50 protein-coding genes, 2 tRNA genes and 3 pseudogenes (1 of these 55 running past the window's edge) are annotated in these 57,671 nt (G+C 60.8%); 28 read left to right on the top strand and 27 right to left on the bottom strand.

The features are described from left to right. The 4 genes in view from J1D76_RS11190 to J1D76_RS11175 are tightly spaced (at most 53 nt apart) and all read left to right on the top strand, a layout consistent with a single transcriptional unit that may run on beyond the window. A protein-coding gene (locus J1D76_RS11190) for an NAD(P)/FAD-dependent oxidoreductase (protein ID WP_421138384.1) crosses the window boundary here: on the top strand, positions 1-848 show its 3' portion. It extends 400 nt beyond the left edge of the window; the window shows 848 of its 1,248 coding nt (coding positions 401-1,248); the start codon falls outside the window, past its left edge; it ends in the stop codon at positions 846-848. Beyond that, positions 845-1,660 carry a DUF1365 domain-containing protein gene (locus J1D76_RS11185; protein WP_421138383.1) on the top strand — a complete coding sequence of 272 codons (816 nt, stop codon included), beginning with the start codon at positions 845-847 and terminating at the stop codon, positions 1,658-1,660. The genes J1D76_RS11190 and J1D76_RS11185 overlap by 4 nt, the downstream gene beginning before the upstream one ends. Beyond that, entirely contained in the window at positions 1,647-2,918 is a 1,272-nt protein-coding gene (locus J1D76_RS11180; RefSeq protein WP_421138382.1) for a class I SAM-dependent methyltransferase, read from the top strand. The genes J1D76_RS11185 and J1D76_RS11180 overlap by 14 nt, the downstream gene beginning before the upstream one ends. A gap of 53 nt (positions 2,919-2,971) precedes the next feature. Further along, on the top strand, positions 2,972-3,277 hold the full coding sequence (locus J1D76_RS11175; RefSeq protein ID WP_421138381.1) for a YkgJ family cysteine cluster protein: 306 nt from the start codon (positions 2,972-2,974) through the stop codon (positions 3,275-3,277). A 126-nt stretch (positions 3,278-3,403) separates the two neighbouring features. On the opposite strand, the gene J1D76_RS11170 is transcribed toward J1D76_RS11175, so the two are convergent. The 6 genes from J1D76_RS11170 to hemA form a co-directional block, all read right to left on the bottom strand. Further along, positions 3,404-3,922: an acyloxyacyl hydrolase gene (locus tag J1D76_RS11170; protein ID WP_421138380.1), complete on the bottom strand. Its 519-nt coding sequence runs from the start codon at positions 3,920-3,922 to the stop codon at positions 3,404-3,406. Between the two features lie 124 nt (positions 3,923-4,046). Continuing rightward, positions 4,047-4,838 carry a glutamate racemase gene (gene murI, locus J1D76_RS11165; RefSeq protein WP_421138379.1) on the bottom strand — a complete coding sequence of 264 codons (792 nt, stop codon included), beginning with the start codon at positions 4,836-4,838 and terminating at the stop codon, positions 4,047-4,049. Then, complete coding sequence (locus J1D76_RS11160) at positions 4,831-5,586, bottom strand: molybdopterin-synthase adenylyltransferase MoeB (RefSeq protein WP_421138378.1); 756 nt, start codon at positions 5,584-5,586, stop codon at positions 4,831-4,833. The genes murI and J1D76_RS11160 overlap by 8 nt, the downstream gene beginning before the upstream one ends. Further along, a complete protein-coding gene (gene prmC / locus J1D76_RS11155; RefSeq protein WP_421138377.1) occupies positions 5,580-6,410 on the bottom strand; it encodes a peptide chain release factor N(5)-glutamine methyltransferase in 831 nt (276 codons plus the stop codon). Before prmC ends, J1D76_RS11160 begins: the two co-directional genes overlap by 7 nt. Beyond that, positions 6,411-7,493, bottom strand: a complete 1,083-nt coding sequence (gene prfA / locus J1D76_RS11150) for a peptide chain release factor 1 (protein ID WP_421138376.1) — start codon at positions 7,491-7,493, stop codon at positions 6,411-6,413. After that, positions 7,490-8,779 (bottom strand): glutamyl-tRNA reductase, encoded by a 1,290-nt coding sequence (gene hemA / locus J1D76_RS11145; protein WP_421138375.1) that lies wholly within the window; start codon positions 8,777-8,779, stop codon positions 7,490-7,492. Before hemA ends, prfA begins: the two co-directional genes overlap by 4 nt. A gap of 383 nt (positions 8,780-9,162) precedes the next feature. Between hemA and J1D76_RS11140 the strand changes: the two genes are divergently transcribed. The 8 genes from J1D76_RS11140 (at position 9,163) to ychF (ending at position 16,080) form a co-directional block, all read left to right on the top strand. Continuing rightward, a complete protein-coding gene (locus tag J1D76_RS11140; protein ID WP_421138374.1) occupies positions 9,163-10,887 on the top strand; it encodes a tetratricopeptide repeat protein in 1,725 nt (574 codons plus the stop codon). Positions 10,888-10,891: 4 nt separating this feature from the next. Then, positions 10,892-11,509 carry a lipoprotein insertase outer membrane protein LolB gene (lolB, locus tag J1D76_RS11135; protein ID WP_421138373.1) on the top strand — a complete coding sequence of 206 codons (618 nt, stop codon included), beginning with the start codon at positions 10,892-10,894 and terminating at the stop codon, positions 11,507-11,509. 1 nt (position 11,510) lies between these two features. After that, a complete protein-coding gene (ispE, locus tag J1D76_RS11130) occupies positions 11,511-12,362 on the top strand; it encodes a 4-(cytidine 5'-diphospho)-2-C-methyl-D-erythritol kinase (RefSeq protein ID WP_421138372.1) in 852 nt (283 codons plus the stop codon). A 36-nt stretch (positions 12,363-12,398) separates the two neighbouring features. Further along, a tRNA-Gln gene (locus J1D76_RS11125) sits at positions 12,399-12,473 on the top strand. A gap of 45 nt (positions 12,474-12,518) precedes the next feature. Then, positions 12,519-13,460: a ribose-phosphate pyrophosphokinase gene (locus J1D76_RS11120; protein ID WP_003171603.1), complete on the top strand. Its 942-nt coding sequence runs from the start codon at positions 12,519-12,521 to the stop codon at positions 13,458-13,460. A gap of 142 nt (positions 13,461-13,602) precedes the next feature. After that, positions 13,603-14,202, top strand: a complete 600-nt coding sequence (locus J1D76_RS11115) for a 50S ribosomal protein L25/general stress protein Ctc (RefSeq protein ID WP_421138371.1) — start codon at positions 13,603-13,605, stop codon at positions 14,200-14,202. A 170-nt stretch (positions 14,203-14,372) separates the two neighbouring features. Further along, positions 14,373-14,957, top strand: a complete 585-nt coding sequence (gene pth, locus J1D76_RS11110) for an aminoacyl-tRNA hydrolase (protein ID WP_046030136.1) — start codon at positions 14,373-14,375, stop codon at positions 14,955-14,957. Positions 14,958-14,979: 22 nt separating this feature from the next. Next, positions 14,980-16,080, top strand: a complete 1,101-nt coding sequence (gene ychF, locus J1D76_RS11105) for a redox-regulated ATPase YchF (protein ID WP_421138370.1) — start codon at positions 14,980-14,982, stop codon at positions 16,078-16,080. 440 nt (positions 16,081-16,520) lie between these two features. Here the strand turns inward: ychF and J1D76_RS11100 are convergent, their stop codons facing one another. Further along, complete coding sequence (locus J1D76_RS11100; protein ID WP_421138369.1) at positions 16,521-17,738, bottom strand: MFS transporter; 1,218 nt, start codon at positions 17,736-17,738, stop codon at positions 16,521-16,523. A gap of 110 nt (positions 17,739-17,848) precedes the next feature. Beyond that, positions 17,849-18,754, bottom strand: coding sequence for a LysR substrate-binding domain-containing protein (locus J1D76_RS11095; protein WP_421138368.1), 906 nt, complete (start codon positions 18,752-18,754; stop codon positions 17,849-17,851). 227 nt (positions 18,755-18,981) lie between these two features. On the opposite strand from J1D76_RS11095, the gene J1D76_RS11090 reads away from it, so the two are divergent. The 6 genes from J1D76_RS11090 to J1D76_RS11065 all read left to right on the top strand — a co-directional run bounded on the left by J1D76_RS11090 (position 18,982) and on the right by J1D76_RS11065 (position 24,595). Next, positions 18,982-20,100, top strand: coding sequence for an ABC transporter ATP-binding protein (locus tag J1D76_RS11090; protein WP_421138367.1), 1,119 nt, complete (start codon positions 18,982-18,984; stop codon positions 20,098-20,100). 15 nt (positions 20,101-20,115) lie between these two features. Then, positions 20,116-21,036 carry an ABC transporter permease gene (locus J1D76_RS11085; protein WP_421138366.1) on the top strand — a complete coding sequence of 307 codons (921 nt, stop codon included), beginning with the start codon at positions 20,116-20,118 and terminating at the stop codon, positions 21,034-21,036. Beyond that, positions 21,036-21,842 (top strand): ABC transporter permease, encoded by an 807-nt coding sequence (locus J1D76_RS11080; RefSeq protein ID WP_421138365.1) that lies wholly within the window; start codon positions 21,036-21,038, stop codon positions 21,840-21,842. Before J1D76_RS11085 ends, J1D76_RS11080 begins: the two co-directional genes overlap by 1 nt. Before the next feature lie 27 nt (positions 21,843-21,869). Next, complete coding sequence (locus tag J1D76_RS11075; protein WP_421138364.1) at positions 21,870-22,916, top strand: extracellular solute-binding protein; 1,047 nt, start codon at positions 21,870-21,872, stop codon at positions 22,914-22,916. 60 nt (positions 22,917-22,976) lie between these two features. Further along, complete coding sequence (locus J1D76_RS11070; protein WP_421138363.1) at positions 22,977-24,431, top strand: amidase; 1,455 nt, start codon at positions 22,977-22,979, stop codon at positions 24,429-24,431. A gap of 87 nt (positions 24,432-24,518) precedes the next feature. Then, positions 24,519-24,595: transfer RNA gene (locus J1D76_RS11065), tRNA-Met, on the top strand. Positions 24,596-24,765: 170 nt separating this feature from the next. Here J1D76_RS11065 and J1D76_RS11060 read toward each other — a convergent pair. From J1D76_RS11060 to J1D76_RS11030, 7 genes are read right to left on the bottom strand one after another with little or no spacing between them, the layout of a single operon-like run. Further along, the gene (locus J1D76_RS11060) at positions 24,766-25,944 is read right to left on the bottom strand and encodes a pyridoxal phosphate-dependent aminotransferase (protein WP_421138362.1); all 1,179 of its coding nucleotides are present in this window, start codon (positions 25,942-25,944) and stop codon (positions 24,766-24,768) included. A gap of 50 nt (positions 25,945-25,994) precedes the next feature. Next, positions 25,995-26,684, bottom strand: coding sequence for an ABC transporter permease (locus tag J1D76_RS11055; RefSeq protein WP_421138361.1), 690 nt, complete (start codon positions 26,682-26,684; stop codon positions 25,995-25,997). Positions 26,685-26,697: 13 nt separating this feature from the next. Then, positions 26,698-27,411: an ABC transporter permease gene (locus tag J1D76_RS11050; RefSeq protein WP_421138360.1), complete on the bottom strand. Its 714-nt coding sequence runs from the start codon at positions 27,409-27,411 to the stop codon at positions 26,698-26,700. Between the two features lie 36 nt (positions 27,412-27,447). Further along, positions 27,448-28,224, bottom strand: a complete 777-nt coding sequence (locus J1D76_RS11045) for a transporter substrate-binding domain-containing protein (RefSeq protein ID WP_421138359.1) — start codon at positions 28,222-28,224, stop codon at positions 27,448-27,450. Between the two features lie 54 nt (positions 28,225-28,278). Further along, positions 28,279-29,094, bottom strand: a complete 816-nt coding sequence (locus J1D76_RS11040) for an ABC transporter ATP-binding protein (RefSeq protein ID WP_421138358.1) — start codon at positions 29,092-29,094, stop codon at positions 28,279-28,281. A 50-nt stretch (positions 29,095-29,144) separates the two neighbouring features. Further along, positions 29,145-30,728, bottom strand: coding sequence for an amidohydrolase (locus tag J1D76_RS11035; protein WP_421138357.1), 1,584 nt, complete (start codon positions 30,726-30,728; stop codon positions 29,145-29,147). A 34-nt stretch (positions 30,729-30,762) separates the two neighbouring features. Then, a complete protein-coding gene (locus J1D76_RS11030) occupies positions 30,763-32,364 on the bottom strand; it encodes a 5-guanidino-2-oxopentanoate decarboxylase (RefSeq protein ID WP_421138356.1) in 1,602 nt (533 codons plus the stop codon). 276 nt (positions 32,365-32,640) lie between these two features. On the opposite strand from J1D76_RS11030, the gene J1D76_RS11025 reads away from it, so the two are divergent. Next, positions 32,641-33,759, top strand: a complete 1,119-nt coding sequence (locus tag J1D76_RS11025) for a succinylglutamate desuccinylase/aspartoacylase family protein (protein ID WP_421138355.1) — start codon at positions 32,641-32,643, stop codon at positions 33,757-33,759. A gap of 61 nt (positions 33,760-33,820) precedes the next feature. Here J1D76_RS11025 and J1D76_RS11020 read toward each other — a convergent pair whose 3' ends face one another. Further along, complete coding sequence (locus tag J1D76_RS11020; protein WP_421138354.1) at positions 33,821-34,930, bottom strand: DUF2817 domain-containing protein; 1,110 nt, start codon at positions 34,928-34,930, stop codon at positions 33,821-33,823. A gap of 166 nt (positions 34,931-35,096) precedes the next feature. Between J1D76_RS11020 and ggt the strand changes: the two genes are divergently transcribed. Next, complete coding sequence (gene ggt / locus J1D76_RS11015; RefSeq protein WP_421138353.1) at positions 35,097-36,923, top strand: gamma-glutamyltransferase; 1,827 nt, start codon at positions 35,097-35,099, stop codon at positions 36,921-36,923. 63 nt (positions 36,924-36,986) lie between these two features. On the opposite strand, the pseudogene J1D76_RS11010 reads toward ggt, so the two are convergent. Beyond that, positions 36,987-37,640: pseudogene (locus J1D76_RS11010) on the bottom strand (D-alanine--D-alanine ligase family protein); the annotation flags it as partial. 125 nt (positions 37,641-37,765) lie between these two features. Between J1D76_RS11010 and J1D76_RS11005 the strand changes: the two are divergent. Both J1D76_RS11005 and J1D76_RS11000 read left to right on the top strand, forming a co-directional pair. Next, positions 37,766-38,575, top strand: coding sequence for an AraC family transcriptional regulator (locus J1D76_RS11005; RefSeq protein ID WP_421138352.1), 810 nt, complete (start codon positions 37,766-37,768; stop codon positions 38,573-38,575). 76 nt (positions 38,576-38,651) lie between these two features. Next, on the top strand, positions 38,652-39,020 hold the full coding sequence (locus J1D76_RS11000; protein ID WP_421138351.1) for a cupin domain-containing protein: 369 nt from the start codon (positions 38,652-38,654) through the stop codon (positions 39,018-39,020). A 12-nt stretch (positions 39,021-39,032) separates the two neighbouring features. Here the strand turns inward: J1D76_RS11000 and J1D76_RS10995 are convergent, their stop codons facing one another. The 4 genes and pseudogenes from J1D76_RS10995 to J1D76_RS10980 form a co-directional block, all read right to left on the bottom strand. Further along, the gene (locus tag J1D76_RS10995; RefSeq protein WP_421138350.1) at positions 39,033-39,632 is read right to left on the bottom strand and encodes a flavin reductase family protein; all 600 of its coding nucleotides are present in this window, start codon (positions 39,630-39,632) and stop codon (positions 39,033-39,035) included. A gap of 111 nt (positions 39,633-39,743) precedes the next feature. Further along, positions 39,744-40,178: pseudogene (locus J1D76_RS10990) on the bottom strand (methyl-accepting chemotaxis protein); the annotation flags it as partial. A gap of 153 nt (positions 40,179-40,331) precedes the next feature. Further along, positions 40,332-40,970 (bottom strand): annotated as a pseudogene (locus J1D76_RS10985) (PAS domain-containing protein); the annotation flags it as partial. Between the two features lie 207 nt (positions 40,971-41,177). Further along, complete coding sequence (locus tag J1D76_RS10980) at positions 41,178-42,491, bottom strand: MFS transporter (RefSeq protein ID WP_421138349.1); 1,314 nt, start codon at positions 42,489-42,491, stop codon at positions 41,178-41,180. A 202-nt stretch (positions 42,492-42,693) separates the two neighbouring features. Here J1D76_RS10980 and J1D76_RS10975 point away from each other — a divergent pair, with 202 nt between their 5' ends. Further along, positions 42,694-44,112 carry a short-chain fatty acid transporter gene (locus tag J1D76_RS10975; protein ID WP_421138348.1) on the top strand — a complete coding sequence of 473 codons (1,419 nt, stop codon included), beginning with the start codon at positions 42,694-42,696 and terminating at the stop codon, positions 44,110-44,112. Positions 44,113-44,331: 219 nt separating this feature from the next. Further along, positions 44,332-46,032, top strand: a complete 1,701-nt coding sequence (locus J1D76_RS10970) for an acid phosphatase (RefSeq protein ID WP_421138347.1) — start codon at positions 44,332-44,334, stop codon at positions 46,030-46,032. A 178-nt stretch (positions 46,033-46,210) separates the two neighbouring features. On the opposite strand, the gene can is transcribed toward J1D76_RS10970, so the two are convergent. Beyond that, positions 46,211-46,855 carry a carbonate dehydratase gene (can, locus tag J1D76_RS10965; protein ID WP_421138346.1) on the bottom strand — a complete coding sequence of 215 codons (645 nt, stop codon included), beginning with the start codon at positions 46,853-46,855 and terminating at the stop codon, positions 46,211-46,213. 182 nt (positions 46,856-47,037) lie between these two features. On the opposite strand from can, the gene J1D76_RS10960 reads away from it, so the two are divergent. Further along, positions 47,038-47,442, top strand: coding sequence for a serine kinase/phosphatase (locus J1D76_RS10960; protein WP_421138345.1), 405 nt, complete (start codon positions 47,038-47,040; stop codon positions 47,440-47,442). Positions 47,443-47,543: 101 nt separating this feature from the next. On the opposite strand, the gene rimI is transcribed toward J1D76_RS10960, so the two are convergent. Together rimI and J1D76_RS10950 are read right to left on the bottom strand one after the other, a co-directional pair. Further along, complete coding sequence (gene rimI / locus J1D76_RS10955; RefSeq protein ID WP_007981794.1) at positions 47,544-47,996, bottom strand: ribosomal protein S18-alanine N-acetyltransferase; 453 nt, start codon at positions 47,994-47,996, stop codon at positions 47,544-47,546. Beyond that, entirely contained in the window at positions 47,989-48,735 is a 747-nt protein-coding gene (locus J1D76_RS10950; protein WP_421138507.1) for an energy transducer TonB, read from the bottom strand. The genes rimI and J1D76_RS10950 overlap by 8 nt, the downstream gene beginning before the upstream one ends. Positions 48,736-48,941: 206 nt before the next feature. On the opposite strand from J1D76_RS10950, the gene mksB reads away from it, so the two are divergent. Genes mksB through mksF form a run of 3 tightly spaced genes read left to right on the top strand, consistent with a single transcriptional unit; the run spans position 48,942 to position 53,747 of the window. Then, on the top strand, positions 48,942-50,219 hold the full coding sequence (mksB, locus tag J1D76_RS10945) for an Mks condensin complex protein MksB (protein WP_421138506.1): 1,278 nt from the start codon (positions 48,942-48,944) through the stop codon (positions 50,217-50,219). Then, on the top strand, positions 50,209-50,910 hold the full coding sequence (gene mksE / locus J1D76_RS10940; RefSeq protein WP_421138344.1) for an Mks condensin complex protein MksE: 702 nt from the start codon (positions 50,209-50,211) through the stop codon (positions 50,908-50,910). Before mksB ends, mksE begins: the two co-directional genes overlap by 11 nt. After that, positions 50,907-53,747, top strand: coding sequence for an Mks condensin complex protein MksF (mksF, locus tag J1D76_RS10935; RefSeq protein WP_421138343.1), 2,841 nt, complete (start codon positions 50,907-50,909; stop codon positions 53,745-53,747). Before mksE ends, mksF begins: the two co-directional genes overlap by 4 nt. Before the next feature lie 142 nt (positions 53,748-53,889). Here mksF and J1D76_RS10930 read toward each other — a convergent pair whose 3' ends face one another. The 3 genes from J1D76_RS10930 to J1D76_RS10920 are packed head-to-tail and all read right to left on the bottom strand — an operon-like array spanning position 53,890 to position 57,455. After that, positions 53,890-56,193, bottom strand: a complete 2,304-nt coding sequence (locus J1D76_RS10930) for an MlaD family protein (RefSeq protein ID WP_421138342.1) — start codon at positions 56,191-56,193, stop codon at positions 53,890-53,892. Further along, positions 56,186-56,809: a paraquat-inducible protein A gene (locus J1D76_RS10925; RefSeq protein WP_421138341.1), complete on the bottom strand. Its 624-nt coding sequence runs from the start codon at positions 56,807-56,809 to the stop codon at positions 56,186-56,188. The genes J1D76_RS10930 and J1D76_RS10925 overlap by 8 nt, the downstream gene beginning before the upstream one ends. Then, entirely contained in the window at positions 56,796-57,455 is a 660-nt protein-coding gene (locus J1D76_RS10920) for a paraquat-inducible protein A (RefSeq protein WP_421138340.1), read from the bottom strand. The genes J1D76_RS10925 and J1D76_RS10920 overlap by 14 nt, the downstream gene beginning before the upstream one ends. Positions 57,456-57,671: the final 216 nt, after the last annotated feature.

The following is a 57,671-nucleotide window of genomic DNA, read 5'->3' as shown; positions in this document are numbered from 1 at the left end:
TGGCCGAAGGGCGGATCGCCGCCGAGACCACGCTGGATGATTACTTGAAGGCCGGCGGTTACGGCGAGCGTTTCATCCTGCATTACATCGTGCCGATGGGCGCGGCGATCTGGTCGATGTCCATGGCGGACATGTTGGGTTTTCCGCTGCTGGCGTTCGTGCGGTTCTTCAAGAACCACGGGCTACTGTCGGTCAGCGATCATGCGCAATGGCAAGTGATCGAGGGCGGCTCGAGTGCCTACATTGCACCGCTGACGGCCTCGTTTCGCGACAGAATCCGTCTCGGCTGCCCGGTCTCGCGGGTCGAGCGCAGCCAGGACGGCGTGGTTATCCACAGCCCTGCCGGCCATGAAACGTTCGACAAGGTGGTGTTCGCCTGTCACAGCGACCAGGCATTGCGCCTGCTGGCCGCGCCGAGTGAAGCCGAGCGCTCGATCCTCGGTGCCCTGCCCTATGCCGACAACGAAGTGGTGTTGCACACCGATACCCGCCTGCTGCCACAACGCCCACTCGCCTGGGCCAGCTGGAATTACCGCCTCGGCGGCCCCGGCGACACCCGGGCGACGGTCACGTACAACATGAACATCCTGCAAGGCCTGCGCAGCGACACCACGTTTTGCGTCAGCCTCAATCAAAGCGCCGGCATCAACCCGCTCAATGTGCTCGCCAAATACAATTACGCGCATCCGCAGTACAGTCTTGCGGCGGTGGCCGCACAGGGGCGCTGGGAGGAATTGAACGGCGCTCATCACACCTGGTATTGCGGCGCCTACTGGGCCAACGGTTTTCATGAAGACGGCGTGGTCAGCGCCTTGCGCGTCGCCCGCTCGTTGGGAGAGCGGTTGTGAACAGCGCCCTCTACAGCGGCTGGGTCGCCCATCGGCGATTTGCCCCGCGGCGCCATGATTTCCGTTACCGGATCGGTCTTCTGTACCTGGATCTCGATGAACAGGACGCCGTGCTCGGCTTGTCGCCGCTGGCCGGGCACAGCCGCCTTGCGCCGTTTTCCTTTCGTGAAACCGATTACCTCAAGGTCTTTACCGGCCGCGGCATGCGCCTGGCCGATGCGCTGCGACATCTGGTCGAGCAGGCCACAGGTCATGCGCCGCAGGGTGCGATCTTTCTGCTGACCCAGCCAAGCAGTTTTGGACTGTCATTCAACCCGGCCAGTTTTTTCTATTGTCACGAAGCCGACGGGCAACTGGCAGCGATTGTCTGTGAAGTCAGCAACACCCCATGGCGCGAGCACTATCACTACGTGTTGCCCACCCGGCCTGTGCAGGCCACCGGCGATGCCCACCAGCATTTCGCCGTGGCCAAGGCCTTCCATGTCTCGCCGTTCCTGCCACGGGAGATCGAATACCGCATGACGTTCAGCCCGGTGGGCAGACGTTTGGGCGTGCACCTGGCCGACTGGCAAGGCGACCTGAAGCTGTTCGACGCCACGCTCAACCTGCAACGCGAAACCCTCGATCGCGCGAGCCTGCACCGCTACCTGTGGCGTTTTCCGTGGATGACCGGGAAAACCTGCCTGACGATCTATTGGCAAGCGCTGTGCCTGTTGCTCAAGCGCATGCCGTTGTTTGTCCATCAGGTTGCCGATGGCAGCGCCCGAACCGCCACCGCTGTGCCCAAGGATAGCCGCCATGAAAGCCACTAGCGTATCGCTCAGGCCAGCCCTGTTGAACACCCACGCCCTGAGCGGCTCGTTACTGCGTCGCGGGGTCCTGCGCCAATTGGCCCAACTCAAACACGGCCAACTGGTGCTCATTGAGGACGGCGAACGACAGCTTTTCGGGGCTGCCGGCAGTCCATTGCTGGGGGAAATTCATGTCCTCGACGCCGCTGCCTGGGGATTGGTGGCGAGCAACGGTTCGATTGGTGCCGGCGAAGCGTTCATTCATGGCTACTGGACCTCGCCCGACCTGACGGCCGTGGTCCGGGTGTTCGTCAGCAACCTCGAGGTGCTCGATGCGCTGGAGGGCGGCCTGGCCCGACTCGGCCGGCCGCTGGTCCAAGCGCTGCATTGGCTCAACCGCAACACCCGCAAGGGCTCGCAGAAAAACATCGCCGCCCACTATGACCTGGGCAACGACCTGTTCGAACAATTCCTGGACCCGACGATGATGTATTCGGCCGCGCAGTTCCTGAACGCCGATGACAGCCTGGAACAGGCACAGTTGAACAAACTGGAACGGATCTGCCAGAAACTCGCGCTGAAACCGACTGACCATCTGCTGGAAATCGGCACCGGCTGGGGCAGCATGGCCTTATACGCTGCACAGCATTACGGCTGTCAGGTCACCACCACTACGCTGTCCAAGGAACAATTCGCCTTTGCCGCGCGCCGGATCATCGACCTCGGCCTGCAAGGCCAGGTCACGCTGTTGCTCAAGGATTATCGCGACCTCACCGGCCAATACGACAAACTGGTGTCGATCGAGATGATCGAAGCCGTCGGCCACCGCTACCTGCCGACTTACTTCAAGCAGTGCGCGCACCTGCTCAAGAACAATGGCTTGATGCTGTTGCAGGCGATCACCATCCGCGAACAGCGCTATGAACAGGCCAAGGGCAGCGTCGATTTCATCCAGCGCTATATTTTTCCCGGCGGTGCCTTGCCCTGCGTGCAGAAAATGCTGGAGATCGTCAGCCGCGATACCGACATGAACCTGCTGCACATGGAAGACTTCGGCCTGCACTACGCCCGCACGCTACGGCTTTGGCACGAGAACTTTCGCCGCGCCCACGGCCGCTTGAGCGAGCTTGGCTACGACGACGGCTTCCTGCGGTTGTGGGAGTTCTACCTGTGCTACTGCGAAGGCGGCTTTCTTGAACGCACCATCGGCACGGCGCAGTTGCTGCTGGCCAAGCCGTCAGCGATCACCGCGCCACTACTGGGGCGCTTCGATGCCTGAGCGTCCGTCTGACCTTTCACATCGCATCCGTTGACTGCCGTACACTGCGCGACATGAAAACCATCCCCCACACGCAGATTACCGAACCCGCGGTCACCTGCTCGACCTGCGCAGCCTGCTGCTGTCAGCTCGAAGTCTTGCTGATCACCGACACGGGTGTGCCTGAACGGTTCATCGACACCGATGACTGGGGCGGGGAAGTCATGCTGCGCCTGGATGACGGCTGGTGCGCCGCGCTGGATCGCAACACGATGATGTGCACCATCTACGAAAAACGCCCGCTGATCTGCCGGGAGTTCGAGATGGGCGCACCGGAGTGCATCGAGGAACGCCAAGGTATTTCGACGGCGTATCGCTGAGCTGGAAAACAACGCCCTCCCTGTAGGAGCAAGCTTGCTCGCGATGATGTATCAGTCAACGGCAATGTTGAATCTGAAACCGCTATCGCGAGCAAGCTTGCGCCTACAAGAAGGTGACCAGGGTGCTTACAACGGCATCGTGTAATGCAGTGCGTAACTTTCTACACCGTCGTTGTTGCTGTTGAGCCCGGCATTGGAGTAGTGCGTGGCACGGACCCCGATTTCATGCCCGCCAGCGAAGCGCAAGCCAAAGCCGAAGCGGTCTTCGAATTGAAAGGCCTGACCAATGCTGTTGTCTTCAAGATGGGTCTGAGAGAACAACGCCACACCGATACCCGCTTCAACGTAAGGCTTGACGTTCTGCCCGGCGAATTCGTAAACGAATACCGGAGAGAAAGACAGGCTGCCGGCGCTGGATGTCTTGTCACCTTCCCAGTAGGTGTAGGCGCCGCTCCAGTAGCCGGTCACACGACCGACGTCGCTCTGCCACCAGCTTTGGTCCCAATCGAATTGCATGCCCAATCGGTAGGTCATGGTCGAATCGCTGGTCTGTCCCACCGCGAACTCCACACCCGCTGCCTGCGCGGTAAAACTGTGCCCCATCAGTGCGGCCGCAATCGCGGCCAAGCAGAATAGTCGCTTCACTAGAAACTTCCTTTTCCGAACGATTTTGTATGGTTTTTTTGCTACCCGGCCCCGCAAAACTATAGAAGCTCACGATTAATCAGAAGTTCACCCGACATGTCGTAATGTCCCCCCGGACAATCTTCTACCTGCTGAAGCTTCGCACAATGCCGGACGTATTCCACAGTATCGGCAAGATATTTGTGAAGTGAACCGGATCGGCACTGGTCCAGAACTGCGCTTCACGGACGGGCCCTTCGGCGAGCAGATCGCCTTCGGCCAGCAACCGTTGAAGTTGGCGCGCAACAGCGGCCCCCGTGTCGATCAGACTGATGTCGGCGGGGATCATTTGCCGCAGCATGGGCTTGAGAAAAGGGTAATGGGTGCAGCCGAGAATCAGCGTGTCCGCGCCGGCGGCCAACAGCGGCTCGACGTATCCGGCCAAGAGCTGATGCAGTTGCGGGCTGTGCAGATCACCGTTTTCGATCAACTCAACCAGACCGGGACAGGGTTGAGTGATGACTTTCACGTCGGTGGCGAAGCGATCGAGCAGTGCGGCGAACTTGGCACTCTGCAAAGTGCCGGTGGTAGCCAGCACGCCGACCACGCCGGAGCGGGTGGCGGCTGCCGCCGGTTTGACCGCTGGCTCCATGCCGACAATCGGCCACTGCGGATAATCGCGACGTAGCTCGGCGACACCGGCGACCGTCGCTGTATTGCACGCCAGCACCAGGGCCTTGGCGCCCTGCTGCTGAAAGAAGTCAGCCATTACGCTGCAACGCTCCCGGATAAATTCCGGGGTTTTCTCGCCGTAGGGAATATTCCCGCAATCGGCGACGTACAACAGCGACTCATTGGGCAGCAAACGCTGGATCTCGGCCAGTACCGAGAGCCCACCGACACCCGAGTCGAACACGCCAATCGGCGCTTCACGCATGTGTCGACCCACAGACGCTGCAACCCGGATCACGCTTGACCCGCAACTCACGAAAGCGCGTGCCCAAAGCGTCTATCAACAGCAGGCGCCCTACCAGCGGCTCGCCGAACCCGGCCAATAATTTCAAGGCTTCCAGCGCTTGCAGGCTGCCGACCAGCCCCACCAGCGGCCCGACCACGCCGGCCTCGCTGCAGGTCAGTTCAGCTTCGCTGCCGTGCCCGTATAAGCAGTGGTAGCACGGGCTTTCGGGCCGACGCGGGTCGAACACCGACAGTTGACCTTCGAGGCGAATCGCCGCGCCGCTGACCAGTGGCTTGCCGGCCGCCACGCAAGCGGCGTTGACCGCTTCACGGGTGGAGAAATTGTCGGAGCAGTCGAGGACCAGGTCGACCTTCGCCACGGCCGCCGCCAAAGAGTCTTCATCCAGCGCGCTGCGATGGGCGATCAGTTCAATATCGGGATTGATTGCACTCAAGCGCTTGAGCGCCGAATCGACCTTGCTCATGCCGACGCTGTCGGTGTCATGAATGATCTGGCGTTGCAGGTTGGTCAGATCGACCGTGTCGAAGTCGGCCAGGTGCATTTGGCCAACACCGGCCGCGGCCAGGTAAAGCGCCACTGGCGCGCCAAGGCCGCCAAGACCGACGATCAATACCCGGCTGTGCTTCAACCGCAACTGGCCATCGATATCGATGTGTTGCAGCAGAATCTGCCGACTGTAGCGCAGCAATTCCAGATCATTCAGCACGGCAGGCGCCCCAGGCTGATCCGTTGATGACCGCCCAGATCGGTGCGGCTGTGGACGTCTTCGAACCCGCGGGTCAGCAGCAAATCGCGCACCGCTTGCGCTTGGTCATAACCATGCTCGAGCATCAGCCAACCACCGGCTTCCAGATGGTCTGGTGCCTGGGCGGCGATCAGGCGCAGATCGTCGAGCCCGTCGACACCGGCCACCAGTGCGCTTTCCGGTTCGAAGCGTACATCGCCTTCGACCAGATGCGGATCGGCTGCTGCGATGTAGGGCGGATTGCTGATGATCAGTTCAAAGCGCTGACCGGCCAGGGCGCTGAACCAATGACTGCTCCGGACCTTAGCGTTGTTCAGGTGCAGGCGCTGGCGATTGCGTTCGGCCAGGGCCACGGCTTCAAGCACACGGTCCACGGCGGTGATGCTCCAGGCCGGGCGTTCGCTCGCCAGGGCCAGGGCAATCGCGCCGCTGCCGGTGCCGAGGTCGAGCACGTTGGCCGGCGTGGCGGGCAACAGTTCCAGTGCGGCTTCCACCAGCAATTCGGTGTCTGGACGCGGGATCAGCGTGTGCGGCGCGACTTCCAGGTCGAGCTTCCAGAAACCCTGCTGGCCGAGGATATAGGCCACCGGCTCTCCGCCGCGGCGCCGCTGCAAATACTCGGCAAACGTCAACGCCGCTTCGCTCGGCACGATGCGTTCCGGCCAGGTGTGCAGGAAACTGCGGGACTTGCCTAACGCCGCCGCCAGTAACAACTCGGCATCCAGGCGCGCCGTCGGCGAGTCCGGTAAATCAGCGGCACGCAACAAGCTGGCAATGATCGTCATTTACTCACCTATCGCTGCCAGTTGATCGGCCTGGTACTCGGCCAGCAGCGGCTCGATCACCGCATCGACGCCACCGGCGAGGATTTCGTCGAGGGAGTACAAGGTCAGGTTGACCCGGTGGTCGGTGACCCGCCCCTGGGCAAAGTTATAGGTGCGGATGCGCTCGGAGCGATCACCGGAACCGACCAGCAGCTTGCGCTCGCTGGCAATCGCGTTGGCCGCGGCAGAGGTTTGCTGGTCATTGAGCTTGGCCGACAACCAGGACATTGCCCGGGCACGGTTCTTGTGCTGCGAGCGCTCTTCCTGGCACTCGACCACGATGCCGGACGGCAAGTGAGTAATGCGGATCGCCGAGTCGGTCTTGTTGACGTGCTGGCCACCGGCGCCGGAAGAGCGATAGGTGTCGATGCGCAGGTCCGCCGGATTGATCTCGATGGCTTCCTGTTCGTCCGGCTCGGGCAATACCGCCACGGTGCAGGCGGAGGTGTGGATGCGGCCCTGGGACTCGGTCGCCGGAACCCGCTGCACGCGGTGCGCGCCGGATTCGAACTTCAGCTTGCCGTAGACGTTGTCGCCCTCGACCCGGGCAATCACCTCTTTATAGCCGCCGTGTTCACCCTCGTTCTCCGAAAGGATCTCCACCCGCCAGCCACGCCGTTCGGCGTAGCGCGAATACATGCGGAACAGGTCGCCGGAGAAAATCGCCGCCTCGTCGCCACCGGTGCCCGCGCGGATTTCGAGGAACACGTTGCGCCCGTCGTTCGGGTCCTTGGGCAGCAGCATGCGTTGCAGATCGGCTTCGAGCGTGACCAGGCGTTCCTTGGCTTCGCGAACTTCTTCCACGGCCATTTCACGCATGTCCGGGTCGCTGTCCTTGAGCAGTGCCTGGGCACCTTCGAGGTCATCCTGCACTTTCAGCAGTTCTTTATAAGTGCCCACGATCGGTTCAACTTCCGCGTATTCCTTGGAGTAGGTGCGGAACTTGTTCTGATCGGAAATGACCTCGCCATCGCCCAGCAGGGCAGTCAATTCCTCGAAACGGTCCTGGAGAATATCCAGCTTATTGAGCAGTGACGCTTTCATTGCGGTTTTTTATCCGAAAAGCTATCCGATGAGCCCTCACCGAGGGCAAAGAGTTCCTGGGCCATCGCCAGCGCATCCAGGCGACCTTCGGCAGAAAGCTTTTTCAACTGCACGCTCGGTGCGTGCAACAGTTTGTTGGTGAGCCCGCGAGCCAGTTGCACCAGCACCTCTTCGGCACTGCTGCCGTTGGCCAACAGGCGCTGGGCCTTTTGCAATTCTTCGTCGCGCAGGCGTTCGCTTTGTTGACGATAGGCCTTGAGCACATCCACCGCCGCCAGCTCGCGCAGGCGCACCATGAAATCCTCGGCACCGATCGAGACCATCTCTTCGGCGGCCTGGGCAGCGCCCTGACGGCTCTTGAGGTTCTCGGCGACCACTTCGTGAAGGTCGTCGACGCTATACAGGTAAACGTCGTCCAACTCGCCGACTTCTGGTTCGATGTCACGGGGAACGGCGATATCCACCATGAAAATGGGTTTGTGCTTGCGCAGTTTCAAGGCGCTTTCCACCGCGCCCTTGCCGAGGATCGGCAACTGGCTGGCGGTGGAACTGATGACAATATCGCTGCGCACCAGCTCCGCCGGAATGTCCGAGAGCAACACCGCATGGGCGCCGAACTGTTCGGCCAGGATGCTGGCGCGCTCCAGCGTACGGTTGGCGACGACAATTCGCTTTACACCCAGGTCATGCAGATGGCGGGCGACCAGGGTGATGGTCTCGCCGGCACCGATCAACAAGGCCTGGCTGCGTTGAAGGTCGCTGAAAATCTGCTTGGCCAGGCTCACCGCGGCAAACGCCACCGACACCGGGTTTTCACCGATGGCGGTGTCGGTGCGCACTTGCTTGGCCGCGTTGAACGTGGCCTGGAACAACCGCCCGAGCAGTGGGCCGATGGTCCCGGCCTCGCGGGCCACGGCATAGGCTGACTTCATCTGGCCGAGAATTTGCGGTTCGCCCAGCACCAGCGAGTCGAGCCCGGAAGCGACTCGCATCATGTGACGAACTGCCGCATCGTCTTCGTGCACATAAGCGCTTTCGCGCAGTTCTTCGAAGCTCAAATGATGATATTCGGCCAGCCAGCGCAGCACGACTTCGGCCGACAGCTGATCCTGTTCTATATAGAGTTCACTGCGATTGCAGGTGGAGAGGATCGCAGCTTCGCGGCTGTCGGTGAGTCGGCAGAGCTGCTGCAAGGCCTCAACCAGCTGCTCAGGGGTAAAAGCCACGCGCTCGCGGACGTCTACTGAAGCAGTCTTGTGGTTGATACCGAGTGCAAGGAAGGCCATTCAAAGTCGCTGATGGTGACGTGAAGCCGGCAATTGTCCTACTTCGACGGAATCAGAACAACTATTCGATATCTATCGCCCCGGTAGACGACGCCCAGGACTGCGAGCAGTTCTCGTTTACACGCAATCCCTGTAGGCGCTGGCTTGCCAGCGAAAGCGTTATTACAGGCGACTACTCTCTCGACTGAACCATCGCCTTCGCTGGCAAGCCAGCTCCTACATTCGATTTGTGTCGCTCACAAAAGCTATGTACCCCAGCATCCTCTGCAGGAGCGAGTTCGCTCCTGCAAGGCCGGTGTACAGCGAAAATGGCGGGGCGGTTATGTTTGGCCCAAAGCTTGTGTCATGATGATCCGACCGCAGGTTAGTCGTCCTCTTCCTATATGAATAGATCTTCCGCGTTGCTCCTCGCTTTTGTCTTCCTCAGCGGCTGCCAGGCCTTGGCACCCGTTTCGTCGGACGGTACGCCGCCGGTTGAAGACAGCACCCCGGCGCCTGAAAAGCCCAAGGTCTACAGCTCATTCAGCGAGGAAACCGTCTTCAGCCTGTTGAGCGCCGAACTGGCTGGCCAACGCAATCGTTTCGACATTGCGTTGGATAACTACGTGACCCAGGCCATCAACACCCAGGATCCGGGCATTTCCGAGCGGGCATTCCGTATCGCCGAATACCTGGGCGCCGACCAGGCCGCCCTGGACACCGCGCTGATCTGGGCAAAAAACGCCCCCAACGACCTCGAGGCACAACGCGCCGCTGCCGTGCAACTGGCACGCGCCGGGCGTTATGACGACTCCATGGGGTATATGGAGAAAGTCCTGCAGGGCAAGGGCGACACCCATTTCGACTTTCTTGCACTGTCGGCGGCCGATACCGATCAAGACACGCGCAACGGCTTGATGAAAAGTTTCGACCGCTTGTTGCAGCGTCACCCGAACAACAGCCAGCTGATTTTCGGCAAGGCCTTGCTGATGCAACAGGACGGTGACGCCGCGGGCGCGCTGAAACTCCTGGAAAACAATCCGCCTGAAGACGGTGAAATCGCGCCGATCCTGCTGCGCGCGCGCCTGTTGCAGACCCTCGATCGCGGTGACGAGGCCCTGCCGCTGCTGCAGAAAAGCATCAAGAAATACCCGGACGACAAGCGACTGCGCCTGACGTATGCGCGGATGCTGGTTGAACAGGACCGCATGGACGACGCCAAAGCGGAATTCTCGAGCCTGGTTCAGCAATACCCGGATGATGACGAACTGCGCTACTCGCTGGCACTGGTCTGCCTGGAAGCCAAGGCCTGGAATGAGGCCAAGGGTTACCTGGAAGACCTGATCGCCCGCGAAAGCCATGTCGACTCCGCGCACCTGAACCTGGGCCGCATCGCCGAAGAACAAAACGACCCGCAAGGCGCGTTGATCGAATACGCCAAGGTCGGTCCGGGCAATGACTTCCTGCCGGCGCAGTTGCGCCAGGCCGATATCCTGATGAACAACGGCAGAACCGCCGAAGCCCAGCGCAAACTGGCCGCCGAACGTGACGAGCAGCCCGATTACGCGGTCCAGTTGTACCTGATCGAAGCCGAAACCCTGTCTGCCAACAATCAGGGCGACAAGGCCTGGAAGGTGCTGGATACCGCCTTGCAGCAATATCCGGACGACTTGAATCTGCTTTATACCCGGGCCATGCAGGCGGAAAAACGCAATGACCTGGCGCAAATGGAAAAAGACCTGCGCACGATCATCAAGCGCGATCCGGGCAATGCCATGGCGTTGAACGCGCTCGGCTACACCCTGTCTGACCGTACGACGCGTTACGCCGAAGCCAAGGCCCTGATCGAACAGGCACACCAGATCAGCCCTGAAGACCCGGCCGTCCTCGACAGCCTTGGCTGGGTGAATTACCGCCTGGGCAATCTCGACGAGGCCGAACGCCTGTTGCGCCAGGCCCTGGACCGTTTCCCCGACCAGGAAGTCGCCGCCCACCTGGGTGAAGTGCTGTGGGCCAACGGCAAACAGCGTGAAGCGAAACAGGTCTGGGGCAAGTTCCTCAAGGATCAACCCGACAGCCCGACCCTGCGCGGCACCATCAAACGCCTGACCGGATCAGAGACTCTTTAAGATTATGCTTTTGCGCCATTTCATCGTTTTCAGTTTCATCGCCCTGCTCGCCGGTTGCGCGGGATACGGCACTCGCGAATCCGTCGAAGGGCACGGCAATCCCGCCCAATGGCGTGAACACAAAGAGCAATTGACCGCCCTCGACGGCTGGCAGATCGACGGCAAGATCGGCATCCGCGCCCCGAAAGACTCGGGCAGCGGCACGCTCTTCTGGTTGCAACGCCAGGATTACTACGACATTCGTTTGTCCGGCCCGCTGGGTCGTGGCGCGGCGCGCCTGACCGGGCGCCCGGGCAAGGTATCGCTGGAAGTGGCCAACCAGGGACGCTATGAAGCGCCGAACCCGGAAGTCCTGCTCGAAGAGCAATTGGGCTGGAAATTGCCGGTCTCCAACCTGGCCTGGTGGGTGCGCGGCCTGCCGGCGCCGGACAGCAAAAGTCGCCTGACCCTGGACGGCGACAGTCGCCTGGCCAGCCTGGAACAGGACGGCTGGAAGGTCGAGTACACCGCCTACACCGAGCAAAACGGTTTCTGGCTGCCCGAGCGCATCAAGCTCAGTGGCGCCGACCTCGATGTCACGCTGGTGATCAAGGTCTGGCAACCGCGCAAGCTGGGGCAATGACATGCCGGACAATCGCCTGACATTGCCCTCGCCGGCCAAACTCAATCTGATGCTGCACATCCTCGGTCGCCGTGAAGACGGTTACCACGAACTGCAAACGATGTTTCAGTTTCTCGATTACGGCGACGAAATCACTTACGCCCTGCGCGACGATGGTGTCATTCAATTGCACACCGAGTTCGAGGGTGTGCCTCACGACAGCAACCTGATCGTGAAAGCCGCGAAAATGCTTCAGGAACAATCCGCCTGCACGCGGGGCATCGATATCTGGATCGATAAAATCCTGCCCATGGGCGGCGGCATCGGTGGCGGCAGCTCGAATGCCGCGACAACCTTGCTGGGCCTCAACCATTTGTGGCAACTGGGTTGGGATGAAGATCGCCTGGCGGCCCTTGGCTTGACCCTGGGGGCCGACGTCCCGGTTTTCGTTCGCGGTCATGCGGCTTTCGCCGAGGGCGTGGGGGAGAAACTGACCCCTGTCGACCCAGAAGAACCGTGGTATCTCGTGCTGGTGCCGCAAGTCTCTGTTAGTACGGCAGAAATTTTTTCAGATCCGTTGTTGACACGTAACACTCCTCCCATTAAAGTGCGCCCCGTTCCCAAGGGAAACAGTCGTAATGACTGCTTGCCGGTGGTAACAAGGCGTTATCCAGAGGTACGTAACGCTTTGAATTTGCTAGGTAAATTTACCGAAGCAAAACTCACCGGAACTGGAAGTTGTGTGTTTGGGGGCTTCCCAAGCAAAGCTGAAGCTGATAAAGTCTCGGCCCTTCTTACAGAGACCCTTACAGGGTTTGTAGCAAAAGGAAGCAACATTTCGATGTTGCATCGCAAGCTGCAAAGTCTGCTCTAAAGGAACCGATTACTGGGTAATCGTTGCAACAGATACAGGGGCGTCGCCAAGCGGTAAGGCAGCAGGTTTTGATCCTGCCATGCGTTGGTTCGAATCCAGCCGCCCCTGCCATTTTCTATACTCATCCAGGTTACCCTCAGCCTCTAGGTACTGCGCGTGTCCAAGATGATGGTCTTTACGGGGAACGCTAACCCCGATCTGGCTCGGCGTGTCGTACGTCAGCTGCATATCCCTCTCGGTGACATCTCCGTCGGTAAATTCTCCGACGGCGAAATTACAGCCGAGATCAATGAAAACGTCCGCGGTAAAGATGTCTTCATTATTCAGCCGACTTGCGCTCCGACCAACGATAACCTGATGGAACTGGTAGTGATGGCTGATGCCTTCCGCCGCTCCTCGGCTACTCGTATCACTGCTGTTATTCCTTACTTTGGTTATGCCCGTCAGGATCGCCGTCCGCGTTCCGCTCGTGTGGCTATCAGCGCGAAAGTCGTTGCTGACATGCTTACCGTAGTCGGCATCGACCGTGTTCTCACGGTTGATTTGCATGCTGACCAAATCCAGGGTTTCTTCGATATTCCGGTAGATAACATCTACGGCTCCCCGGTTCTGGTGGATGACATCGAAGATCAGCGCTTCGAAAACCTGATGATCGTGTCCCCGGACATTGGTGGCGTCGTGCGTGCACGTGCCGTTGCCAAGTCCTTGGGCGTGGACCTCGGGATCATCGACAAACGCCGTGAGAAAGCCAATCACTCTGAAGTGATGCATATCATCGGTGATGTCGAAGGGCGTACCTGTATTCTGGTCGATGACATGGTCGATACCGCCGGCACCCTGTGCCACGCGGCCAAGGCCTTGAAAGAGCATGGCGCTGCCAAGGTTTTCGCCTACTGCACGCACCCTGTGCTGTCGGGTCGGGCGATCGAAAACATTGAAAATTCCGTGCTGGACGAGCTGGTGGTGACTAACACCATTCCGCTGTCCGCTGCAGCACAAGCCTGTGCACGTATCCGTCAACTGGATATCGCACCGGTAGTTGCCGAGGCGGTCCGCCGCATCAGCAATGAAGAATCGATCAGCGCGATGTTCCGCTAAGGGCCCTGCCCTTCTTGAAATGTCCCGTTGACGAAAAGCGCCCCGCCCCGGCATTCCTGTCGGGGCGGGGCTTTTTTGCCCATATCGCCTTTAGCGCTGGTCGCAAACGCTGGGGCGAGTGTGGTTATTTTGGAGATACAACATGAACGATTTTACTCTGAATGCTGAAGTGCGTTCCGACCTGGGGAAAGGTGCGAGCCGCCGCCTGCGTCGTCTCGCAAGCCTGGTTCCAGCTGTAGTTTACGGTGGCGACAAAGCCCCTGAATCCATCAGCATGCTGGCCAAAGAAGTTGCCAAGCTGCTCGAAAACGAAGCGGCTTACAGCCACATCATCGAGCTGAACGTTGCTGGCACCAAGCAGAACGTCGTAATCAAGGCCCTGCAGCGTCACCCGTCGAAAGGTCACGTACTGCACGCTGACTTCGTACGCGTCGTTGCCGGCCAGAAGCTGACCGCTATCGTTCCAGTGCACTTCATCAATGAAGAAGCACCGGTCAAGAAAGGCGGCGAAATCTCGCACGTTACTTCGGAAATCGAAGTTTCCTGCCTGCCGAAAGATCTGCCTGAGTTCATCGAAGTCGACCTGGCTAACGCTGAAATCGGTTCGATCATTCACCTGTCGGACCTCAAAGCCCCTAAAGGCGTTGAGTTCGTGGCCCTGGCACACGGTGATGACAAGGCTGTTGCCAACGTCCACGCTCCACGTGTTGCTCCAGAAGCTGCAGAAGGCGCTGCAGAGTAATTTTACTCTGTACCCCGGAGTGACCGGAAACATCGCGGACTAGAGCGTAGCGAGAAAGCGGGCGAGAACGCGGAGTTTACATCTATGGTAAATGAGCAATTTTCGTCCACTTTCGCCGCTCTCCCTGATTGCGGTGATGTTATCCACCACTCCAAGGAAGGGCCCCTATCGTGACTGCCATCAAACTGATCGTTGGCCTGGGAAATCCAGGCGCTGAATACGAACAGACCCGGCATAACGCAGGGGCCCTTTTTGTTGAGCGCATCGCGAACGCACAAGGCGTGAACCTTGTGGCGGACCGCAAGTATTTCGGCCTGACCGGGCGCTATTCGCATCAGGGTCAGGATGTTCGTCTGCTGATTCCCACCACGTACATGAACCGCAGCGGCCAGGCCGTAGCGGCACTCGCCGGGTTCTTCCGAATCAAGCCTGAAGAAATCCTCGTGGCGCATGACGAACTCGACCTGCCTCCGGGCGTTGCCAAGCTCAAGCAGGGCGGCGGCCATGGCGGTCACAACGGGTTGCGCGACATCATCGCGCAACTGGGTAATCAGAATACCTTTCATCGCTTGCGGCTTGGCATTGGCCACCCGGGCGTTGCCAGTATGGTTTCAAATTTCGTCCTGGGTCGTGCGCCACGCGCCGAACAGGAAAAACTCGATGCCAGCATCGACTTTGCCCTCGGCGTGCTGCCGGATATCCTCGCCGGGGAATGGAACCGCGCGATGAAAAACCTGCACAGCCAGAAGGCCTGACTCTACTCCGAGGGGAAACACCATGGGATTCAATTGCGGCATCGTCGGCCTGCCTAACGTCGGCAAGTCCACCCTGTTCAACGCCCTGACCAAATCCGGGATCGCGGCCGAGAACTTCCCCTTCTGCACCATCGAGCCCAACAGCGGTATCGTGCCGATGCCGGATCCGCGTCTGCAAGCCCTGGCGGACATCGTCAACCCCAAGCGCATCCTGCCGACCACCATGGAATTCGTCGACATCGCAGGCCTGGTGGCTGGTGCATCGAAAGGCGAAGGCCTGGGCAACAAGTTTTTGGCCAACATCCGTGAAACCGATGCCATCGCCCACGTGGTCCGCTGCTTTGAAGACGAGAACGTGATTCACGTCTCCAACAGCGTCGACCCGAAACGCGACATCGAAATCATCGACCTGGAACTGATCTTCGCCGACCTCGACAGCTGCGAGAAGCAACTGCAGAAAGTCGCGCGCAACGCCAAGGGTGGTGACAAGGACGCCGTGGTCCAGAAAGGCCTGCTGGAGCAATTGATTGCTCACTTCACCGAAGGCAAGCCGGCGCGCAGCCTGATGAAGAACCTGAGCACCGACGAAAAAGTGGTGATCAAAGGCTTCCACCTGCTGACCACCAAGCCGGTCATGTACATCGCCAACGTCGCTGAAGACGGTTTCGAGAACAACCCACACCTGGATGTTGTTCGCGCCATCGCCGAAGAAGAAGGCGCTGTGGTGGTACCGGTGTGCAACAAGATCGAAGCGGAAATCGCCGAGCTCGATGACGGCGAAGAGAAGGACATGTTCCTCGAAGCCCTGGGCCTCGAAGAGCCTGGCCTGAACCGCGTGATCCGCGCCGGCTACGAAATGCTGCACCTGCAGACCTACTTCACCGCCGGTGTCGAAGAAGTCCGCGCCTGGACCGTTCGCGTCGGTGCCACCGCACCGCAAGCCGCTGGCGTGATCCACACCGACTTCGAAAAAGGCTTCATCCGCGCCGAAGTGATCGCCTACAACGACTTCATCCAGTACAAGGGCGAAGCCGGTACCAAGGAAGCCGGTAAATGGCGTCTGGAAGGCAAGGACTACATCGTCAAGGACGGCGACGTGATGCACTTCCGCTTCAACGTGTAAGCCACACGCCGAATAAAAAAGCCGCGTTTGATACGCGGTTTTTTTGTGCCTGAAACAATGAGCTGCGACACCACATCTCCCCCGTGGGAGCTGGCTTGCCAGCGAAAGCGGTGTGTCTGCGCCGTCAATGTTGAATGTGCCGACGCCTTCGCGGGCAAGCCCGCTCCTACAGGTTTTCTGGTGAACGCCATTTTTGTGAACGACAGCATTCATCGTAGGAGCTGGCTTGCCAGCGAAAGCGGTGTGTCTGCGCCGTCAATGTTGAACGTGCCGACGCCTTCGCGGGCAAGCCCGCTCCTACAGATTTCCCGGTGAACGCCATTTTGTGAACGACAGCATTCATCGTAGGAGCTGGCTTGCCAGCGAAGGCGGTGTGTCTGCGCCAATGTTGAATGTGCCGACGCCTTCGCGGGCCCGCCCCTACAAGGGATCTGCTTAGATCAATTCTTTTTGGTGCGTGGCAGGAAAATCGCCAACACCCCGAATAACGGCAGGAACGAGCACAGGTAGTACACGTATTCGATACCGCGAATGTCCGCCAGATGCCCGAGCAATGCCGCGCCAATCCCGCCGAAGCCGAACATCAAACCAAAGAACACCCCGGCGATCATCCCGACGTTGCCCGGCACCAGTTCCTGGGCGTACACCACGATGGCCGAGAACGCGGAAGCGAGGATGAAGCCGATGACCACACTGAGGATACTGGTCCAGAACAGGTCAACATGCGGCAACAGCAAGGTGAATGGCGCAACGCCGAGGATCGAGAACCAGATCACTGCCTTACGCCCGATCCTGTCGCCAATCGGCCCGCCAAAGAAGGTCCCCGCTGCGACCGCACCGAGGAACAGGAACAGGTGCAGTTGAGAACTGGCCACCGACAGGTCGAACTTCTCGATCAGGTAAAACGTGAAGTAACTGGTCAGGCTGGCCATGTAGAAATACTTGGAGAACACCAGCAACCCGAGCACCACCAGTGCACTGGTGACTCGCCCCTTGGACAAACCGTGGGTCGCCGCCTGACCTTGCTTGAGCTTGAACAGGTTCAAGTGGTTGGCGTACCAGCGACTGATGCGATAGAGCACGAACAGCGCAAACACCGCGAACAGGCCGAACCACGCCACGTGCCCCTGGCCGTAGGGAATGATGATCGCCGCTGCCAGCAGCGGGCCGAACGCCGAACCTGCGTTACCGCCGACCTGGAACGTCGATTGCGCCAACCCGAAGCGCCCGCCCGAAGCCAGGCGTGCCACGCGGGACGCTTCCGGGTGGAACGTCGAAGACCCGATCCCGATCAATCCCGCCGCCAGCAGAATCAACGGGAAGCTGCTAACCACTGACATCATCAGAATGCCGATCAAGGTGCAGACGGTACCCGCTGGCAACAACCACGGCTTGGGATGACGGTCGGTGTAGTAACCGACCCACGGCTGCAACAGCGAGGCCGTCAGCTGGAAGGTCAAGGTGATCAGGCCGACCTGAGTAAAGGTCAGGCCATAGTTGGCCTTGAGCATCGGGTAGATCGACGGCAGTACCGACTGGATCAGGTCGTTGATCAAGTGCGCCAGCGCCACCGCGCCGATGATGCGCATGACCAGCGGGCTGCTTTGAGGAGGAGCGGACGCCGGCACGTTGCCGGTCTGGGCATTGCTGATAGCCATGGGGTTTTCCGTACAACAGATGGGTGCAAACAGGCAGGTGCGCCAATGTGCCATTTTTCAATGCACCAGCGCCATCCCCTTAGCCTGCTAACGACCTCGAATGTCACCGTTCAATCGCGGATCACCGCCTCAGGGAAGTCCTGCTCCAGCTCACTCTTGAGCCAGTCGATAAACCACACCACGTCCGCCGTCAGCTCGGTTGACGGAGTCAGCACCCGATAACTTTCCAGCTTCACCTGGGCATCCACCACCCGCACCAGTTTGCCGGTGCGCAGTTCTTCACGCACCAGCACTTCATTGGCCAGCGCAATGCCCTGCCCGCTTTCGGCCACCGACAGCGCGTGGTCGTTGTTGACGTAGAGCATGTCCGAGTTGAGATGAGTGTCGAGGTCGTTGGCGGCGAACCACAGGTTCCACCACTCGCCGTCATCGACGTGAATCAGGTTGTATTTGACCAGGTCCGCGGGACGGCTGACGGGTTCGATGCTGGCCAGGTAATCCGGGGTACAGATCGGAAACACCCGTGGGCGAATCAACGCTTCGCGGGAGTGGGCGTACTGGCCATCGACGCCATACACGATGCCCAGGTCGGCACTTTTGCCGTCGACATCATCGAACGTGGAATTGGGCTCGATGGCGAATTTCAGCCCCGGGCGCAGGTGGCGCATGGTTTCGATACGTGGCATCAACCAGCGTTTGGCGAATCCCGGCACCACCATGATCCGCAACCAACGCTCGGCATGTTTGGGCTGCGCTTCTTTTCCGGCCTCGATGATCAACTGCAAGGCCGCGGCGATCTTGCGGTGATACTTCTCCCCCGCCGCCGTCAGGTTGACCCCGCGAGAGGTGCGCTCGAACAACTGGATACCCAGCCAATCCTCCAGCAATTTTACATGGCGACCGATGGCCGGCTGGGTGACATGCAGGGCTTTCGAGGCTTCGACGTAGCTGCCCAACCGGGCGGCGGCATCAAAGGCACGCACCGCGTTAAGCGGTGGCAAACGCTGGTCAGACATGATTTCGGGCGCCTTCTGCTGTTAAATTTTTTAACAACCCCTATGTTAAAATTGAAGTTTCGCCCCCGCAACCCCTCGCTGATAATCGAACCACAGCAGAACAAAAAAACAGCTGGTTACAACACCCGAACGCAATCTCGATCCTGCCCAGAAAAATAATATCCATGGTCCGACTTTCACTGCTTTAACAGCACGCTCGCGGACGATGGGGGAATCGGAGGTAACGCATGAATGCCCTGCATTCGCTGCAAACGCTGGCGGTGTCCATCCGCTCAGTGCGCAAGGTCTACGGTGATCCACAGACGGGTCCGGTGGCGCTCAAAAGCATCGACCTGGACATTCGCGACAACGAATTCTTCACCCTGCTCGGCCCTTCCGGCTGCGGCAAAACCACGCTCTTGCGGATGATCGCCGGGTTCGAATTCCCTACCGAAGGCGAGATTCTGCTCTACGGCGAAAACATCGCCGACCGCCCGCCGTTCCAGCGCCCGGTCAACACGGTGTTCCAGCATTACGCGCTGTTCCCGCACATGACCATTGCCGAGAACCTGGCCTTCGGTCTTGAATCGCACCCGATGGGCAAAGTCCTGAGCAAACCGCAAATGGCCGAACGGGTTCGCGAGATGCTCACCCTGGTGCAGATGGAACGCTTCGCCAACCGCAAGCCGGCGCAGTTGTCCGGCGGCCAGCAACAACGTGTTGCCCTGGCGCGAGCCTTGGCACCGCATCCGAAAGTCTTGCTGCTGGACGAACCGCTCTCGGCGCTGGACCTCAAGCTGCGCCAGGCGATGCGCGAAGAGCTGAAAACCATCCAGGCCCGCACCGGCATCACCTTCATCTTCGTCACCCATGACCAGGAAGAAGCGCTGACCATGTCCGACCGCATCGCCGTGTTGTCCGAAGGCGAAGTGCAGCAGGTCGGTCGCCCGGAAGACATCTACGAACGCCCGCGCAATCGCTTTGTCGCCGACTTCATCGGCGAAACCAATTTCATCGAAGGCACGGTCACCCGCGTCGAAGACGGCATGACCTGGTTCGCCGGCCCCGCCGGGCATCCACTGCCTGCCCAGCCATGCAGCGATGTGCGAGTCGGCGCCAGCGTCGCGTTGTCGGTACGCCCTGAGCGCCTGCATCTGGTGCCAGCCACCACCGGAAACGCTCTGCCGTGCCGGATCGAAGCGCAGATCTACCTTGGCACCGACCTGCAATACCAGGTCAGCCTGAGCGACGGTTCGCGCCTCACCGTGCGCACGCCCAACTGCGTCGACCAGAACAAGCGCTTTGCGGTCGGCAGCCAGGCCGGCCTGTTGTTCGACCAGGGCAGCGCCAGCGTCCTGCACGATTGAGCACGAGGAATTGCCATGCACGCTTTACCGATTGCCAATACGCTGGAACGTCGGCGGGCCTTCCAAAACTTTCTCGGGGTCAGTCCGGCGCTGATTGCCATCAGCCTGTTCCTGATCGTGCCGATCCTGATCGTCATCGGCTACTCGCTGATGGAAGCCAACCCCTACGGCGGGGTGAACAAGGTCTTCAGCACTGACGCCTATACCTCGCTGTTGTTCGAGCGACAACTGGACGACAGCCTGGCGTTCGCCGATTCCTACCTGATCATCGCCCTGCGCTCCATCGGCATTGCCGCCCTGACCACCGTCATCACCTTGCTGATCGGTTTTCCGGTGGCGGTGTGGCTGGCCATGCAACCGGCCCATCGCCGCGGCTTGCTGATCTTCCTGATCACCGTGCCGTTCTGGGCCAACCTGCTGATTCGCACCTACGCATGGATTTTGCTGCTGCGTAATACCGGAGTGATCAACAACAGCCTGATGGGCCTCGGCGTCATCGATCAGCCGCTGCCGCTGTTGTACACCGACGGCGCGGTGCTGCTAGGACTGGTCTACACCTACGCCCCCTTCGTCGTGCTGCCGATCTACGCCACCCTGGAAAAAATGGACATCCGCCTGCTCGAAGCCGCACAGGACCTCTACGCCGGGCGTATTCGCACGTTGCGCAAAGTGATTTTGCCCATCGCCAAACCGGGGATTCTCGCCGGCGGCATTCTCACCTTCGTGCCGTGCCTGGGAGCGATGATTGCGCCAGAGCTGCTGGGTGGTGGCACGAAAATGATGCTTGGCAACCTGATTTTCCGGCAGTTCAGCGATGCGCGTAACTGGCCGTTTGGCGCGGCCTTGTCGCTGGTGTTGATGGCCGCAGTGATGCTGGTACTGACGGTGTATGCCCTGCGCGCCGAGCGCCAGCGCATCGCCAAAGGAGGTGCGTGATGATCAGCCTGTTCAAACGCAACACGCTGGGCGTGCAGGACTTCCCCGGCTTCGGCGGCTTCAGTTTCCTGTTCTACCTGTACCTCTACGCGCCGATCGTGGTGCTGGTGGTGTTCTCGTTCAACGCCAACCAATCGGCCACGGTGTGGACCGGCTTCAGCCTCGACTGGTACCGCGCGGCTTTCGCCAACCAGGCGCTGCGCCAGGCGGCCGGCAACAGCCTGTTGATCGCCGTCTGCGCCAGCATGATCGCCACGGCCATCGCCACGCTCGCGGCACTGGGTACGTCGCGGGGCGCGAAGTTCAAGGGGCTGCAACTGTCCATGGGCGCGATCATGTTGCCCTTGGTGCTGCCGGAAATTGTGATTGGTGTCGCCACCCTGGCCCTGTTCTCCACCATTGGCCTGTCGCTGGGCTACGGCAACCTGATCATCGCCCATACGGTGTTCTGTATTCCGTTTGCCTTCCTGCCGATTCGGGCCCGCCTGAACGACATGGACCTGTCACTGGAACAAGCCTCGGCCGACCTCTACGCCGGCCCGTGGCGGACTTTCCGCAAAGTCACCCTGCCGCTGCTGATGCCGGGGATTTTCTCCGGGCTGATGCTGGCCTTCATCGTCTCGCTGGATAACTTCGTGATCTCGATGATGGTCTCCCAGGCCGGTACCACGACCTTGCCGATCTTCATCTTCGGTCTGTTGCGCATGGGCGTGACACCCGACGTCAACGCCGTCTCGACCCTGATCCTGGGCGTCTCGGTGCTGTTTGTCAGCCTCTCCTACCTGTTGGGCAAAAAGAACGCCTGAACCTTTTACGTACCGTGGGGAAATAGCATGAGCAAGTTGATTAAAAGCATCGGCACTTCGTTGTTCCTGACTTTACCGCTGGCGATGACCGCCAGTGTTCAGGCCGCGGAAAAACTCAATGTGGTGAGCTGGAGCGGGTACTTTTCGCCGGAGATTCTCGCCAAGTTCCAGAAGCAGACCGGCATCGAGGTCACCGTCGACTCCTACGATTCCAACGAAACCCTGCTGGCCAAATTGAAACAGGGCGGCGCCGGTTATGACGTGGCGATTCCGTCGCACCAGTTCGTGCCGATCCTGATCAAGGAAAAACTGCTGGAGCGTTTCGACCCGGTCAACGAGCCCTACTACGCCGGCGTCGTCGACAACCTGAAAAAACCCACCTGGGACCCGGAAGGCGCCTACTCCGTGCCATTCATCTGGGGAACCACCAGCGTGGTACTCGATACCGCGCGCTACAAGGGACCGACCGACAGCCTGAAAGTGCTCTACGAACCGCCGGCCGAGCTGCAAGGGCGGATCAACATGTTCGACTCGGTCAGCGAAGTCATCGACACCGCGAGCCTGTACCTGAACATCCCGCTGTGCACCGAAGACCCCAAGCAGGGGCAGCAGATCCTGACCCTGCTCAAGGCACAAAAACCGTTCGTCAAAACCTACAGTTCCAAGGCCGGTTCGATCCGCGAAAACCTCGCCTCGGGTGAAATCGATATGTCGATGTTCTGGGGTGGCTCGTCGATGCGCGCCCGGGAAATGAAACCGAGCCTGAAATACCTGTACCCGAAAGAAGGCGTCATGGCCTGGGTCGACAACATGGTCATCCCGGCCGGCAGCAAGAACCCGGCGAATGCCAAGGCGTTCATCGCGTTCCTCAGCCAGCCTGAAAACTCGGCGATGACCCAGAACTTCCTCAAGCACCAGAGCCCGATCAAGGGTGTGGAACCGTTCCTCGACGCGAGCCTGAAAGACGCGCCGGAACTGCACATTCCCGAAGGCACCCATGTGGTGTTCAGCAAGACCTGCGGCGAAGGCGCGATCCGCCTGGCCGACCGTCTCTGGACCAACCTGATGCGTTGATCTCTACCGCCCCGGCGCAATGGCGGGGCGTTTTTCCAGCCGTCTGAAAGGCCGCTTGCAATGAACTCTAATAACATCAGCGAACTGGTCCTGTTGCAGGCCCATGAGCTCGCCGAACGCATCCGCCTGCGCCAGGTTTCCTGCCGGGAAGTGATGCAGACTTATCTTGCCCACATCGAACGCTACAACCCGCAGGTCAATGCCCTGGTGAGCCTGCAAGCGCCAGAAGACTTGCTGGCCCAGGCCGACAGCCGCGACGCCGAATTGGCGCGTGGCGAGTACAAGGGCTGGATGCATGGCCTGCCCCACGCCATCAAGGATTTGTCGCTGACCCGTGGCATCCGCACCACCCTCGGTTCGCCGCTGTACAAGGACTTCATCCCCGAGCGCGACGGCATCATGGTCGAGCGCATCAAGGCTGCCGGCGCGATCATCATCGGCAAGAGCAACACGCCGGAGTTCGGCCTCGGTTCACAAAGCTACAACCCGCTGTTCGGCGCCACCGGATGCGCCTACGACCCGAGCAAGACCGCGGGTGGCAGCAGCGGCGGTGCCGCAGCAGCACTGGCCATGCATTTGGTGCCGGTGGCCGACGGCAGCGACATGATGGGCTCGCTGCGCAACCCGGCGGCGTTCAACAACATCTTCGGTTTCCGTCCGTCCCAGGGCCGCGTGCCGTTCGATGACAGCGCCGACCTGTTCATCGACCAGCTCGGCTACGAAGGCCCCATGGCGCGCAGTGTGCGCGATGCCGCGTTGTTGCTGTCGGTGCAAGCCGGGGCCGATGCGCGCGCGCCGTTGTCGATTGCCGAGTCCGGCAGCGCCTTTGCCGCGCCACTGGATCGCGACTTCAAAGGCGCACGCCTGGGCTGGCTTGGCGACTTCAATGGTTACCTGCCGATGGAGCAGGGCATTCTCTCGCTGTGCGAGAAAGCCTTCGCCGACTTCGGAAGCCTGGGCTGCCATGTCGAGCCGGTTAACCCAGGATTCGCGCCAGAGCAGCTGTGGAGCAGTTGGCGGACGTTGCGCCACTGGATGGTCGCCGGTTCGTTGGGCGCGGCCTATGCCGACCCACACAAGCGTGCGCTGCTGAAACCGGAAGCCTGCTGGGAAGTGGAAAACGGCCTGAAGCTTTCGGCCAGCGATGTGTTTGCCGCCTCGGTCACGCGCAGCGACTGGTATCGAGCGATCTCCAGGTTGTTCGAACACTATGACTACCTGTTGTTGCCGAGCGCTCAGGTGTTCCCGTTCGATAAAACCCAAGCGTGGCCGACGTCCATCGAAGGCGTGACCATGGACACCTATCACCGCTGGATGGAAGTGGTGATTCCCGCCACGCTGTCCGGCTGCCCGGTGGCCAACGTGCAGGTGGGCTTCAACCCGAACGGTTTGCCCATGGGCCTGCAAATCATCGGCAAACACCAGGCCGACTTCGCTGTCCTGCAATTGGCCCATGCGTACGAACAGGCCAGCCGTTGGTTCCAACGCTGCCCTTCGCCGCTGCTTGGAAGGTAGATTTTGATAAACGGTTGAAAGCGTAGAGAAATATTTTAGATTTATGCTTGACGCATCCCCGTTACCGGTGAATAATGCGCGCCACTTGGCTACATAGCTCAGTTGGTTAGAGCATAGCATTCATAATGCTGGGGTCCGGGGTTCAAGTCCCTGTGTAGCCACCAAGTACTAAAAACGGCTTACCGCAAGGTAAGCCGTTTTTTTATGCCTCGAGAAAAGTCCGGGGCGGCAACAGGAAATCCTGTGCCGCCCCGTTGACGTTATTGCCCCGGATTGGAATGGCTGCCGACGCCGACAGGGCACTGATGCCCTACCCCCCGTGGCAGCCACAGCATCACTTGGAGCGAAGGCGTTCGATGAAACCGGCAATGCGACCGCAGGCATCACTCAGTGCCGCGTCGGACACCGTGAACGAGATGCGCACGAAGCCCGTGGTGCTGGCGCCAAACGCGCTGGCATCGAGTACCGCCACACCGGTTTCGCGGAACAACTGCCAGGCAAAGTCAGTGCTCGACAAGCCCGTCTCACGCACATCCACCAGCATGAACATACCCGCCTCGGGCACCTTGCACTTGAGCAACGGTACGTGGCGCAAACCTTCGACCACCAGGTCCCGGCGCCGACGATAAAGTACCCGCGCATCCCCGACCACCTGCTCATCCAGTTCCAATGCCTTGAGCGCAGCCGCCTGAATGAACCCGGGCAAGCCGTAGAGCATGCACAGCAACAGGTTATCGAGGTGGCCGATCAGTTCTTGCGGCCCCACCACCCAGCCCACTCGCCAACCGGTCATGGCGTGGGATTTGGACAGGCTGTTCAAAATGACGGTGCGCTCGGCCATGCCCTCAAGGGTGGCCACGCTCTGGTGCGCACGGTCATAGGTCAGCTGTCCATAGACCTCGTCGCTGATGACCCACAGATTATGGCGCTGAGCGATCAGCGCAACCGCCTCCAGTTCCTCGCGGGTGTAGACGTTGCCGGTGGGATTGTTCGGCGTGGCCAGGGCAATGCCACGGGTCTTGTCGGTGACCACCGCTTCGAGCGCCGCCAGGGTCAGGCGGAAGTCTTCTTCGGCCGGTTGGGCAATCGGCACCAGGCGTGCGCCGGAGGCCTGGATGCTCGCCTCGTAGGTCAGGTACATGGGCGCGGGCACCAGCACTTCATCGCCTTGCTCGAACAGGCACATGGCCGTGGCATACAAACCGTTCTGCGCACCAGCGACCAATGCCACGTTGTCGGCAGACACAGGCTGACCGAGCAACGCCGATTGCTTGGCGGCAATCGCCTCGCGCAGGGCCGGGCGACCGATCACGTGGGTGTAGTGGGTGTCGCCCTCATGGATCGCCTGAACCGCTGCCGCGCAGATTTCATCGGCGGTGGCAAAGTCCGGGTCGCCGATACTCAACACAATCGCATCTTCACCGCGCGCCTGTGCATCACAAGCCGCGTAATGAATGTCCCAGGCGGTGACGGTTTCGCCGCTGATGCGTTTGACCATGGACGAATATTTCATCTGAAACTCCTTATTGACCCCGTGGGCCGATGTTTCAATCAACCTCGAAGTCAGGCCTGACGTTGCGGCGTTTTGCCGATCCGGGCAAAACCTTGCTCAATGACAATCGCCAGAATGATGTAGATCACTGCCACCACCAACAGCGGCTCATAGACGCGCAGGGTTTGCGAACGCACAAGGTTAGCCGCGCCCAGCAAGTCGGTAACCGCCACGGTCGAGGCCAGCGCCGTGGCCTTGAGCAGCATCACGCTTTCGCCGGCCAAGGTCGGGCGCAGCATCTGCAAGGCACGCGGCATCCACACTCGGCGTAGTACCAGCCAGGGGCGCATGCCATAGGCCCGCGCAGCTTCCAGTTCGCCGCGTGGTACAGCGCGCAAGCCCCCACGCAACACTTCACCGACGTACGCCGAAACGCTCAAGGTCAGCGCGAAGGCCACGTACCAGAAGCCTTCTCGCAGGTACGGCCAGAACTGGCTGCCGCGAATCAACGGGAATGTCGCAAACACACTGCCTACGCCGTAGTACAACACGTAGATCTGCACCAGCAACGGCGTACCGCGCAGCACGCTGGTGTAAAAGCGCAGGCCGTTGGACAGGAAACGGTTCTTCGACAAGCGCCCCAGCGCCACCAGCATCGCCATGAAAAAGCCGATAACCCCCGAGATCAGCAACAGCTGCAGGGTCAGCCCGGCGCCCCTGACGAGTTCCTGGTAAAAATTGACCAGCCAATGAAAGTCCATGTTCGCCCTCCCCTTATGCGTGCCGTGGCATCCAGCGTTCGAAGCGCACTTCGACCTGCCGGAAGACCGAACTGGACACCAGCGTGATCAGGTAATAGAACGCCGCCACCGCGAGGTAAAACAGCAAGTAATGCTTGGTCGATGCCGCTGCCTGGCGGCCGGCGGTCAGCAATTCGCTGTAACCGACGACGCTGATCAAGGCACTTTCCTTGACCAGCACCAGCCACAGGTTGGATAACCCGGCGATGGCGAAGGGCAGCATGCACGGCAGGATCACCCTTCTCACCAACAAGCTGCGGGAAATGCCGTAGGCCCGCGCCGCTTCAATCTGGCCGTGGGGGATGGACTCGATCGCACCGCGAATGATCTCCCCCGAGTAGGCGCCCTGCACAATGCCCAGCACCACCACGGCCGCCAGGAAGCCATTGATCTCCACGCTGGGCTGGCCGAGTGCGGCCAGCGTCAGGTTGATCAGGTCGGCGCCGGCGTAGTACAGCAACAGGATCAGCAGCAACTCCGGCACCGCGCGGTAAAGGGTGGTGTAGCAATTGGCACAAACGACCATCCAGCGCGGCCCCTTGAGCTTGGCCATGGCCACGACCAGGCCGATGGCCAGCCCGAGGACAAAAGCCCCCAGGGAAATGCCCAGGGTCTTGACCATCCCCTGGGCCAGGGCCTGGAGCCAGCCATCACTGAAGAACAGCCTAGAAATATCAGAAAGTGTCATGCGCACACCTGTGTCGGGTTTGCTTGAAGAAGCTGATTACTCAAGGGCCGAGATATCGGACTTGAAATAGCGCTGACGGATTTTTTCGTAGCTGCCATCGGCCCGCAGCGATTGCAGCGCCACGTTCAAACGCTCACGCAGGGCATCGTTGCCTTTGCGCACACCGGCGCCCACGCCGTCGCCAAACAGCGGGTCAAGCGGCGCCACGCCTTTGCTGGCGAGCATCGAGTTGTCCGGGTTGTCCAGCAGCGGCTCGACCACCAACTGGTCGGCCAGCATGATGTCGACGCGGCCACTGCGCAGGTCCGCCAGGATGTCGTCCTGGTCGTTGTAGTAACGAATGGTGGAGGTTTCGCCGTAGTACTTCTTGACGAACGCGGCGTGAGTGGTCGAACCCTGCACGCCAATGATCTTGCCCTTGAGGCCGGCCGGAGTCGGTTCGAGCTCCAGGCTGCGATCACCGATCCACAGGGCGCGGGTGAAGAAGTATGGCTGGGTGAAATCAATCACTTGCTGACGCTCGGGAGTGATCGACAACGAGTTGAGCACCACATCCACCTGTTGCGACTTCAGGGCTGGAATCAGGCCATCCCAGGACATTTCGTTGAGGCTGCAATCGGCCTTCATGCGCTCGCAGACGGCCGTGATCATCTCCGGCTCAAAGCCACTCCACTCGCCCTTGCCGCTCTTGAACGAGAACGGCGGGTAAGGTTCCAGGGCGATACCGAAGACCAGTTTGTCAGCGGCGAACGAGGTACTGGCGATGCCGGCCAGCAGGCAAGCTTGCAGGGTGATCAACAGGGTTTTCTTCATGTTTTGATGCCTCTATTCAGGTTTTAGTTATCGAGGTGAAAACACTGGTGCGGGTTATCCGCGGTTGTCCTGGGCCATGACGAATTGCCGGCAACGCTCACTGCGTGGATCGAGCAATACCTGCTGCGGTGTGCCCTCTTCTTCGACGCGGCCTTGATGCAGATAGATGACCTTGCTCGATACATCACGGGCAAAGGCCATTTCGTGGGTGACCAGAATCATCGTCCGCCCTTCTTCGGCGATGCCCTGGATCACCCGCAAAACTTCGCCCACCAGCTCCGGGTCCAGGGCCGAGGTCGGTTCGTCGAACAGCATCACCTGCGGGCGCATGGCCAGGGCGCGAGCAATCGCTACGCGCTGTTGCTGGCCACCTGAGAGGAATGAGGGATAGGTGTTGCGCTTGTCGATCAGGCCGACTTTTTCCAGCAAGTGTTCGGCATGCGCCGTGGCCTCCTTGCGGTCCTCGCCAAGGACGTACACCGGCGCTTCGATGACGTTTTCCAGCACGGTGCGATGGGGCCACAGGTTGAAACTCTGGAACACCATGCTCAGGCGCGTGCGCAGGCGCTCGACCTGACGCGGATCGGCGATCTGCGCGAGGCCACCGCGCCCGGCCTTCATGCGCACCTCTTCGCCGTTGATTCTGAGGCTGCCGCTGCAAGGGATTTCCAGCAGGTTGATGCAGCGCAGCAAGGTACTTTTACCCGAACCACTGGAGCCGATCAGCGAGACCACTTCGCCCTCTTTGGCGCGCATCGAAATGCCCTTGAGCACGTGGTGGTCGGCGTAGCTTTTGTGCAGGTCATCGATGGCGACGACCGCGGTGTCGGTGTGTGGCTGGGGGACGTTCACGTGGTTGAGTGCTTGCACGTCTGGATCCTCGAAGGCTGATGGTTCAGGCAGGCCGGGCAACGCCACGACTATTCGTCGTCGCGCGCCGGGATCCACCACTCTTCGCCACGCACGGTGCTGATGTACTCCGGCCAACGAAAGCGATGGGGGGCCTGGAAGTCGGCCGGCAACAGCGGCGCCTGCCAATGCTCACCGCCGATACCGCCACCGGTGCGCTGGTCGAACTCGGCCTTGGCGGCCTTGAGCAAGTCGTCGTTGCAGAACAGGTCGAGCAAGGTGGTGGCAATGGTTTTCGCCGCCACGTCGATCATCGGATCGATGGTTTGCGGGATGCCGCCCAAGGCATTGGACACCCAATCCGGGTACACATGACCGGCGGGCGCACTGAGCATCGGGCGGGCCACCAGCAGGCGCACCGTCGGGCAATGCCAGGTGTATTCGGGGTAGTCGTCGGAGGTCAGGTACTTCTGCCACGCCGGCATTTGCAGGCGCATCTGCCGCTCGCACTCCTGCGGATCGATCAGTTGTTCGGTGGCGGGCAGGAACGGTTCTGCCATCGGTTCCAGGCCAAGATTGCTCTGGATCTCCCGGGCAATTTCACAGGCCTCGGCCCCCCATTGTGGTGCGCCGATGGTCGCCAGGTTGCTGTAGGTCGCCCGCGCCAGCACATGGTTGGGCAGACCGCCACGGGACTTGCAGACCCAGGTCTTTTTCCACTGGCACCCAGTGGCCATCGCTGCCGCTGCGGCGTTGTTATCCATGACCTGGGAAATGGTTTCGGCCTGCTCGATCGAGTCGCAGCGCAGCAGGTACTGGATCTGTGACAGGTGCGGCGGCAGGTTGTCGGCGGTGGCCTGCCCGGCCGTCAGGATGGCCTCGTTGTAACTCCACAAGCCGGTGAACGGCAGGGTCGAACGGCGCAGGCTTTCGTTGAGGTTGTAGAAGTGCATCAACGCATCATTGGCGCCCGGTGCACGTGCGGCCAGATGGTTTTGCGGGATCGGGCTGTAGCGGTCGGCGGCGATCCAGTTTTCCGGGTCTTCGCAGGTGAAGGTGTAGATGTAGGCGTAGGCGATGCCGCAATGCGTGTCCCAAGTGGTGGTGTTGTTCAGCGGCAGCATGTAGGTCGGGTGAAAGCTGATCGCTGCATCCAGGTTGTCGTAGTAACCCTTGGCCGCATGCACAGGCTTGGAGGCGCGGAGTTTTTCCGCCGGTTCACCGAAGAAGCGAATGGTGCCCTCGATGCCGAACTCAAGCATCGCCGCCTTCGCCGCCAGCACCCCACCCAATGCGCTGATACCCAGTGCCGAGTGTGGATCGGTGTGCCCCGGCGCAAAGCGCGACAAGCCATCACGAGGCATCTTGCGGGTGGTGGCAGCCTGGCAGTTACCGGGAACGGCGTCGTATTCGGCGTAGGTCGCCAACACCGGTCCGGTGCCATGGCTGAAGGTTGCGCAAAAGGCAGTGGGCATACCGCCGCTGTTTTCTTCGACGGTGAAACCTTCCTTGCGCAACAGGTCGACGTACCAGGCACAGGACTTGTACTCGCGAAACGCCGGCTCCGCGTAGTGCCAGATGATCTGGTGCCAATCCGATAACTGCTGACGATGCTGGTCGATCCACTTCAGGGCAAATCTCTTTTGCAATTCCATGCGGTGCACTCCTAACGGTTCAGCAATTGGCAGCTCAGGCAGACAGGAAAGCGGCGGCGTCCAGCTCCAACAGAATCGGCTGGCGCGTGTCGACCAGACCGACCAGTACGCTGTGCAACTGCTCACGATTGTTGATGGCGATGTGAGCGACGTGGCAGGACTTGGCCAATGCGGCAAAGTCCGGTGGCAGGATGTCCACGCCCAACGGGGCAATATCGCGATTGGTCATGTAGTCGCGGATTTCGGCGTAGCAGTGGTTGTTCCACAGCACCACGATCACCCCCAACTCGGCTTCGCGGGCAGCGATCAGTTCGGCGCTGGAGAACTGCACGCCACCATCGCCAACCACCGCCACCACCGGGCGCTCAGGCGCGGCGAGCTTGGCACCGATGGCCGCCGGCAAGCCGTAACCCAAGGTGCCAAAACCGGTGCCGGCGTTGAACCAGCTGTTGGCTTGCGGGGCGCGATAACCGAGCGCGCCCTGGTACACCGGCTGGGTCGAATCACCGACCACAATCGGCGCGGGCAGGCTATCGCGCAGGGTGTCGAGCATCTGTTGCATGACGTTCTGCTTGCTGCTCCAGCCGGAGCGTTCGGCTGCATTGACCTGAGCCACACGCTCAAACGCCCAGTTGCTCGCAGGTGCTTCGGGCACTGCCGCCAGAAGTGCTTGCAAGCCTTGTCCGGCATCGCCCAGCAAGCCCACGTCGGCACGCGCCGCCCCTAGAATTTGCAGTGGGTCGATGTCCAGGCGAATCAACGGCGCATTGAGTGACAGCGGGCCGAGGCCAAAGAAGTCGTAATCGGTTTCGCCCAATTCGGTACCGACCGCCAATACCACGTCGGCTTCAGCGAACAGTGCGCGGCCATGCGCCGACGACTGCACCCCGTCGAGCAACAACGGGTGCTCCGGCGCTAACAGGCCACGGGCATTGGTGGTCAGGGCGACCGGGGCCTGCATCCGTTCTGCCAGTGCCTGCATCAGCGCACCAGTGCCGCGGGCGCCACCACCGGCGAGGATCAACGGCTTGCGAGCCGCCGCCAGCAGTTTCACCGCCGCCGCAATATTCGCTGCCGCCGGTGCCGGGGCTTGCGGCAAGGTACGTGGGCGCAGGTCGAGGTTGTCAGCGGGCATTTCCAGCACGTCCAACGGAATTTCAATGTGCACGGGACGCGGGCGGGCGCAGTTGAACAGTGCGAAGGCGCGGGCCAACACTTCCGGCAACTCGTAGGGCCGCTGCAAGGTATGGCTGAAGGCGCAGACCCCGGCCACCACGGCACGCTGATCGGGCATTTCATGCAGGTAGCCGTGGCCCAGGCGTTGATGCTCGCGGCGGCTGGTGGTGGAAATCACCAGCATCGGCACCGAGTCGGCGTAGGCCTGGCCCATGGCGGTGAGGATGTTGGTCATGCCGGGGCCGGTAATGATGAAGCACACGCCAGGCTTGCCGCTGGCACGGGCATAGCCGTCTGCCATGAACCCTGCACCCTGTTCGTGACGCGGGCTGATGTGGCGCAAAGCACTGCCGTGCAGCCCGCGATACAGCTCGACCGTATGCACGCCGGGAATGCCGAACACCGATTCCACGCCGTAGCCTTCAAGTAACCGGACAAGCGCCTGGGCACAACTGGTCATGCGAGCACCTCTTTATTCTTATTGGGAATGCCAGGCTCACAGAGACCTGAACCGAGGGCCCTAGTATTGGTGACGAAACGATTACATCAATCGAAATAAATTTGCGTCACTGTCAAATTTTTTCGAACGTTCTGCGGGGGCATTCGCCCATGCTGCCGCCCGTAAAGGATCATTTTGCTCACCCGTGACAGGCAAATTATTCGATTGTTGGGGCCGCTCATTTGTCATAAATATGGAGGCCTCCGCACTTGCCCCCTCTGTCTCAAGGAGCGCTTCATGCGCGTCGAGCATCACCCCCTGTTGACCCGCAACCCGTGCACCCAGCGCCAGCTGATCAGCTTCCATTACGGCCAGCCCGGACGCGCCGGCAAGGTGTATCTGCAAGCCAGCCTGCACGCCGATGAATTGCCCGGCATGCTGGCGCTGCATCACCTGCGTGAAAGGCTCGACAGTGCCGAAGCCCAGGGGCAGATCCTCGGCGAGATTGTGCTGGTGCCCATCGCCAATCCGATTGGCCTCGAACAGACCTTGATGCACGACGCGATGGGCCGTTTCGATTTCAACAGCGGTGAGAATTTCAATCGCCGCTATCCAGATTTGGCCGAGGCCATCAGAGATCGGCTGGCCCAGGAACTGACCGCGAATGTCGATGAAAACCGGCAGATCATTCGCCGCGCCATGGCCAGTGTCTTGAAACAGCTTCTCCCAACCAGCGAGATCGACTCGATGCGCCAGGCGCAATTGCTGCTGGCCCACGACGCCGACTTCGTCCTCGACCTGCATTGCGATGCCCAGGCCGTGGTTCACCTGTATGCAGAAACACCCAACTGGCCGCAGATCGAACCCTTGGCACGCTACATCGGCGCCCAGGCCAGCCTGCTGGCCAGCGGCACGGACGCCGGCTCGTTTGACGAGGCCTGCGGTCAACCCTGGTGGCGCCTGGCCGAAACGTTTGCCGGACGCTTTCCGATCCCGGCCGGCTGTGTCGCCGCCACGGTCGAGTTACGCGGCGAAGCGGATGTCGATCATGCGTTGGCTCGCATCGACGCCGCCGCGCTCTACGCCTTCCTGCAACACCGGGGCATCCTCGCCGGCACACCGCCGCCGATGCCCGCCCTGCCCCAGCCCGCAACACCGTTCGACGGCTCACTGACCTTGCGTGCGCCCTGCGCCGGGCTCGTGGTGTTCCTGCACAAACCCGGCGCATGGATTGAGCGGGACGAACCGGTGGTGCACGTCATCGACCCGATCAGTGGCGCTTCGCAGGTTGTATGCAGCTCAACCTGCGGCGTGATGTACATGCGCAGCGCGATTCGATTTGCGGCGGCGGGGGTTGAGTTGTGCAAGGTGGCCGGGGCGACGGCACTCGAAGGCGGCGTGACGGTATCCGCGTGATGGCGAGGCAGCGCGCGGGCTGCGGTCACAGGCAAGCCTGAGCCGCAGCCACCGCGTGGTGTCAGTTGCGAAGCGTCGGCAAGACCGACAACGCCCGCTCCCAGATCTGCCAGGTACGCAGCCAGACCATCGCCTGCCAATCGTTGTCGGCGGGATAGAACTGCTCCAGCAGGTTCAGCTTGATCTCGCGCCCGGTTGCGTCATGCGGATTGCCGTGCAGATGCAACCAGTGGTCATCACGCAGATGCCGGTGAACGGCCGGCCCCGGATACGTGCCGCATTCGATGACGAACGGCATCAAATGCACCTGCGGCAGGGCATTGATCAGCGCTTGCGAGGTGTAGCCCGTGGCGGTGGCGGCAATGCCGGTTTCGCTCAGCGTGCCGACGCCGGTTTGCAGGCTGTAGAGCCACGGGCCATAGATCGCCTGCGCATCGGCAAGTGCCGGGTAAGCCGACTCGGTGATGGTCAACAACATCGGATGACCGTACTCGCCAGCGCCCGTGTGCAAGTCGAAACACAGGGCAACCTCGGCGTGGGCCACATGCGTTTGCACGATCTGGTGCAGCGTGCGGTTCGACCAGCTCGGCGCCAGCCCCCCGAAAAACAGGCCGTCGGCATGAGCATGCTGACCACCCTCGACAATCGACATCACCGCCGGCCAGCCGTGCTGGCGAATTTGTTCGTCGAGCAAGGCATCGGCGCGATCACGCTCGGGGCCCTGCAATTGCGAACAGGCGTAGATGTCATGCAGGGCGTTGTAGGCCTGGTTGTCCGGCAGCGGGCGCTGGAAATCCAGGTGATTGCGGTTGAGATCGATGTTGTCTTCGTTGACCCGGCGCAACCATGCCATGCCCCAAGGGTTGATCGCATGGATCATGACCACGGCGACATCGGTTGGCAGGGAGCGCTTGCCCAGCTCTTGCAGCCATTTGATCTGGCAGCCCGAACCGTAGAAGCCTTCAACGCCATGGGTGCCGCTCAAGGCAATCAACAAACGCTTGGCCGCCGGGTCACCCAGCACAGCAACGTCGGTACTCAGCGGCTCGCCGAACGGGCCTTTGAGCGGGTGCGGATACTCGCTCAGCGTTGCGCCTGCCGCGGTCGCGGCGGCCAGGAACTGTTCACGCTGGGTGCGATAGCTGAACGGGGTAGGAAACTCGCTGTGCATGTCTGCCTCTTGTTGATGTTCTGGCCTGCCTGTTGGCATCGACCCTACAGAAAATTCCGCCATTGATGAAGGACAAAAACGTCATGGCCGCAGGACCCGGTTTGCGTCCCTCCCGGTCGGTCGATACAGTCCAGTGACCCTCGATCCAACGGAAGGAGTTCGCCACGTGTTCTCACCCCTCGCTTTGCGCCGCTATCGCCTGCCCGCGCTGGGGCTGATCGCCCTGGCACTCGCCGCATGCAACAACGCCTCGGTGCCGACGCTGCCGCTCGCACCGGAAAGCGCTTCCGGTTTTCGCACCGACCTGCGCACCCAGCACGCCCAGAAATACATGGCGGCGGCAGCCAACCCGCTGGCGGCAGAAGCCGGTCGCGAGATGCTGCGCCGGGGCGGCTCGGCTATCGACGCGGCGATTGCGATGCAAGCGGTGTTGACGCTGGTCGAGCCACAGTCTTCGGGCATCGGTGGTGGCGCCTTGATCGTCCTCTGGGATGGCAAAGCCGTGCGCACTTACGACGGCCGTGAAACCGCGCCAACCGGTGCCACCGAGAAACTTTTCCTGCAAGCCAACGGGCAACCGATGGGCTTCACCCAGGCGCAGATCGGCGGTCGCTCAGTAGGCACACCCGGCGTGTTGCGCGCTCTGGAACTGGCCCATCAAAAACACGGACGCCTGCCCTGGGCGCAGCTGTTTGAACCGGCCATCCGGCTCGCCGAGCAAGGCTTCGCCATTTCGCCACGGTTGCACCAGTTGATCGCCGCCGACTCGTCCATGTCTCGCTCACCGGAGATGATGGCTTACTTTCGCAATGCCGATGGCAGCCCGAAAGCCGTCGGCACTAACCTGAAGAACCCGGCACTGGCCGCCGTGTTCAAGCGCGTCGCTCACGAAGGCCCGGATGCGCTGTACAAAGGCCCGGTCGCCGAGGAAATCGCCGCCAAGGTCCAGGGCCACGCCAATCCCGGCAGCTTGTCCGTGAACGACCTCGCTCACTATCAGGCCAAGGAGCGCGCACCGCTGTGTACCGACTACAAGCGCTGGCAGGTCTGCGGCATGCCGCCGCCGTCGTCGGGCGGGATCGCCGTGGCGCAGATCCTCGGCACGCTGCAAGCCCTGGAGGCCCAAGATAAACGCTTGGCGCTGGCCCCGCTGAAACCGGTCAAGACCACGGCCCCGGCTGGCATCGAGCCCGATCCGCAAGCCGTGCACCTGATCTCTGAAGCCGAACGCCTGGCCTACGCCGACCGCGCTCAATACGTCGCCGATAGCGACTTCGTGCCCGTGCCGGTCAAGGGGCTGGTCGACCCGGCTTACCTCGCCAGCCGCGCCGCCCTGATCGGAGAACGCAGTATGGGCACGGCCAAACCCGGCACCCCGCCAGGCCTCCAGGTGGCGTATGCGCCGGACCGCTCGCCGCTGCGCATTTCCACCTCGCAAGTGGTGGCCGTCGATGACGCCGGCGGTGCCGTGTCGATGACCACCACCATCGAATCGGCGTTCGGCTCGCACATCATGGTTCAGGGCTTCATGCTCAATAACGAAATGACCGACTTCTCGTTCATCCCCGAGGAAAACGGGCAGAAAGTCGCCAACCGCGTCGAACCCGGCAAACGCCCCCGTTCCTCCATGGCCCCGACCCTGATCTTCGACCGCCAGAGTGGCGAATTCCTCGCCAGCGTCGGTTCTCCCGGCGGCTCGCAAATCATCGAATACGTGGCCAAGTCGACCATCGGCCTGCTCGACTGGAACCTCGACGCCCAGGCCGCCATCAACCTGCCCAACTTCGGCAGCCGCAACGGCCCGACCGAACTGGAACAGGGCCAGTTCAGCCCGGCGCTGATTCAGGCACTGAAAGACAAAGGGCACAGCGTGAGCGAGATCGACATGACCAGCGGCACCCAGGCAATTGTCCGGGTCAAGGACGCCCAAGGAAAAGCCTCGCTGACCGGTGGGGCCGATCCACGGCGTGAGGGGCAAGCGTTGGGGGATTGAGTCCTACACAGGAATGAGAAAGGGCTTACCGGTGGGTAGGCCCTTCGTTTATGAGCAAGTCACTCAACGACTGATTTTCAACCCCTGCCGAACCTGATGCTTTTGCAGCGCCAATTCAATCAACCGCGTCACCAGTTCGCTGTAGGTCATGCCGGTGGCCTGCCACAGTTTCGGGTACATGCTGATGCGGGTGAAACCGGGCAGCGAGTTGATTTCGTTGATCAGCACTTCGCCGCTGTCGGTCAGGAACACATCGACGCGGGCCAGGCCGGAGCAGCCCAGCACCTGGAAGGCTTCGACGGCCAAGACGCGAATGCGCTCGCTGGCCTCGGCGCTGATGTTGGCCGGCACGACTACTTGCGCCGCCGTGTCGTCGATGTATTTGCTGTCGTAGGAATAGAACCCGCTGCGCACCACGATCTCGCCGCAACCACTGGCAATGGCGTCTTCGTTGCCGAGCACGGCGCATTCAATCTCGCGGCCAATGACGGCGGATTCGATCAGCACCTTGGTATCGAAACTCAAGGCCAGTTCCACGGCCGCGGTGTACTCAGCCTCGTCAGAGACCTTGCTCACCCCCACCGAAGAGCCCTGGTTCGCCGGCTTGACGAACAGCGGCAACCCCAGCTTGCCCTGCACTTCGGCAAACCCGGTGCGCGCCACCGTGGCGCGGGTCAATGTGACGAACGGCGTCACGGCCAGGCCGGCATCGCGCAGAAATGCGCCCCACAGTGCAATATTTGCCCAAGGTTTTCTAGCGGACAAGGCGCCATCCGATCAGAAGACAGGGAACCGGCAGGTGGGGTACCGTATTGCGCATCAAGCTCAAGACGACAATCACCATGGCCAAGTGTCCACCTCGCAACGACTGGTTCCAGCGTGCCCCGGATGTCGGCGGGGTCCAGCGGTTCGAAGCGTTTTTTGCCGGTCATGGCTACAACCTGCACCGCCACGACACCTATGCCATCGGCCAGACCCTGGCGGGTGTGCAGAGTTTTCAGTATCGCGGAGGCTGGCGTCATAGCCTGCCTGGCGGCACGCTGGTGCTGCATCCGGACGAAATTCACGACGGTGAGGCGGGTACCGAGAGCGGGTTTCATTATCGGATGATGTACATCGAACCGGCGTTGATCCAGCAGATGCTCGGCGGCCAGCCACTGCCGTTCATCCAGACCGGGTTGTCCAGCGACCCACGCCTGTTTGCCGCCACGGGCGTGTTGTTGCGCAGCCTGGATGCCGCGCTTGATCCGCTGGAAGAACAGGATGCCTTGTTCGACCTGGCACAGGCTCTGAACACAGTCTCCGGCGTGACACGGGCACGCCAGAGCTTCGACTACGTGGCAGCGCAACGCGCCCGCGAGTACATTCACAGCGCCCTTGAACGCAACGTGACACTGGAAGAACTGGCGCAACACAGCGGCCGGGATCGCTGGAGCCTGTCGCGGGACTTTCGCCTGTTGTTCGGCACCAGTCCCTACCGCTACCTGACCATGCGTCGACTGGACAGGGTCCGGGCGCTGTTGATTCAGGGCCAGCCCCTGGTCAATGCCGCGCTGATCGCAGGCTTCACCGACCAGAGCCACATGACCCGCCAATTCAGCAAAACCTACGGCCTGTCGCCCGCCCGCTGGCTGAAATTGCAAGGGCGCTGAGCCACGCACAATCGTTCAAGAAGCACCCGCAGGGGTTGGCTATCGTGACGGCACGATCATCAACGGGAACCGCATCATGACCGCTTACCAAAGCCTGAACTTCGCCGAAAAAATCAGCCGGATCGACGCGCACTGGTCGCCTCGGGTCATCGCCGAAATGAACGACTACCAGTTCAAGGTGGTGAAGCTGCTGGGGGACTTTATCTGGCACGACCACGTTGATACCGACGAAACTTTCATCGTGCTGGAAGGCCGGTTGCGCATCGACTTTCGCGATGGCCACGTGCTGGTGAACGCCGGGGAAATGTACGTAGTGCCCAAGGGGGTCGAGCACAAACCCTGTGCCGAACAGGAGGTGAAACTCCTGCTGATCGAACCCAAGGGTGTGCTCAATACCGGCAGTGAAGGTGGCGAACGCACCGCCGAGAATGACCTGTGGCTATGAGCGCGGACCGGCTCAAGCCTGCAGGGTCTTGCCATCCACCGGATCGCCGATTTTCAGGAAATGCCCGCCCGCCACATGGTGCAAGGTACGCAGTGCATCCTGCCCTTCGAAGTGCCAGCGGCCTTCGCTGAACACGCGTTCGTCGGCGTGGGCGGCAATCACTTCGGCCAGGAACAGGTCGTATTGCTGATGGTTGTTCGGCTCCGGCAACAGGCGGCATTCGAGCCAGGCCACGCAGCCTTCGAGCATCGGCGCGTCGACCGACTCACCGCTGAACGTCTGCAAGCCGTAGGCTTCAAACTTGTCGCGTCCCTGGCCCTGGGTCAATTCCAGGCCGGAGGTCGAACCGACGGTTTGCACGATGTCGGCCTGGGCGGCGCACGGCACGTTCAGCACAAACGTGCCCGAGGCTTCGAGCAACTGGCGCGTCCAAGTGGACTTGTCCAGCACCACGGCGATTTTCGGTGGTTCAAAATCCAGCGGCATGGCCCAGGCGGCGGCCATGATGTTGCGCTGGCCGTCGTGGGCGGCGCTGACCAATACGGTCGGGCCGTGATTGAGCAGACGATAAGCCTTGGACAAGGGAACCGGGCGACGGTGGGAAGCGCTCATGAATGTCTGCTCCTGGGAGAAAAGAGCCGATTGTAGCGCCCACGCCACCCTGTAGGAGCAATGGATGTGACAAGGCTAAGACCGTTGCTCCCACCCAGCGCTGATCGCAGGTCAGTTGCTGAGTTGATTGGCGAACTGCCCCACCGCATTGACCACTTTCTGCGCGCCGTCCTGGATCTCGACAATCACCGTCCCCGCTTCCGCCGCCAGTGCCAGGCCCTGCTCGGCCTGAAGCTTGCCGTCAGTCATCAGGGCCACGGCGTTGCGCGCCATGTCCTGGTTCTGCCGCACCACCAGGACGATTTCGTCGGTGGCCTGGCTGGTGCGCGACGCCAGTTGCCGCACTTCATCCGCCACCACCGCAAACCCGCGGCCCTGCTCGCCCGCACGCGCCGCTTCGATGGCCGCGTTGAGCGCCAGCAGGTTGGTCTGCTCGGCGATGCCGCTGATGGTCTTGACGATGGTGCCGATCACCAGCGACTGCTCGTTCAGCGCTTCGATGCCGTCGCCAGCGGTTTGCATGTGCTTGGCCAGGTCGCGCATCACGTCCACCGCTTGAGTCACCACGGCGTTACCGCGCTGGGCGCTTTGGTCGGTTAGCTGCGAGGTGCTGTAGGCAATATTGGCGGCTTCGGCGACGGCTTGTTCCTGATTGACCTGGTCGGTGATCACCGTGGCGAACTTCACCACTTTGTAGAGTTTGTTGTTGGCATCGACCACCGGGTTGTAGGACGCCTCCAGCCACACGGTGCGGCCATGACTGTCGACGCGTTTGAAACGGCCGGCCACGTACTCGCCCGCGTTCAGAAGGCGCCAGAAATGCTGGTACTCGGCACTGCTGGCATCCTCCGCCAGGCAGAAGGTGCGGTGATGTTTGCCCTTGATCTGCGCCAGGCTGTAACCCATGCCGCTGAGGAAGCGGTCATTGGCGGTCAGCACGATGCCGTTGAGGTCGAACTCGATCACCGCAGTCGAGCGCACTAAGGCGCCGATCAGGTTCTCGTGCTCGCGAGAGGCCTCGATGGTGCGGGTCAGGTCGCTGGAGAAAATCGAAAAATGCTTGATCCGCCCATCCGCCGAACGCACCGGTTGCACGATCGAACGCAGCCACGCTTCCTGGCCCGTGCCACGCAACAGGCGTACCGCGCCGGCGAAGTGCTCGCCACGGGTCAGCGCATTCTTGAAGCGCTGCTGGAATTCATCGAACTTGAGGTGATCCGGCACCAGGTCGTCGATGTGCCGACCCATCAGGTCGCCGCTCTTGTAACGCATTTCGCCAAGGAAGTTCTGATTGACCGACTGCACCCGGGCATCGCTGTCGAGGGTCAGCACCAGCATCTCGCTTTCCAGGCTTTCCTTCACTTGCTGGAGGCTGGAGAGTTCTTCACGAAGAGCCGACAGCTCCTGCTTCAAGCGTTTATTGAACATGGGAAAGCACCGATGGACAGGGGTATAAAGCGATATGCAGCCTAACCATCGGCCTTGGAAACATTTTCTGAAGCGTGCTTCGGGCTTGTCCTACAAAAATAATTACGACTCGCCCAATCAGTGCGCACCCGCGGCACAGCAGCCGGCGGTTCTGGGCATCCGTGCACCGAAATACGCCGCACTGCCCACGCCCACGGCGCCCATCACCGCGCTGAACATCACGCAGATCCACGGACTCCATGGCATCAGACCGATCAACAACAGCGGTGTGACACTCGCCCACGCGGCGTAGGCAATGTTGTAGGTGAACGAGATGCCCGACACACGAATCCGCGCCGGGAACAGGCTGACCATCACCGACGGCACCGCGCCGACCACTCCGCACGCCAGCCCGGCGACGGCGTAAGCCAGGCCGGCCCAATCGCCGCCCATGATCAGGCAGCCATAGAGCACGCCGATGCCCAGCGGCAGCAGCAGGCTATAGAGCATTACTGTGCGCCAGGCACCGATACGGTCGACCAGCAGCCCGGCGAGCACGCAGCCGATGTTCAAGAACACGATGCCCAAGGCACTGAGGGCGAAGGTATGGCTGGCGGTCATGCCAAAGGTTTTCTGCATCATGGTCGGGGTGATGACGACAAACACCACCACGGCCGAGGTCAGCACACAGGTGAGCATCATCGCCGGCAAAATCGCCAGACGATGTTCGCGCAAGACCGTGCGCAGCGGCAGTTCGCCGGCCGCCTCACGCTGCGCCTGCATGGCCATGAACACCGGGGTTTCGTTTAGCCAGCGACGCAGCCACACGCCAATCACCCCAAACACACCGCCCAACAGGAACGGGTAGCGCCAGGCGTAATCGAGAATTTCCGCCGGGGTGAACGCTTGTGCGAGGAAAGTCGCGGTCAATGCACCGATCAGGTAGCCAAAAGTCAATCCTGCCTGCAAGAAGCCCAAGGCATAACCGCGATGCCCGACCGGCGCGTGCTCGGCGACGAACACCCAGGCACTCGGCACTTCACCGCCCACCGCCGCGCCCTGGAGTACGCGCAGGAGCAACAGTAGCAACGGCGCGAAATAACCGATTTGCGCGTAGGTCGGCATGATGCCGATCAGCAGGCACGGCAGCGCCATCATCAGGATGCTCAGGCTGAAAACCTTCTTGCGCCCCAGGCGATCGGCGAAGTGCGCCATCAGGATGCCGCCCAACGGCCGCGCCAGGTAACCGGTGACGAAGATCCCGAAGCTTTGCAGCAGGCGCAGCCACTCGGGCATTTGCGGCGGAAAGAACAACTGGCTGAGGGTCAGGGCGAAAAACACGAAGATGATGAAATCGTAGATTTCCAGCGCCCCGCCGAGGGCGGCAAGCCCCAGGGTCTTGTAGTCCGAGCGGCTGAACGGCGCCGGGCGCGAATCGGTGTTGGCAGTCATGTAAAGAACTCTGGCACAGGCAAAAACCAAGGCGCTCATGGTCTACGCAAACGCCGCGGCGAACAACCCGTTAGACCAAAGTCCCATAGCCATGAAACAAGGTCACAAAAAAATTGCGATTGAATTAATGTTGGCCTCTGTCCAGACGGGCGGCGACCGCCCCGAAGACCACAACAAACATAAAAAATCCGAGGTACCCCCCGTGGCCGCTGAGATTGAAGATAGCCGCTCCGCCCGCTTTGCCCTGCGCTGTTCAAGTTTTGCCGAACGCTGGTTTCCCGACTCCTGGGTGTTTGCTGCCCTGGCGGTGATTGTCGTGGCCCTGGCCACCATCGCGATGGGGGCCAAGCCCACCGACGCGGCGATGGCGTTCGGCGACGGTTACTGGAGCCTGATCCCGTTCACCATGCAGATGGCCTTCGTGGTGATCGGCGGCTATGTGGTCGCCAGTTCGCCACCCGCCGTAAAACTGATCGACCGCTTGGCGAAGATCCCGAAAAACGGCCGCTCGGCCGTGGCCTGGGTCGCCCTGATTTCGATGGTTGCCTCATTATTGAACTGGGGCTTGTCCCTGGTGTTCGGCGGCTTGCTGGTGCGCGCCCTCGCCCGCCGTACCGATCTGAAAATGGACTACCGCGCCGCCGGTGCGGCCGCGTACCTGGGTCTCGGCGCCGTGTGGGCCTTGGGCCTGTCCTCGTCTGCGGCGCAATTGCAGGCCAACCCGGCCAGCCTGCCACCCTCGATTCTGTCGATCACCGGGGTGATTCCGTTTACCCAGACGATTTTCCTCTGGCAGTCCGGCGCCATGTTGCTGGCCTTGATCGTGGTGTCGTTGATCATCGCCTACGCCACCGCGCCAGGCGAGAACTCGGCGCGTGACGCCCAGGCCTGTGGCGTCGATCCGAGCTTCAACCTGCCACCGCTGCAACCACGCACCCGTCCCGGTGAATGGCTGGAACACAGCCCGCTGCTGACGATACTCCTGGTGTTGCTGGCTGCCGGATGGCTGTTCCATGAGTTTTCGACCAAACCGGCGATCAGCGCGATTTCCGGGCTGAACACCTACAACTTCCTGTTCATCATGCTCGGCGCCCTGCTGCACTGGCGTCCGCGCAGCTTCCTGGACGCGGTGTCCCGTGCGGTGCCGACCACCACCGGCGTGTTGATCCAGTTCCCACTGTACGGTTCGATCGCCGCCCTGATGACCACGGTCAAGGGTGCCGATGCGCAAACCCTGGCGCACCACATCTCGACCTTTTTCGTCAGCATTGCCTCCCACGACACCTATGCCCTGCTGATGGGCGTGTACTCGGCGATCCTCGGGTTCTTCATTCCGTCCGGTGGCGGCAAGTGGATCATCGAAGCGCCGTACGTGATGCAGGTGGCCAACGACCTGAAATATCACCTGGGCTGGGCCGTGCAGATCTACAACGCAGCCGAAGCCCTGCCGAACCTGATCAATCCGTTCTACATGCTGCCGCTGCTCGGTGTGCTGGGGTTGAAGGCGCGGGACCTGATTGGCTTCTCGTTTGTGCAACTGCTGGTGCACACGCCGCTGGTGCTGTTTTTGCTGTGGGTATTGGGCACGACGCTGGCCTATGCGCCACCGGTAATGCCGTAACGGTTACAGACCTGTAAGCGGGCTTGCCCGCGAAGGCGTCAACTTATTTAACATTGACGTCACAGACGCACCGCCTTCGCTGGCAAGCCAGCTCCTACACAGATCACGCCACCCTTGTGGGAGCGTTGAGTGGGGGTGCCTGTCACCCCTCTGTCACAATCCCTTGCTAGCGTCCGGCCGAAACATGTAGAAACATTTCGACAAGCCAAGGGATTCGACATGAGCGACGAAACAGACGACACAGCCCCATCCTCAGCCGAATCCGACCACCCCACCGACACCAGTCGCCGCCGTTTTCTCGGCGGTGTCGCCGTGCTCGGTGCTGGCGCGGCACTCACTGCCTACGGCCATCAGGACAACGTGCCAGGCGACACGCCTGAGCGTCCGCTCTCGGCAGCAGAACTCGACAAAGCCCTGCACGACCAGGTGAAAACCGTGATGGTGATCTACGCCGAGAACCGCAGCTTCAATAACCTGTTCGGCGATTTTCCCGGGGTCGAAAAACCGCTGTCAACGCTCCAGCCTGCCGACTACCAACAACGCGACCGCGATGGCAGCGTGTTGCAAACCCTGCCGCCGGTCTGGGGCGGTGTCCTGCAGATCGGCCCGCAAACCCTCGATGGCGTGACCTACCCCAGCGCCGTGCAGTTCCAGGAAAACCTGCCCAACGCGCCCTTCGCCCTCAAGGGCCCGAACGCGGAAGACTTGCCATTCGGCCTGGTCACCCGCGACCTGTGGCACGTGTTCTACCAGAACCAGATGCAGATCAACGGCGGCAAGAACGACGGATTCGTCGCCTGGGCCGATTCCGGCGGTTTGACCATGGGCCACTATGCCCAGAGCCGATATTCCCTGCGCCTGTGGGACATCGCCCGGGATTTCGTGCTCTGCGACAACTTCTTCCAGGGCGCCTTCGGTGGCTCGTTCCTCAACCACCAATACCTGATCAGCGCCACGGCGCCGTTTTATCCGGACGTGGCCAATTCGGTCGCCAAATCACAAATCGCCGCGCTGCAAAGCAACGACCCGACTGATCCACGCCTCAAGCCGCTGGAGGCCTCGCCGGCGAGCGCCATGACCGGCCCGCCACAGTTCGGCCCCAGCGCGCTGACGCCCGATGGCTACGGGGTCAACACCCTGGCCCCGCCCTACTGGCCGACCTGGATCCGCGACCCGGACCGCCCGGACTATTCCAAACCCGACTTGCCGAACGTCCTGGTTCCACAGACTCACGAGCACATTGGCGACAAGCTGTCGAAGAAGAACATCGACTGGGCCTGGTACGCCGGCGCCTGGCAGGCGACGCTGGAGCAGTTCAAGGATTCCGGCGGTATTCCGAAAATCCCGAACTTCCAGTACCACCACCAGCCGTTCAACTACTTCAAGCGCCAGGGCCCGGAAAACCCGGAGGAACGCAACAAGCGCCTGCGCGACGGCGGCCTGGGGGACGAGTCCGGCACCAACCGGTTCTTTGCCGACGCCGAGGCGGGCAAACTGCCGGCGGTGAGCTTCTACAAACCCCAGGGCAACCTGAACATGCACGCCGGTTATGCCGACGTGGCCTCCGGCGACCGACATATCGTGCGCGCGCTGAAAGTGCTGCAGCAGAGTCCGCAGTGGAAAAACATGGTAGTGGTGGTCACCGTCGACGAGAACGGCGGCTGGTGGGATCACGTCGCCCCGCCCAAGGGTGATCGCTGGGGGCCAGGCTCGCGGGTGCCGGCGCTGGTGGTGTCGCCGTTCTCGCGCAAAGGTGCAGTGGATCACACGGTCTATGACACCGCATCGATCCTGCGGCTGATTACCCGGGTGTTCCAGCTGGAAAAACTCGACGGCCTCCAGCAGCGCGATGAAGCGATGATTGCCCGAGGCCAGGTGCCGATGGGTGACCTGAGCAACGCTTTGCAGTTTCCGGTCTAATTATCTTTCACCCGGAAAACGGCAGGAGCCAGCTTGCTGGCGATGGACTTAAGTGCACCGCGTTTATCCAGTTCACTCGCGATGTCCCGGTCGAAAATTAAGTGACACAAAAAAAACGGCACTCCCATGGCCAGTCATGACCATGGAAATACCGTTTTTTTTAAGCGGGCGCTGCGTACTACTGAGGATCGAGCGGACGCAAGCGATACTGCGGCGGCAGTTGCTCGAAACCGCTGATGGTCGCGTTCAGGCTCTTCCAGCGACCGTCCTTGATGCCGTAGATGCAGCCGTGGATCGACAGGCTCTGCCCACGGTGCCAGGCGTTTTGCACAATACTGGTGTGACCGACGTTGGCCACCTGCTGGATCACGTTAAGTTCGCAGAGGCGGTCGACGCGTTCTTCTTCGGTGGCGTATTTGGCCAGCTCTTCGCGTTTCTCGTAATAAAGATCGCGAATCGAACGCAGCCAGCCGTCGATCAGGCCGAACTGACGATCCTGCATCGAAGCCCGCACGCCGCCGCAACCATAGTGGCCGGTGACGAGGATGTGTTTGACCTTGAGCACGTCGACCGCGTACTGGATCACCGACAGGCAGTTGAGGTCCGTGTGCAGCACGACGTTGGCCACATTACGGTGTACGAACAGGTCGCCTGGCAACATACCGACGATTTCGTTGGCCGGCACCCGGGCATCGGAACAGCCGATCCACAGGTACTCCGGGGTCTGTTGGCGAGCCAGCTTGGCGAAGAAGTCAGGATCTTCCTCTTTGATCGCAGCGGCCCAACGCTCGTTGTTATCAATCAGATCTTGTAATTCGTTCATGCGATGAAGCCTCGAGAATGATGCGCTGCTTTGACAGACGACCGCCCGTCGGGGTCACGCGCATTATGCAGTTACCCCGCAAACCCTGGTTCCTGCGGCGGACAGCCGGCGCTCCATGCCGGTGGAATTCTCATGCACCCGGTGGGTCCACCCTAGTAGGGCCCACAGTATGAGGAATTACCATGAATGATTCACGACGTCCGTACGATGCGCAGCAACCGTCTCCCGTCGATGACACTGAAGACCGCATGGGCTCGGTGCATGAGTTGGATTTCGATGCCGAAGAACCCAGTGCCAAGATCGGTGACGAATTAACTGAAAAGGAACGCGAACAACTGATGCCCCGCGAGCGCGTGCGCGAAGCGGGCATGACCGGCGCTTCGACAAGCGATCATCAACCGACCGACGACGATTTAAGCCCGCAAACGCTGATTCGTGAAGACGGTGCCCGGGATGCCGAAGAGGAAGGCCAGGATGAAGGGGCGGATTGGGACTTGAGCATCGTCGATGAGGACGATATTGGTGGCGGCAATGGCCTGGATGAAGCTGAATTGGCGCGGCGCGATCCGATGGATGGCAAGCGGTAGTTCTTTTTTTGCCTGTTCCAGGGCCTTCGCTGGCAAGCCTGCGCCTACAGGGGAACGCAATTCGAATGTAGGAGCTGGCTCGCCAGCGAAGCTTTTAACGTTTAGTCGACCAAGGTACAGGCCATGACCACCGCATCTTCGCGCCCACCCACCGCCGGGTAGTAATCCCGACGCCGGCCAATCTCGTTGAAGCCGTAGCGCTCATACAGCTTGAATGCCGCCGTGTTGCTGTCACGAACCTCCAGGAAACACTCCCGGGCGTCAGCCTTGTAGGCAATCGACATCAGGTGCTCGAGCAACGTCAGCCCCAGGCCACGGCCCTGGTTTTCCGGCTTGACGGTAATGTTCAGCAGGTGCGCCTCGTCGAGGATGATCTGCACCACCCCATGGCCGACCTGCTGCTGGCCTTCGAACATCAGCCATATCTGATACTTGCCCAGGCCATCGAGAAAAATCCCGCGGGTCCAGGGATGGCTGTAGGCCGCGTATTCGATTTTCAGTACAGCTTCCAGGTCCGCCTCGGTCATCGGGCGAAACGATACCGCGTCACTCATTCGATTCTTTCCAGCGCGCCATCAGCCGACGCATGGCTTGCCAGACACCAGCCTTACGCTGTGGCTCTTCCATTAATAATTCCAGCCCCGGCACGGCCCATGCCGAGCCCAGGCCTTCGATCTGCAACTCGCGATTGAACGCTTCGGCATCCGCCTCGCCGGCAAACCGCACGGCGGGCAGGCCGATGAGCCACAAACAGGCGCACGGGGCCTCTTCCATACGAACGGACAAGAAACCCTGCACGAAGTCGCGAGCGGCTTCCGGGCCCTGATCCATGTTGCCGCGCACCAGCAACGGCCAGCGTACAGGCTCGCCGACGATCTGCGGGCTGTCCGGCAGACCGGCGGCGCGCAACATGTCCTTGAGCAACAAGTAAGCCGGGTCGCGGCTCTGGAACGCTTCGCCTGTGGGTAACTCCACCAGCAGCAGGCAACGCCCGGCCCGCAACAGTTGCAGGGAAAAACGCGGCGGCGGCACAACCGGCGCCTTGACCACCACCGGCGCTTCATCGGCCTCGTCGACCGGTTTGGCTCCGGTGCGGGTGCTGGCCAGCGATGGCCGTGGCACCTCGATTTTCACCCGCTCGGCAGGGCGCGATGCAGGCTGGGCAGGCGTTTCGGCCTGTACCGCAGGCACCACCGGCGCCACGATCTCGGGCTCGGGCATGTCCAGCAACTCAGGCCGCGACGGTGCAGCAAAGGGCAATTCGGTGCGCGGCAGCCAGTTGACCACCTGCATGGCGGCCAGATAAGCGCGACGACGGGACTCGATAAGCAAAGGTCGGCCACTTGTGGATAACTAAAGTGCGCTGATTCTACCGCCGTTCGCTCAAGATCGCCCGCTGTTGATTGATAGAAAAACAACAGCCCGTCCCGAGAATGAATCGCACTGCCCCCGATGCAGTACAATCGCCGCTTTTAATCGCCAACCAGCCGGCCATTCCGATGATCGAACCCAAGCGCGTCTTGCGCGCCCTCGCTGAACACTGGGCACTTCTGGAGCCACTGTGCGAGCACTTCGACCAAGGCACACTGAGCCTGAACGAACTGCGCACGCAACTGGCCGCCCAGCAACTCGACAGTACGCCGCAGGACATCACCAGCCTGCTGGATGTGTGGATTCGCCTCGATATTCTGGTGCCCGTGGCCAAAAGCCCGAACCGTTTCGAGCTCAATGCGCAGATTCACGACTTTCTCGCCTACCTGCGCCGTGAACACCGGCTGGGCCTGTGCCTGGAAATCGAAGCCTACCTGCGCCATTTGGAGCGTCTGGCCGGTTATATCCAGGATGCGTTCGACATCCGCGACGGCAACGACCTCGCCCGCCAGCTGCGCCTGCTCGACATGCGCGTACGGGACGTGCTTAAAAAGCTCGATAACGACGAACAGGCCCTGGTGGCCGTGGCCGAACGGGCGAAAACCAGCGACCGGCAGATTCCATTGCGCCAGCGTTACGCTGAAGTGCTGGCGACCTGGGACGAATACGTCGAGCCGATGATTGACCTGGTGAACGCCGACGGCGCCTTCGAACAAGGCGTGCGCAAGGTCGAAACCGTGCTGCTGAAGATGCTCAGCGAACAGCAGCGCCTCGGCCACCTGGTCGACGACGACATGCTGCTGCGCACCCACGCGCGCATCCTCGAAATGCAGACCAGCGCCCAACTGACCCTGCGTCACGCTCGCGAACTGCTGTTGCCGCTGCGTGAAGAAGCCCGCCGCCACAACGCCGTGACCCGTGGCGCCGCGCTGGCGCTGTCGATGATCCGCCGCAAGGGCATCGACGCCGTGCCGCAAGCGGCCATGCCGATGTTCACCCGCCCGCAAAGCACTTTCCTCGGCAGCGCCAGCCAGGTCGAAGCCTACGTGTATGCCTTGGCGCGCTTCGAACCAAAACCGGCGCGCTTCCCCAAGGCGCACAAAACCCACAAAGGCGAGGCCCCACGGGCACCACGCACCGTTCGGGAGATGCTCGAACGCTGCGAAGATGCCCTGCCGATGCCGGACCTGATGACCTGGCTGCTGGAACAGGAACCGGACGGCGCCACCGACGAATTGCTGTACTGGTTCTCGCGCCTGTCGCGGGAAAAACGTTTCAAGCGCGAGCGCTTGGAGCGACGCGAATACCATACTCACGAGCATCAGGTCAGCCTGCGCTCCTTCGCCCTGCTCTCGGTCAGCGATGACGCCACCGAGAATTCTGCGAGCATCCCCCATGCATCTTGATCTTTCCGAACTGTCTCAGCTGGCGCCGATTTTTCGCGAGCTATTCAAGGGTTACCACGTCAGCCGCCGTGATCCGGAGCTGTACGCGCAACTGTCGAACTTCCAGGACCAGTACCGCACGCTGTTCAAGGCCTTGGGCTTTGAATTGGTCTGCGACACCCGCGGTTTCTACTACTTCGTGCCGGACCTCGCCGCGGCGGCGGTGAACAAGACCGCCCAGCGCCTGGCGCTGTTCACTTTCATCCTCGTCGAACATCTGGCCGACCAGGGCCGCGACCCGATTTCCGTACTCGACGGCGGCAGTCTCGGTCGCGATGAATTGCCATCGCTGCTGGAAAAATACCGCGACCTGTTCATTCAGGCCGAAGTGCAGACCGTTGAAGAGCTGGAAGAGAAAATCATGCGCCGCATGACCCAGCTCGGTTTTGCCGGCGAAGAAAACGGTATATACCGCTTCCTCCCGCCGATGCACCGTTTCCTCGACGTTTGCCTGTCGGTCCAACAGGACCGCGATCTGGTCGCCAGCCTGCACAGCGTGCTGCCATTGCCGGCACCGGTGCTGATCGACGAAGACAGCGACGAAAAACTGCTGCAGACCGACGACCCGCTCGACCTCGCGGAGTTTGAAGACGAAAGCGAAGAAGACGCCCTGGCCCGCGCCATCGCCGAAGAACAGGAGCTCGACGCATGAGCAAGGAACGTTACGGCATCCGCCGCTTTGCCCTCTTGAACACCGCCGGTTATAGCCTCGGCCTCTTCCCGCTGGAAGAACCGCTGTCGGTCTACGGCGCGAACAACCTCGGCAAATCCGCCTCGATCAATGCCCTGCAGTTCCCGATCCTGGCGCGCATGTCGGACATGAGTTTCGGCAAGTACAGCCTGGAACAATCCCGGCGTTTCTACTTCGCCTCGGACACCAGTTACATCCTGGTCGAAGTCAGCCTGCCCCACGGTCCCCACGTGATTGGTGTGGTCGGTCGCGGCCCCGGCGGTGGTTTCGGCCACCAGTTCTTCGCCTACGCCGGCAAACTCGACCTGGCCCATTACCAGAAAAACGACACCTGCCTGCGCCAGAAAGAACTGTTCACCAACCTTGAGCGCGAAGGCCTGAAAGCCTACGAACTCAAGCCGGACGAACTGCGCCGGTTGCTGGTCGGTGGCCACACGTCGATTCCGCTGGACCTGACGCTGATCCCGTTGCGTTCCACCAGCGAGCAAAGCCTGAAGACCTTCCGTGCACTGTTCATCAACCTGCTGCACATGCGCGAAATCACCGCAGCCAAGCTCAAGCAACTGTTCCTCGATGCCTTCGAACACAGCCTGCGTTCCGGCAGCGTCGATTACATTGCCGCGTGCGAAGAAGCGTTCCGCGATGTACGACGCATGGAGCAGGACTACAACTCGCTGGTCGCCGCAGGTCCCTTGGTCGAGGCGCTGGCCCATGGCGTGAAGCAACGCGACATCCTGCGCGGCAAACTGCACCGCGTCTCGCCGTTGCTCGATTCCCTGCTGGGCACCTGGTCGGACTACGCCAGCGCGCGCAAGGAAGAGCTGACCATCCAGTCCGAGCACTACCGCAATGAGCAGGACGCCCTGCAAAACGACCAGCGCGGCGGCACTCAGGAACTGATGCGTCTGGAACGGGAAATCACCGGCATCCAGCGCTGGCTCGGTGAGCTGTCGGTGCTCAAGCACCGCTTTGCGCTGGTCGAAGACGTCAAGGTGCTGGAGCAACAACTGCTCGCCGCCAAGGACGCTCACGATGAACTGGCCGGTGCGTTGGCACAGTCCCGCCAATTCAGCGCCGAAGATCTGGAAGAACGCCTGCGCGATCTGGAAAAGCGCCTGAAGTCGGTCAAGCAGCAACTCGATCACGCCGACAACAACAGCTATGCCCGCCTGCGTGAAGAATTCTCGCAACAGGACGTCGAGCGCCTGATGCGGCTGTTCAACAGCGCACTGTTCAGCCTGCCGCTGGGTGAGCACGGCATCACCCTCGACGACGACGGCGACTGGGTCAAATCCGTGGAGCTGATCCTCGACGGTTTCAAAGGCGAACGCTTCGAAGTGCCGGGCTTGTCCATCGACATCTCGCACATCGAACCGCCAGCATTGCAGGCCTTGGCCGACCGCGCGGCCCTGCGCGACCAGAAAGAACGTCTGGAAAAAGAACTCAAGCAACTGAAAACCCAGCAAGCCGTGGCCGCCGACCGCGCGGCGAGCAAGACCCAGACCGAAGCGCTGTACCAGCAAGTGCTGGATGCGCAGAAAGCCCTGGAAGATTTCCGCCGCGCGCAAACCCTGAGCGCCGAGGAAGGCGACAAGCTGGAACAACTGGCGCAGATGGAAGCCGCCCAGGACGAACTGAAGCGTTCCAGCGATGCCTTCACCGAACGCGTCCAGCAACTGTCGGCCAAGTTGCAACTGGTCGGCCGGCAGATCGGCGACATGGAAGCCAAGCAACGCACCCTCGACGACGCTCTGCGCCGCCGTCAGCTGTTGCCGTCGGATCTGCCGTTCGGCACGCCGTTCATGGACCCGATCGACGATTCCATGGACAACCTGCTGCCGTTGCTCAACGACTATCAGGACAGTTGGCAAGGCCTGTTGCGGGCCGATGGCCAGATCGAAGCGCTGTACGCCCAGGTGCGCCTCAAGGGTGTGGCCAAGTTCGACAGCGAAGACGATATGGAGCGCCGCCTGTCACTGCTGATCAACGCCTACGCCCACCGCACCGACGAAGCCCTGACGCTGGGCAAGGCACGTCGTGCTGCCGTGACCGACATCGCCCGGACCCTGCGCAACATCCGCAGCGACTACGACAGCCTCGAACACCAACTGGCGCTGTTCAACCGCGAAATCAACAAACGCCAGGTCTCCAACCTGCAGAGCTTCCGTATCGTGCTCGCGCCGAACAAGGAAGCGCTCAAGCACATCGACCAGATCATCCACAGCGCCGGTCAGTACGAAGAAGGCGAAACCCTGTCGGTGTTCGACCTGAGCCAAAGCGCCGAGCAGGACAACAAGAACGAAGAGGCCAAGGAGTATCTGGCGCGGCTGGTGGCGGCCAACCACAACCAGCTCGGCCTCAAGGACTTGTTCGAACTGGCGTTCGAGATCACCAAGGTCAATGGTCAGCCGGTGATCCACACCGACATCGACGGCGCCGCCTCCAACGGCACCACCATGACCATCAAGGCGCTGACCAACATGTACTTGTTGCTGCACTTGATGGACCGTGACCAGGCCGGTCGCGTGCGCCTGCCGTACTACCTCGACGAGGCGGCGGACATCGATGAGAAGAACCAGGCGGCATTGCTGGAAACCAGCCTGCAACTGGGCTTCGTACCGATCCTGGCGAGCGTGAAACCGCAAGTTTGCGCCAGTGTCGCCATCGACCTGGAAGGCGGCAGCGGCCCGGCCGGCATCTACATCGACGAGGCGGACTGGAAGTACATTCGTCGTCACGACCAGGTGAAGGCGACGGTCAATGAACAAGCGGACGAACCGGAGCTGGATGCGGTCTGAAGCTTGAATCGCAGGCACATAAAGGGCCGCGATCCAATGGATCGCGGCCTTTTTAATCGTGTGGGTTTGAGGGCCTCTTCGCAATCCTTGTAGGAGCGGGCTTGCCCGCGAAGGCGTCATCACTGACGCCACAACCCGCCGACTACTTACCGAGGGAAATCTTCGGCGCCCAAGTCAGCCATTCATCTTCAAACTTGTCGAACAGCGCAAACGTCTGCTCCGGACGTGCCGGAGTCCCCATGCGCTCACCGTCTGGCGTGGCAAAGGCAACACCACCCTGCAACATCGTTTCCAGGGATTCTGTGCGCACCGTGGCCCCACGGAACAAGCCGACATCGAAGTCAAACCCGCTGGTGTTCCAGAACCGCGTGCCACTGCGCACCAGCGGTGCATACTTCGGCTCGATCAAGATATGGATCAGAACACGATCAGCCGTCTGGCCCAGCTCATAACCCGTCACCTTACCGACCGTGATTTCGCGATAAGTCACGGGGACGCCAGCCTTCAGCGAGCCGCGACGAGCGGCGCTCAACACCAGGCTCAAGCCGTCCTCGCGCTTGACCGCTTCAGGCGGGTTGGCCAGGGCTACGAAGTTCTTTTGCGGCCCCTGATTCTTTGCCGCTGGCAGCACTTCGATGTATTGCCCGGTCACCAGGGTTTCCAGGTTGGCCGTCTTGATCAACCCCAATTCAGGTTTCACCACCCAGAACTGCGTACCCACCCGTGCAATGCGATCCGGGACTTCGGTAATCCGTACGGTCAGCAACACCGATTGCAAGTCTTCACTGAGGTCCACGTCTTCAACCTTGCCGACATCCAGGCCCTTGAAGCGAATCGCCGTACCGGGGCGCAAACCGTCGGCGCGGTCGACCTTGAGCGTGATCAGTGCACCTTTTTGCGTGGCGTCCTCGTGGTTGGCGAACAGGCGGAAACGCGGCACCCGCTTCTGCAACGGTGCCTTGGCCTCAGGCGTTTCAAAGGCAATGCCGCCGGCCATCAAGCTCTGCAACGATTCACTTTTGACTTGAATCCCGCCAGTCAGGCCGCCCGTGAGAGTAATGCCACTGGCATTCCAGAAACGCGTCGAGGCGTTGACCAGATCTTCGTACTCTTTCTCGATGTGCACACCGATGATCAACTGCTTCTTGGTCCGGGAGAATTGATAGCTCTGTACCGAGCCGACCTTCACCTGTTTATAGAGGATCGGACTGCCGACTTCGAGCGAGCCGAGATTGTCGGTAAACAGCACCAGGTGCAGGCCCGGGGCACGCAGATCCAGTGGCGGGGCTTTCGGTCGCGCGACGAACTCGCGTTTCGGCGCCGAGCCCTTGTCACCCGGACGCACAGCGATGTAGTTGCCTTTTACCAACGCCTCCAGGCCGGTAATCCCGGCAAGCGAAATCGACGGTTTCACTACCCAGAACTGCGTGCCGTCCACCAGGTAGTCTTCGGCCAGCGGGTCCATCGTCAACTCAGCGGTCGCACCGGACAAATCTGGATCGACCTTCAGCGCTTTCAGGCTACCCACCTGAATCCCCTTGTACATCACCGGGGTGCGACCGGCCTGCAAACCGTCGAAGTCACTGAGCTTGACCTTGACCCGGATACCGGCCGCAGCGGCGTCAAAGTCTTCATAGAGACGGAAGGGCAGACTCGGATCGGTAGGCGGACTGTCCTTGCGGTTTTCCGGGGTGGCGAACGCGATGCCGCCGGCGACGATGCTAGCCAGGGACTCACTGCGGATCTTCACACCCGACAGGCTGGCGTCGATACTGACGCCGCTGGCGTTCCAGAAGCGTGTGTGTTTGCGTACCAGATTGGCGTAAGTCGGCTCGATGAAAACCTTGAGCTCGACAGTGCTCTGGTCCTCGGACAATACGTAGCTCTTGATCTGGCCCACTTTGATCTGTTTGTAGAACACCGGGCTGCCACGGTTCAGCGAGCCCAGGCGATCAGCCTTGATGGTCAAATGCAATCCAGGCTGGGCATCGGACAGCGGCGGTTCCTGGGCCAAGGCCTTGAACCGGCGCACAGGTTCACCTTCACCCGGGCTGATGGCAACGTAGTTACCGGAAACCAGCGTCTCCAGACCAGTAATCCCGGCCAGCGTCACACTCGGCTTGACCAACCAGAAGCGCGTGCTGGTGCGCAGGTATTGCTCCACGTCCTTGTTCATTTCGATGCTGGCAATCACGCCTTTGGTGGCGCCCTCGTCATCAAGCTTGAGGCTTTTGACCTTGCCCACCGACATGCCCTTGTAGACGACTTCCGTCTTGTTGGCCTGGATGCCTTCGCCACTTTCAAAGCGCACCTGGATTTCGATGCCGTTCTCGTTGTATGCGCGCCAGCCGAGCCAGCCGCCAATAATCAGGGCGATCAAGGGCAACACCCAAATGGCTGACCAGTTCGAGGCCGGTCGTGTTTTCGCTACAGGCAAATCAGTCATGGTCGTCGTCCGACTCCGTGTTATCCCAAATCAGTCGGGGATCGAAAGTTACGGCGGCAAGCATCGTCAGGATCACCACAGAGGCGAAGGCGATGGCGCCAAGATTGGCTTCGATACTCGCAAGCCGTCCAAAATTCACGACCGCCACCAGAATGGCGATCACAAAGATATCGAGCATCGACCAGCGGCCGATGAACTCGATGAAGCGGTACATCCAGATACGTTGGCGGGCCGAAAGGGGTTGGCGCCGCTGCACCGAAAACAGCAGCAAGGCGATCCCGACCAGTTTGAAGGTAGGCACCAGGATACTGGCGATAAACACCACGGCCGCAATGGGGAACATGCCGTAATGCACCAACTCGATCACACCCGCCATGATCGTGCTGGGCGCACCTTTACCGAGAGAGTTCACGGTCATGATCGGCAGCAAATTGGCCGGTATATAAAGAATGGCGGCGGTAATCAGCAACGCCCAGGTGCGCACCAGGCTATTGGGGCTACGGGCATGCACCAGCGCTCCGCAGCGCGTACAGACTTGCTCATCGGTGTCAGCATCCTGCCTGTTCAATTCATGACATTCCGCACAAATCAGAATGCCTGCATCAATCGCCCGCATGGGCATCCTCTCCTGATAACGCCTGCCAGATCTGGTGAGGCGACATGACGACCTCCAGCCAGACCTGAATCAGCAACAAACCAATGAAGCACGCCAGGCCAAGGCCCACGGTGATCGCTGCCATATCTGCCAGTTTGACGATCGCCACCAGCACACCCATGAAGTAGACCTCGAGCATTCCCCATTCGCGTATGTGGTGATAAATGCGATAGAGCAACAAGCCGTAGCTGCGTCCGATATCAAAACGGATACTCAGCAATACTGCCAATTGGCAAAGCAACTTGAGCAGCGGTATCCCCATGCTGCACAGGAACACCACCACCGAAACACTTTGCATGCCTGTATCGAAAAGAGCGACAACCCCGCTCCAGACAGTGTCGTGCGAAGACTGTCCGAGCAGATTGAGTTGCATGATGGGTAAAAAATTCGCCGGAATAAACAACAGCAGGGCCGAGATGACCAAGGCGAGACTGCGCTGAACGACGTTGTTGCGATGGGCATAAAGCTCGTAGCCGCAGCGTGGACACAGGGCTTTTTCGCCATGGGCGAGTTTGGGTTTGCGCATGAGCAAATCGCACTCATGGCAGGCAACCAGGTCGTCTAGTGGTAATTCTGACAGCCCTTGGGCGTCAACCGGATCCGGCATAAAGGCTCTGATTCTGAAAAAGTTGGGCCTATTCTAGTGCCATGGGCTGAAAATAACTGTGCAAAATGTGCAACCAAGCACTCTGATTTTCTACGCGCAAAAACAAAACCCCAACTGCTTTCGCAATTGGGGTTTCGGAATTTAATCTTGACGATGACCTACTCTCACATGGGGAAACCCCACACTACCATCGGCGATGCATCGTTTCACTGCTGA

This window comes from Pseudomonas sp. NFX15 (assembly GCF_049132105.1).
In the GTDB taxonomy this organism is placed as follows: domain Bacteria; phylum Pseudomonadota; class Gammaproteobacteria; order Pseudomonadales; family Pseudomonadaceae; genus Aquipseudomonas.
This window is presented reverse-complemented; position numbering and strand designations above follow the sequence as displayed.

Bases quoted from the DNA above. Each gene is read 5' to 3' on its own strand.
- J1D76_RS11180 (WP_421138382.1), top strand. From the start codon at position 1,647: ATGAAAGCCACTAGCGTATCGCTCAGGCCAGCCCTGTTGAACACCCAC.
- J1D76_RS11175 (WP_421138381.1), top strand. From the start codon at position 2,972: ATGAAAACCATCCCCCACACGCAGATTACCGAACCCGCGGTCACCTGC.
- murI (WP_421138379.1), bottom strand. From the start codon at position 4,838: ATGCGTGAAGCGCCGATTGGCGTGTTCGACTCGGGTGTCGGTGGGCTC.
- prmC (WP_421138377.1), bottom strand. From the start codon at position 6,410: ATGACGATCATTGCCAGCTTGTTGCGTGCCGCTGATTTACCGGACTCG.
- prfA (WP_421138376.1), bottom strand. From the start codon at position 7,493: ATGAAAGCGTCACTGCTCAATAAGCTGGATATTCTCCAGGACCGTTTC.
- hemA (WP_421138375.1), bottom strand. From the start codon at position 8,779: ATGGCCTTCCTTGCACTCGGTATCAACCACAAGACTGCTTCAGTAGAC.
- J1D76_RS11140 (WP_421138374.1), top strand. From the start codon at position 9,163: ATGAATAGATCTTCCGCGTTGCTCCTCGCTTTTGTCTTCCTCAGCGGC.
- lolB (WP_421138373.1), top strand. From the start codon at position 10,892: ATGCTTTTGCGCCATTTCATCGTTTTCAGTTTCATCGCCCTGCTCGCC.
- ispE (WP_421138372.1), top strand. From the start codon at position 11,511: ATGCCGGACAATCGCCTGACATTGCCCTCGCCGGCCAAACTCAATCTG.
- J1D76_RS11115 (WP_421138371.1), top strand. From the start codon at position 13,603: ATGAACGATTTTACTCTGAATGCTGAAGTGCGTTCCGACCTGGGGAAA.
- ychF (WP_421138370.1), top strand. From the start codon at position 14,980: ATGGGATTCAATTGCGGCATCGTCGGCCTGCCTAACGTCGGCAAGTCC.
- J1D76_RS11100 (WP_421138369.1), bottom strand. From the start codon at position 17,738: ATGGCTATCAGCAATGCCCAGACCGGCAACGTGCCGGCGTCCGCTCCT.
- J1D76_RS11095 (WP_421138368.1), bottom strand. From the start codon at position 18,754: ATGTCTGACCAGCGTTTGCCACCGCTTAACGCGGTGCGTGCCTTTGAT.
- J1D76_RS11090 (WP_421138367.1), top strand. From the start codon at position 18,982: ATGAATGCCCTGCATTCGCTGCAAACGCTGGCGGTGTCCATCCGCTCA.
- J1D76_RS11085 (WP_421138366.1), top strand. From the start codon at position 20,116: ATGCACGCTTTACCGATTGCCAATACGCTGGAACGTCGGCGGGCCTTC.
- J1D76_RS11080 (WP_421138365.1), top strand. From the start codon at position 21,036: ATGATCAGCCTGTTCAAACGCAACACGCTGGGCGTGCAGGACTTCCCC.
- J1D76_RS11075 (WP_421138364.1), top strand. From the start codon at position 21,870: ATGAGCAAGTTGATTAAAAGCATCGGCACTTCGTTGTTCCTGACTTTA.
- J1D76_RS11070 (WP_421138363.1), top strand. From the start codon at position 22,977: ATGAACTCTAATAACATCAGCGAACTGGTCCTGTTGCAGGCCCATGAG.
- J1D76_RS11060 (WP_421138362.1), bottom strand. From the start codon at position 25,944: ATGAAATATTCGTCCATGGTCAAACGCATCAGCGGCGAAACCGTCACC.
- J1D76_RS11055 (WP_421138361.1), bottom strand. From the start codon at position 26,684: ATGGACTTTCATTGGCTGGTCAATTTTTACCAGGAACTCGTCAGGGGC.
- J1D76_RS11050 (WP_421138360.1), bottom strand. From the start codon at position 27,411: ATGACACTTTCTGATATTTCTAGGCTGTTCTTCAGTGATGGCTGGCTC.
- J1D76_RS11045 (WP_421138359.1), bottom strand. From the start codon at position 28,224: ATGAAGAAAACCCTGTTGATCACCCTGCAAGCTTGCCTGCTGGCCGGC.
- J1D76_RS11035 (WP_421138357.1), bottom strand. From the start codon at position 30,728: ATGGAATTGCAAAAGAGATTTGCCCTGAAGTGGATCGACCAGCATCGT.
- J1D76_RS11030 (WP_421138356.1), bottom strand. From the start codon at position 32,364: ATGACCAGTTGTGCCCAGGCGCTTGTCCGGTTACTTGAAGGCTACGGC.
- J1D76_RS11025 (WP_421138355.1), top strand. From the start codon at position 32,641: ATGCGCGTCGAGCATCACCCCCTGTTGACCCGCAACCCGTGCACCCAG.
- J1D76_RS11020 (WP_421138354.1), bottom strand. From the start codon at position 34,930: ATGCACAGCGAGTTTCCTACCCCGTTCAGCTATCGCACCCAGCGTGAA.
- J1D76_RS11005 (WP_421138352.1), top strand. From the start codon at position 37,766: ATGGCCAAGTGTCCACCTCGCAACGACTGGTTCCAGCGTGCCCCGGAT.
- J1D76_RS11000 (WP_421138351.1), top strand. From the start codon at position 38,652: ATGACCGCTTACCAAAGCCTGAACTTCGCCGAAAAAATCAGCCGGATC.
- J1D76_RS10995 (WP_421138350.1), bottom strand. From the start codon at position 39,632: ATGAGCGCTTCCCACCGTCGCCCGGTTCCCTTGTCCAAGGCTTATCGT.
- J1D76_RS10980 (WP_421138349.1), bottom strand. From the start codon at position 42,491: ATGACTGCCAACACCGATTCGCGCCCGGCGCCGTTCAGCCGCTCGGAC.
- J1D76_RS10970 (WP_421138347.1), top strand. From the start codon at position 44,332: ATGAGCGACGAAACAGACGACACAGCCCCATCCTCAGCCGAATCCGAC.
- can (WP_421138346.1), bottom strand. From the start codon at position 46,855: ATGAACGAATTACAAGATCTGATTGATAACAACGAGCGTTGGGCCGCT.
- J1D76_RS10960 (WP_421138345.1), top strand. From the start codon at position 47,038: ATGAATGATTCACGACGTCCGTACGATGCGCAGCAACCGTCTCCCGTC.
- rimI (WP_007981794.1), bottom strand. From the start codon at position 47,996: ATGAGTGACGCGGTATCGTTTCGCCCGATGACCGAGGCGGACCTGGAA.
- J1D76_RS10950 (WP_421138507.1), bottom strand. From the start codon at position 48,735: ATGCAGGTGGTCAACTGGCTGCCGCGCACCGAATTGCCCTTTGCTGCA.
- mksB (WP_421138506.1), top strand. From the start codon at position 48,942: ATGATCGAACCCAAGCGCGTCTTGCGCGCCCTCGCTGAACACTGGGCA.
- mksE (WP_421138344.1), top strand. From the start codon at position 50,209: ATGCATCTTGATCTTTCCGAACTGTCTCAGCTGGCGCCGATTTTTCGC.
- mksF (WP_421138343.1), top strand. From the start codon at position 50,907: ATGAGCAAGGAACGTTACGGCATCCGCCGCTTTGCCCTCTTGAACACC.
- J1D76_RS10930 (WP_421138342.1), bottom strand. From the start codon at position 56,193: ATGACTGATTTGCCTGTAGCGAAAACACGACCGGCCTCGAACTGGTCA.
- J1D76_RS10925 (WP_421138341.1), bottom strand. From the start codon at position 56,809: ATGCGGGCGATTGATGCAGGCATTCTGATTTGTGCGGAATGTCATGAA.
- J1D76_RS10920 (WP_421138340.1), bottom strand. From the start codon at position 57,455: ATGCCGGATCCGGTTGACGCCCAAGGGCTGTCAGAATTACCACTAGAC.